This window comes from Photobacterium chitinilyticum, from assembly GCF_004104355.1.
Lineage (GTDB): Bacteria > Pseudomonadota > Gammaproteobacteria > Enterobacterales > Vibrionaceae > Photobacterium > Photobacterium chitinilyticum.
Genome location: NZ_RJLM01000009.1, coordinates 1 through 57671 on the forward strand (window position 1 = coordinate 1; position 57671 = coordinate 57671).

The 57671-nt window shown below is 48.5% G+C and carries 50 protein-coding genes and 2 tRNA genes (1 of these 52 running past the window's edge); 21 read left to right on the top strand and 31 right to left on the bottom strand.

The features are described 5' to 3' along the window. Positions 1-257 precede the first annotated feature (257 nt). From EDI28_RS18485 to EDI28_RS18525, 9 genes are all read right to left on the bottom strand, one after another. Positions 258-473, bottom strand: a complete 216-nt coding sequence (locus EDI28_RS18485) for a hypothetical protein (protein WP_128785372.1) — start codon at positions 471-473, stop codon at positions 258-260. A gap of 100 nt (positions 474-573) precedes the next feature. Further along, entirely contained in the window at positions 574-2013 is a 1440-nt protein-coding gene (locus EDI28_RS18490) for an aminotransferase-like domain-containing protein (RefSeq protein WP_233353472.1), read from the bottom strand. A 190-nt stretch (positions 2014-2203) separates the two neighbouring features. After that, positions 2204-2288: transfer RNA gene (locus tag EDI28_RS18495), tRNA-Leu, on the bottom strand. Positions 2289-2402: 114 nt separating this feature from the next. After that, positions 2403-3413 (bottom strand): LacI family DNA-binding transcriptional regulator, encoded by a 1011-nt coding sequence (locus EDI28_RS18500; RefSeq protein WP_128785373.1) that lies wholly within the window; start codon positions 3411-3413, stop codon positions 2403-2405. Between the two features lie 291 nt (positions 3414-3704). Then, positions 3705-4442, bottom strand: coding sequence for a chitin disaccharide deacetylase (gene chbG / locus EDI28_RS18505; protein WP_128785374.1), 738 nt, complete (start codon positions 4440-4442; stop codon positions 3705-3707). Positions 4443-4510: 68 nt separating this feature from the next. After that, positions 4511-5824: a 6-phospho-beta-glucosidase gene (locus EDI28_RS18510; protein ID WP_128785375.1), complete on the bottom strand. Its 1314-nt coding sequence runs from the start codon at positions 5822-5824 to the stop codon at positions 4511-4513. 12 nt (positions 5825-5836) lie between these two features. After that, entirely contained in the window at positions 5837-6145 is a 309-nt protein-coding gene (locus EDI28_RS18515) for a PTS lactose/cellobiose transporter subunit IIA (RefSeq protein WP_128785376.1), read from the bottom strand. A gap of 58 nt (positions 6146-6203) precedes the next feature. Next, the gene (locus EDI28_RS18520) at positions 6204-7538 is read right to left on the bottom strand and encodes a PTS sugar transporter subunit IIC (RefSeq protein WP_128785377.1); all 1335 of its coding nucleotides are present in this window, start codon (positions 7536-7538) and stop codon (positions 6204-6206) included. Positions 7539-7659: 121 nt separating this feature from the next. Then, positions 7660-7968, bottom strand: a complete 309-nt coding sequence (locus EDI28_RS18525) for a PTS sugar transporter subunit IIB (protein WP_128785378.1) — start codon at positions 7966-7968, stop codon at positions 7660-7662. A 389-nt stretch (positions 7969-8357) separates the two neighbouring features. Here EDI28_RS18525 and EDI28_RS18530 point away from each other — a divergent pair, with 389 nt between their 5' ends. Continuing rightward, positions 8358-9653, top strand: coding sequence for a polysaccharide deacetylase family protein (locus EDI28_RS18530; RefSeq protein WP_428431815.1), 1296 nt, complete (start codon positions 8358-8360; stop codon positions 9651-9653). A gap of 131 nt (positions 9654-9784) precedes the next feature. Here the strand turns inward: EDI28_RS18530 and EDI28_RS18535 are convergent, their stop codons facing one another. From EDI28_RS18535 to EDI28_RS18555, 5 genes are all read right to left on the bottom strand, one after another. Then, positions 9785-11491 (bottom strand): AMP-binding protein, encoded by a 1707-nt coding sequence (locus EDI28_RS18535; RefSeq protein ID WP_128785380.1) that lies wholly within the window; start codon positions 11489-11491, stop codon positions 9785-9787. 29 nt (positions 11492-11520) lie between these two features. Further along, positions 11521-12654: a Glu/Leu/Phe/Val family dehydrogenase gene (locus tag EDI28_RS18540; protein WP_128785381.1), complete on the bottom strand. Its 1134-nt coding sequence runs from the start codon at positions 12652-12654 to the stop codon at positions 11521-11523. Positions 12655-12823: 169 nt separating this feature from the next. Continuing rightward, positions 12824-12908 (bottom strand) — tRNA-Leu (locus EDI28_RS18545). A 133-nt stretch (positions 12909-13041) separates the two neighbouring features. Continuing rightward, positions 13042-13389, bottom strand: coding sequence for a hypothetical protein (locus tag EDI28_RS18550; RefSeq protein WP_128785382.1), 348 nt, complete (start codon positions 13387-13389; stop codon positions 13042-13044). A gap of 3 nt (positions 13390-13392) precedes the next feature. Then, on the bottom strand, positions 13393-13596 hold the full coding sequence (locus EDI28_RS18555; RefSeq protein WP_128785383.1) for a hypothetical protein: 204 nt from the start codon (positions 13594-13596) through the stop codon (positions 13393-13395). 192 nt (positions 13597-13788) lie between these two features. On the opposite strand from EDI28_RS18555, the gene EDI28_RS18560 reads away from it, so the two are divergent. After that, positions 13789-14283, top strand: a complete 495-nt coding sequence (locus EDI28_RS18560; RefSeq protein ID WP_128785384.1) for an RDD family protein — start codon at positions 13789-13791, stop codon at positions 14281-14283. Between the two features lie 53 nt (positions 14284-14336). On the opposite strand, the gene lptG is transcribed toward EDI28_RS18560, so the two are convergent. Together lptG and lptF are read right to left on the bottom strand one after the other, a co-directional pair. After that, complete coding sequence (lptG, locus tag EDI28_RS18565; protein ID WP_128785385.1) at positions 14337-15407, bottom strand: LPS export ABC transporter permease LptG; 1071 nt, start codon at positions 15405-15407, stop codon at positions 14337-14339. Beyond that, complete coding sequence (lptF, locus tag EDI28_RS18570) at positions 15407-16507, bottom strand: LPS export ABC transporter permease LptF (protein WP_128785386.1); 1101 nt, start codon at positions 16505-16507, stop codon at positions 15407-15409. Before lptF ends, lptG begins: the two co-directional genes overlap by 1 nt. 193 nt (positions 16508-16700) lie before the next feature. Between lptF and pepA the strand changes: the two genes are divergently transcribed. From pepA to EDI28_RS18590, 4 genes are all read left to right on the top strand, one after another. Next, on the top strand, positions 16701-18209 hold the full coding sequence (gene pepA, locus EDI28_RS18575) for a leucyl aminopeptidase (protein ID WP_128785387.1): 1509 nt from the start codon (positions 16701-16703) through the stop codon (positions 18207-18209). A gap of 51 nt (positions 18210-18260) precedes the next feature. Next, positions 18261-18713, top strand: coding sequence for a DNA polymerase III subunit chi (locus EDI28_RS18580; RefSeq protein ID WP_128785388.1), 453 nt, complete (start codon positions 18261-18263; stop codon positions 18711-18713). Positions 18714-18741: 28 nt separating this feature from the next. After that, a complete protein-coding gene (locus EDI28_RS18585) occupies positions 18742-21615 on the top strand; it encodes a valine--tRNA ligase (protein WP_128785389.1) in 2874 nt (957 codons plus the stop codon). A gap of 151 nt (positions 21616-21766) precedes the next feature. Next, on the top strand, positions 21767-22672 hold the full coding sequence (locus tag EDI28_RS18590; protein WP_128785390.1) for a bifunctional helix-turn-helix transcriptional regulator/GNAT family N-acetyltransferase: 906 nt from the start codon (positions 21767-21769) through the stop codon (positions 22670-22672). 55 nt (positions 22673-22727) lie between these two features. Here EDI28_RS18590 and rraB read toward each other — a convergent pair whose 3' ends face one another. Next, positions 22728-23132: a ribonuclease E inhibitor RraB gene (rraB, locus tag EDI28_RS18595; RefSeq protein WP_128785391.1), complete on the bottom strand. Its 405-nt coding sequence runs from the start codon at positions 23130-23132 to the stop codon at positions 22728-22730. A gap of 515 nt (positions 23133-23647) precedes the next feature. Between rraB and EDI28_RS18600 the strand changes: the two genes are divergently transcribed. From EDI28_RS18600 to EDI28_RS18645, 10 genes are all read left to right on the top strand, one after another. Further along, positions 23648-23869, top strand: coding sequence for a hypothetical protein (locus EDI28_RS18600; protein ID WP_128785392.1), 222 nt, complete (start codon positions 23648-23650; stop codon positions 23867-23869). 175 nt (positions 23870-24044) lie between these two features. Next, positions 24045-25490 (top strand): YfcC family protein, encoded by a 1446-nt coding sequence (locus EDI28_RS18605; RefSeq protein WP_128785393.1) that lies wholly within the window; start codon positions 24045-24047, stop codon positions 25488-25490. A gap of 973 nt (positions 25491-26463) precedes the next feature. Next, entirely contained in the window at positions 26464-27684 is a 1221-nt protein-coding gene (arcA, locus tag EDI28_RS18610; protein ID WP_128785394.1) for an arginine deiminase, read from the top strand. Positions 27685-27808: 124 nt separating this feature from the next. Beyond that, positions 27809-28720 carry a carbamate kinase gene (gene arcC / locus EDI28_RS18615; RefSeq protein ID WP_128785395.1) on the top strand — a complete coding sequence of 304 codons (912 nt, stop codon included), beginning with the start codon at positions 27809-27811 and terminating at the stop codon, positions 28718-28720. Between the two features lie 128 nt (positions 28721-28848). Further along, positions 28849-29853 (top strand): ornithine carbamoyltransferase, encoded by a 1005-nt coding sequence (gene argF, locus EDI28_RS18620; protein WP_128785396.1) that lies wholly within the window; start codon positions 28849-28851, stop codon positions 29851-29853. 459 nt (positions 29854-30312) lie between these two features. After that, positions 30313-31242: an aspartate carbamoyltransferase gene (gene pyrB, locus EDI28_RS18625; protein ID WP_128785397.1), complete on the top strand. Its 930-nt coding sequence runs from the start codon at positions 30313-30315 to the stop codon at positions 31240-31242. Positions 31243-31258: 16 nt separating this feature from the next. Next, the gene (gene pyrI / locus EDI28_RS18630; RefSeq protein ID WP_128785398.1) at positions 31259-31723 is read left to right on the top strand and encodes an aspartate carbamoyltransferase regulatory subunit; all 465 of its coding nucleotides are present in this window, start codon (positions 31259-31261) and stop codon (positions 31721-31723) included. Positions 31724-31918: 195 nt separating this feature from the next. Next, positions 31919-32917 carry a serine protease gene (locus EDI28_RS18635; RefSeq protein ID WP_128785399.1) on the top strand — a complete coding sequence of 333 codons (999 nt, stop codon included), beginning with the start codon at positions 31919-31921 and terminating at the stop codon, positions 32915-32917. A 217-nt stretch (positions 32918-33134) separates the two neighbouring features. Then, complete coding sequence (locus tag EDI28_RS18640) at positions 33135-33629, top strand: arginine repressor (RefSeq protein ID WP_128785400.1); 495 nt, start codon at positions 33135-33137, stop codon at positions 33627-33629. A 107-nt stretch (positions 33630-33736) separates the two neighbouring features. Continuing rightward, complete coding sequence (locus tag EDI28_RS18645; protein WP_128785401.1) at positions 33737-34123, top strand: RidA family protein; 387 nt, start codon at positions 33737-33739, stop codon at positions 34121-34123. 77 nt (positions 34124-34200) lie between these two features. Here EDI28_RS18645 and idi read toward each other — a convergent pair whose 3' ends face one another. From idi to nudF, 8 genes are all read right to left on the bottom strand, one after another. Continuing rightward, on the bottom strand, positions 34201-34728 hold the full coding sequence (idi, locus tag EDI28_RS18650) for an isopentenyl-diphosphate Delta-isomerase (protein ID WP_128785402.1): 528 nt from the start codon (positions 34726-34728) through the stop codon (positions 34201-34203). Positions 34729-34821: 93 nt separating this feature from the next. Beyond that, positions 34822-35544 carry a 1-acylglycerol-3-phosphate O-acyltransferase gene (locus EDI28_RS18655; RefSeq protein WP_128785403.1) on the bottom strand — a complete coding sequence of 241 codons (723 nt, stop codon included), beginning with the start codon at positions 35542-35544 and terminating at the stop codon, positions 34822-34824. A gap of 152 nt (positions 35545-35696) precedes the next feature. Then, positions 35697-37961: a DNA topoisomerase IV subunit A gene (gene parC, locus EDI28_RS18660; protein ID WP_128785404.1), complete on the bottom strand. Its 2265-nt coding sequence runs from the start codon at positions 37959-37961 to the stop codon at positions 35697-35699. Between the two features lie 118 nt (positions 37962-38079). Next, positions 38080-39963, bottom strand: a complete 1884-nt coding sequence (gene parE, locus EDI28_RS18665) for a DNA topoisomerase IV subunit B (protein WP_128785405.1) — start codon at positions 39961-39963, stop codon at positions 38080-38082. A gap of 143 nt (positions 39964-40106) precedes the next feature. Further along, a complete protein-coding gene (gene yqiA, locus EDI28_RS18670; RefSeq protein WP_128785406.1) occupies positions 40107-40685 on the bottom strand; it encodes an esterase YqiA in 579 nt (192 codons plus the stop codon). After that, positions 40686-41510, bottom strand: coding sequence for a 3',5'-cyclic-AMP phosphodiesterase (gene cpdA / locus EDI28_RS18675; protein ID WP_128785407.1), 825 nt, complete (start codon positions 41508-41510; stop codon positions 40686-40688). 30 nt (positions 41511-41540) lie between these two features. Next, positions 41541-41969, bottom strand: coding sequence for a DUF1249 family protein (locus EDI28_RS18680; RefSeq protein WP_128785408.1), 429 nt, complete (start codon positions 41967-41969; stop codon positions 41541-41543). A gap of 26 nt (positions 41970-41995) precedes the next feature. Beyond that, entirely contained in the window at positions 41996-42634 is a 639-nt protein-coding gene (nudF, locus tag EDI28_RS18685; RefSeq protein ID WP_128785409.1) for an ADP-ribose diphosphatase, read from the bottom strand. Between the two features lie 252 nt (positions 42635-42886). On the opposite strand from nudF, the gene tolC reads away from it, so the two are divergent. Beyond that, on the top strand, positions 42887-44170 hold the full coding sequence (gene tolC / locus EDI28_RS18690) for an outer membrane channel protein TolC (RefSeq protein ID WP_128785410.1): 1284 nt from the start codon (positions 42887-42889) through the stop codon (positions 44168-44170). 88 nt (positions 44171-44258) lie between these two features. Here the strand turns inward: tolC and hldE are convergent, their stop codons facing one another. The 3 genes from hldE to EDI28_RS18705 form a co-directional block, all read right to left on the bottom strand. Further along, entirely contained in the window at positions 44259-45689 is a 1431-nt protein-coding gene (gene hldE / locus EDI28_RS18695) for a bifunctional D-glycero-beta-D-manno-heptose-7-phosphate kinase/D-glycero-beta-D-manno-heptose 1-phosphate adenylyltransferase HldE (protein ID WP_128785411.1), read from the bottom strand. Between the two features lie 76 nt (positions 45690-45765). Continuing rightward, positions 45766-48624 (bottom strand): bifunctional [glutamate--ammonia ligase]-adenylyl-L-tyrosine phosphorylase/[glutamate--ammonia-ligase] adenylyltransferase, encoded by a 2859-nt coding sequence (glnE, locus tag EDI28_RS18700; protein WP_128785484.1) that lies wholly within the window; start codon positions 48622-48624, stop codon positions 45766-45768. 153 nt (positions 48625-48777) lie between these two features. Continuing rightward, a complete protein-coding gene (locus EDI28_RS18705; protein WP_128785412.1) occupies positions 48778-50379 on the bottom strand; it encodes a methyl-accepting chemotaxis protein in 1602 nt (533 codons plus the stop codon). Between the two features lie 201 nt (positions 50380-50580). Between EDI28_RS18705 and EDI28_RS18710 the strand changes: the two genes are divergently transcribed. Beyond that, positions 50581-51396 (top strand): potassium channel family protein, encoded by an 816-nt coding sequence (locus EDI28_RS18710; protein ID WP_128785485.1) that lies wholly within the window; start codon positions 50581-50583, stop codon positions 51394-51396. A 50-nt stretch (positions 51397-51446) separates the two neighbouring features. On the opposite strand, the gene EDI28_RS18715 is transcribed toward EDI28_RS18710, so the two are convergent. Further along, positions 51447-52961: a CYTH and CHAD domain-containing protein gene (locus EDI28_RS18715; RefSeq protein ID WP_128785413.1), complete on the bottom strand. Its 1515-nt coding sequence runs from the start codon at positions 52959-52961 to the stop codon at positions 51447-51449. A gap of 184 nt (positions 52962-53145) precedes the next feature. Between EDI28_RS18715 and EDI28_RS18720 the strand changes: the two genes are divergently transcribed. The 3 genes from EDI28_RS18720 (at position 53146) to EDI28_RS18730 (ending at position 55860) form a co-directional block, all read left to right on the top strand. After that, positions 53146-53826, top strand: a complete 681-nt coding sequence (locus tag EDI28_RS18720; RefSeq protein ID WP_128785414.1) for a TIGR00153 family protein — start codon at positions 53146-53148, stop codon at positions 53824-53826. A gap of 33 nt (positions 53827-53859) precedes the next feature. Next, on the top strand, positions 53860-55128 hold the full coding sequence (locus EDI28_RS18725) for an inorganic phosphate transporter (RefSeq protein ID WP_128785415.1): 1269 nt from the start codon (positions 53860-53862) through the stop codon (positions 55126-55128). 114 nt (positions 55129-55242) lie between these two features. Then, positions 55243-55860, top strand: coding sequence for a TIGR04211 family SH3 domain-containing protein (locus EDI28_RS18730; RefSeq protein ID WP_128785416.1), 618 nt, complete (start codon positions 55243-55245; stop codon positions 55858-55860). 97 nt (positions 55861-55957) lie between these two features. Here the strand turns inward: EDI28_RS18730 and EDI28_RS18735 are convergent, their stop codons facing one another. Both EDI28_RS18735 and EDI28_RS18740 read right to left on the bottom strand, forming a co-directional pair. Then, positions 55958-56857, bottom strand: a complete 900-nt coding sequence (locus EDI28_RS18735; protein ID WP_128785417.1) for a general secretion pathway protein GspB — start codon at positions 56855-56857, stop codon at positions 55958-55960. Continuing rightward, positions 56857-57671 carry the end of an ExeA family protein gene (locus tag EDI28_RS18740; RefSeq protein ID WP_128785418.1) on the bottom strand. Its footprint extends 859 nt past the window's final position, so only the last 815 of its 1674 coding nucleotides appear in the window; its start codon lies beyond the right edge, outside the window; the stop codon is at positions 56857-56859. The genes EDI28_RS18735 and EDI28_RS18740 overlap by 1 nt, the downstream gene beginning before the upstream one ends.

Genomic DNA, 57671 nt, shown 5'->3' on the forward strand with positions numbered 1-57671 from the left:
CTTTCACGAGTGCCCACACAGATTGCATGGTCAAATTGTTAAAGAACAAACTGACAAATCGTTGCTGGCTTAGCGCCGCGCTCCGTGTCAGTGAGGTCGCATTATAGAGAGTTCGATCACATTGGCAAGGGGCTTTTTGAAATAAATCACCAAAAATCAGCCAACCGAACAACAAACGCACAACTTATGACAATTAGCCTGATTTTAATGCTGACTGTCGCCTATTTGTCTTTTGCGACATCCATTATTACGTAAAGCTAATCTTGATGTTCAGCGGTTATTGCAAAACGTATAGCCAACGCCCCAATTGCAAACAGCACAAAAGGAATGGCTGCTACGGTATATTCAACCCAAGCTTGCTCAGCCAAACTCTTAGCCAAAAGTAAGTGTCCTAACACCAATAAAGCCGCACATAATATAGATACAGCAAGCAACTTTATTTCCTTATTGGCGTTGGCGGTTCGATTTTGCATATTCTCCGACTCCTTGTTCAACAGAGTAGCTATAGAAGCACAGTGAGAATAGATGGATGTAGAACAGTTAAGGTAATAAACAATTAGAACAGACAGTTTTTCAGCGCTGATCACACTGCTGTGTTAGGTACTGTGCCAATTGATATAAAGCAGATCGAGTTTGTTCATTCCATGGATAAGCGCAATTTATTCTCATACAGTGTTTATATCGAACATCCCCTGAAAATAACGTCCCCGGAGCAATGCTAATTCGATACTTATCCAATAATTCAGTCAGTAGCGCAGAAGTGTCAATTTTCTCTGGTAACACAACCCACAAAAAATACCCTCCCTCAGGCCTTGTTACTTTTGTACCTGTCGGGAAACTCTCTTCAATGGCCCCCAGCATTTGTTGCTGTCGTTGCTCAAGGGTACGCCGAAGTCGGCGTAAATGATTATCGTACCCGCCATGTTGAAGATATTGAGTCAAGGCAAACTGGTTAGGGGCACCTACGGACAAAGTCGACATAAACTGCAATTCTTCAATTTGCCTGGCATAACACCCGGCCGCAACCCAACCGACACGAAACCCGGGGGCCAAGCATTTCGAGAATGATGAACAATGCAATACCAACCCCTTGTCATCAAGAGCTTTGATTGGTAATGGTTTAGTCGTACCAAAATACAGTTCAGCATAAACATCATCTTCAATAAGTGGAATATTATGCTGAGTCAATAAATCATAAACTGCTTGTTTTTGCTCAGCAGCCATCGTCGCCCCAAGCGGGTTTTGGAACTTACTCATCAGCCAACATGCTTTTACATCATTTGTTTCAATTGCGGCCTCAAGGGCTTCAACCGACATCCCTCTTCGGGGGTGGGTAGGGATTTCAACCGCTTTAAGCCTTAACCTTTCTATCGCCTGAAGCGCACCGTAAAAAGCAGGAGATTCAATAGCTACTGTATCTCCCTGCTGGGTCACAGCAGCTAAGCTAAGCCCCAGAGATTCCATTGCGCCAGATGTTATAACTATGTCATCAAGAGAAACCTGAATTCCATCTCTTAAATAGCGCTGTGCAATAACACGCCGAAGTTCCAAACTACCAGGAGGTAAATCAAGAATGCTGCTATTGGTAGGCATTGTCTTAATAGTTTGGCCCAGTGTTCGCCCAAGCTGCTGTAGTGGAAATAACTCCGGATCAGGAAAAGCCGACCCGAAAGGGATCACATCAGGTTGTTTACAAGCCCTGAGCACATCAAATACATGTCTATTAATCTGTATAGAACGATTGACTACCTGAGGAGTTGTCTGCTCAGGCTCAGACAACCGATTGAAATGGGCAGCAACGTAATAACCCGCCTTGGCTTTTGCATATATCCAGCCTTCAGCCTCCAAATGCTCATACGCCTTCAATACCGTCATCACACTAACAGATTGTGCTTTACTCATAACCCTGACGGAGGGTATACGCTCTCCAGGCAACCAGATCCTCTGTCGAATCTGTTCCTTAACATTTTCAATAATGCTGCCGTATCGGCTATTAGCTGATCGCGATGACAAAATCCCTATTCTCTCTTGTGCTACCAGGAACCTGAAATACTAACGGCTTACCAACAAGCTGTCAGAGCATTATCAGATACTTTGTCTGTTAAGTGTGATTGAAGGTTGAAAATCGAAATGGAGGAGGGGAAAAGTATTGTATCCAAAAACAACAAAGCCCCAGCGTTAGCTGAGGCTTTGTTGTTTTATCTGGTGCCCGAGGACGGACTTGAACCGTCACGCTCGAAAGCAACGGATTTTGAATCCGTCGTGTATACCAATTTCACCACTCGGGCAAGTGCGGACTATTATACGTACACATAATTGATACACAAATATTTTCCTTCAATCACATCGCATCACTCGATTGACTGGTCATTCTTTCATCAACTTGACCTTGTTGATGTCTATCAGCCGCTAACAAGCTTCAGTTTTTTCACACTATTACGGATACGCAGTTCTGGTTCAAAATGACGCTGTATATGAATGTCTTGATGACGGATTTGGCTTATCAGTAACCCAACAGCGACCCGTGCCATATCACTAATAGGAAAATGTACTGCAGAAACAAAAGGGTACATTGTTGCGCACAGATCGATACTATCAAAGCTCATCAACGAAACCTGCTGCGGTATTTCAACATGATGCTCGTGGAAAAACTGTAGTGCCCCCTGCATCATTTCTTCACTACAAGAGAACAAAGCCGTCATTTCAGAAGGGGAACGATATAACTGTTGTGCTGCCAGATAGCCACTTTCACGGCCGTAATTACCCTCAATACTTAATGTAGGCGCAATCGAAATACCTGCATTTTGGAGGGCTTCTATATACCCCTGATAACGTTGATAGCTACTCGCACGATTCCGCGGACCAGAAATACAGGCTATTTGACTATGCCCTTGCCCAATCAAGTGGTTAACCGCCATTGTTGCTGCCAAGCGATGATCGAAGGTGATGCACCTTGATTCCAGCCCCTCAACGACACGATCAAGGAGCACAAACGGAGTTGGCTCCTGCGCCAGCTCTCGAAGTTCATCATCACTCAAGTAACGACTATTAAGGATATATCCTTCGCATCGGAGATCATGAAAGCGGCGAATAGCTTCACGCTCACCATCTGCGCAGCGGTGTCCCTGTGCCGTAATAAGAAATTTATCATGCAGATCAAGCTCGGATTGTACCTGCTCCATCATTTCACCGAAAAAACCACCGGTATAATAAGTTACCAGCAAACCAGTCATATTTGATGACGCAGTAGCAAGAGAACGGGCAATCGCACTCGGGCGGTAATTAAGTTCGGCCATTGCCTGCTCAACTTTCCGTTTGGTATCTGACCTAAACTTACCCTCACCGTTGATGATCCTCGAAACCGTCGAACGGTGGACACCAGCCAAGGATGCCACATCTTTAATACTTGCCATGGTTATATACGACCTCTGAAACCTTTTGAGTCACATGATGTTCGAGAACTAACTTCACCTCCATCATCATCCCCCTCGACTATAGTGCCAAGCCTAATTCACATAAAGATGCTAGCAATAAATTCGATCACAAGATCTCAATTTATAGCACACTGCCAGTAGCCCGCATCGGTGAAAAAGGGGGGGTAATGCGATACTGGCAGCTGCTATTTTCTTATTAAAGATGGAATCGAGCCCTAGAGGTAAAGGCTGTGATACTTGTACGTGTTTATGAACGTTAAGATCTCAACATCATGGCAATAAAATTGAATAATCGCTGATTGTTACATCAAGATCGTCGAGTGCTTCAGAAAGTTTTTTATCGGTTAGGATATCAAGCTCTTTAGCCCTTAAGATATTATAAGAACTGACATCCATAAGGGCCTGATCAACATAGGCCGGATGAACCATTATCTCTAAGACATCACAGCTACCATTATGTCTATTAATGATCTGTAGCAACTTATCCAGACAAATGCCTCCACCGTAAAAACTTTCCTCGAAGGTATAGCGGCAATCACTTTGCGCCTTGCCGTGATATCCAGTTGCTCTCAATGGAACCTGATAGCTACGCGCTACCTCTTGTACAACTGGCAATATTTGTGGATGCGTATGAGCATGGTGATGACTGTCAATATGACTAAGGCTAAGCCCTGTTGCAAGGAAATGTTCAACCTGAGCGGTCACTTCATCAGCAATCTGTTGCTCCGGAAAATCACGTCTCTGCCAAAAACCTTCCTTCACCCCAAACAGGCCATTATCACCAACAAGACAAGATATGTCGGTTAACGGAGCACCAGCAGTGAACCGTAAATGTAACCCAACCTTCAACAAGGATGCCGACAAGGCCAAGTCAACTGCATGCCTTTCTGCTGCCATATCTACCATTAGCGTTGTCGAACGTACAACACCAGACTGGCACGCATCAACTATTCCTAGGTTTACCCCTGGCGTCAAACCAAAATCATCGGCATTAAAAATTACATGCATAACATCACCTGAGAAATGAGAGCTGCTATCATTCTTCTTAGGCTAACAGCTGCTCTCCTATTTGGACTTTACTGATTAAACTGCGGCAAGTAATCGTGATTTGTCTTCAAAATATCATCAAATATTGATTTAGCCTTGCTGATATCAGGTACCAAAGGATTATTAGCCAACGCCATCAATCCCTTGTCATACTCACCGTGAACAGCAGCCTCTACAGTCAACTGCTCATAAGCCTTTACCTGGCCAATCAAGCCAATTACTGCCGGACTTAGTTCTCCAATCATTAGCGGCCTCGCGCCCCAACTTCCGACAACGGCGCTACACTCAATTACAGCATCATCAGGTAACGTTGCGATTGTTCCGTTATTACGTACATTCACCACATGGATCGTCTTGAGATCGTTATAGATCGCATCAACCAGATTCAGCGATGCATCTGAATAGTAAGCACCACCTCGTTTTTCCAACTGCTCTGGCTTTTCCGCAAGACTTTCATTCTGATACAGTTCAAAAAGCTCTTGCTCCGTTTTCATTACCTGCTCAGCACGAGTGCCCTCATTAAGTGAAGACTCCTTTTCCTCCGCAAGCATCGCATCGGTCTGATAAAAATAACGATGGTAAGGACAAGGGATCGCTCCTAAGGCCTTAAGAAATGCCGGATCCCAAGGCTCTTCAAAAATATTCTTCATGCTGAAATTGGCACCGTCACCAACTTTTTTCAGCACTTCTGCAGTAATATCCTTGCCACCAAGCCATGCCCGGTGAGCCCATACCAAATGGTTCAACCCTGCACACTCAAGCGATAACTCTTCCGGCAAGCAATCCATCATTTCGGCAATCATCATCTTCATCGAGACAGGTACATTACACAATCCGATAGTTTTCACTTTGCTATATTTCTGAACCGCTTCAGTCACCAGACCGGCCGGATTCGTGAAATTGAGCATCCAGGAATTAGGAGCCAACTCTTCGATATCCTTACAAATATCCAAGATAACGGGAATAGTCCGAAGCGCTTTGGCAAATCCGCCGGGGCCGGTCGTTTCCTGGCCTATCACGTCATATTTTAATGGGATACGCTCATCATTCGCTCGGGCCTGTAACCCTCCTACACGAAACTGAGTCATGACAAAATCAGCATCAGCTATTGCTGCCCGACGATCGAGCGAGGCCTTGATTATGATATCTGCCCCAGCCTTTTCAACCATCCTCCGTGTCAGCGCCTCAATTATCTCCAGCTTTTCCTGTCCAGCTTCCACATCGACAAAATGCATTTCTTTGACAGGAACACGATCAAGCCTTTTCAAAACACCTTCAACCAACTCAGGGGTATAGCTGCTGCCTCCTCCGATAATGGCCAATTTTAGAGGTGATTTAGTCATAATCCATCCCTACTATTTAGACATGTTTTCGTACATTGCTACCATTTCATTGGTTAGTTCATGAGCCAATATGGTCGTCATCAAATGATCTTGAGCATGAACCATTACCAGCGTCATTTTCACCTTACCTTCACCCTGATCAGCTTCGATCAACTGAGTTTGAGTTAAGTGAGCGCGGTTTAGGCACTCCTTGGCTTGCTTAAGCAGATCTCTTGCCTGCTCCAGCTCCTGCTTTTTAGCCATAGCCAACGCTTCAAAGCACAAGCTGCGTGCTTCGCCCGCATTGACAATAATTTCCATAACAACCGCTTCTTGATCCATTTTTCTCTCCTTAACTAAAAAACTGGGTTACGGGTTAAACCGTAACCCAGGTAAAAAACTATGCGGTAACTGGAGCGCCTTCAGAGGCTTCCTCTTTAGCATTCTCGGCTGCGACTTTACTTTCATCTTCAAGCAGTTGTTTTTCGAACATCTTGAAGAATGGCAAGTAAATAAGCAGGTCAATAACCAGAAGGCCAACAACGAGGAACACTGGTGCTAATGTCCATCCCGTACCCCAAGAGGCACCGATAATGGCAGGCGTTGTCCATGGTGTCGTTGCAACGCCCATTCCGACAAAGCCCATCTTCACTGCAGTAAACGCAATGATTGCATTCACGATAGGTGCGAGTAGGAAAGGTACAAATAGCATTGGGTTCATTACGATTGGAGCACCAAAGATGATTGGCTCGTTAATCTGGAAGAAACCGGGCACTGCACTCATTCTTCCCAGGCTACGTAGGTGAACAGAGCGACTGAATACCATCAAGATAGCCAGGGCCAAGGTTGCACCCGAACCACCGATGAAGATATAGAAGTCCCAGAATGGCTGAGTCAGTAGGTTGGGAATAGGCTCGCCTGCAACAAACGCCGCAGTGTTAGCACCAATGTTAGTCAAGAAGATTGGTGACAGCAGACCAACAACAATCGCAGCACCGTGAATACCAGCAAACCATAATAGTTGTGAAAGCAGTAACGCACCGATAATGGCAGGTAGAGTATTAGATGCACTAACTAGCGGTCTGAACAGGTCCATGACCACATCAGGGATCAGCATGCCAGACTGAGACTGAACAAAAAGGCTAAGCGGGTACAGTGTCATGAAGACAATCAAGACAGGGATAAGCATTTCGAAACAACGGGCAATTGCAGGTGGAACCTGCTCTGGCATTTTGATCGTGATATTATGTTTTTTCAGGAAGCGAACAAGCTCGACGGCAAAGAAAGCTGTCAATACAGCAGTAAAGATCCCGGTTCCACCCATATGGTTTGCGGGTAGGGCACCACCGGTAACAGGCGCACAAATCAGCAAGAAGCTCATTAGCGACAAACAAGCACAGGTGATACCGTCCATCATATAGGCTCGCGCCAAACTATAGGCAACCCCCAGAGAGACAAATATCGTCATAATGCCCATAGACATATTGTAAGGCATCATTATTGCGTCAAAGTTATTGGTTGCAAAGTCTAGCCAAGCGCGACCAAATCCATTCGTTGTATCTTCAGCAAATGGGGGAAAAGCAAATATTAGAATAAAACTACCCACAATAATAAATGGCATTGCGGTGATAAATCCATCACGCATTGCCCGCACATGTATTTGCGAGCCAACTTTCGCCGCCAATGGGGCGATTGTATTTTCTACGACACTCATTAACTTATCGTAAAGCTTCATAAAACAATCCTTTTTTAAAAGATAAAAAACTCCACCCCATACTAATAATGCAGAGGAATAAAACTTTCCTTATTGAATTTGAAAAGAGTCAACCAATAAATACTGACTGACTCAAATCAATTTATTTGGCTATTAATGAAAGAGCCTGATCCAGTACTTCGTCTCCTTTCATCATGCCATAAGCCATAGGAGAGATAGCATCAATTTTCTTTCCATACTGGCTGGCTATTTTTCTCAGGTCTTCTAACTGGAAACGTACTTGCGGCCCTAACAAACAGACATCAAACTCTTGTATTGCCTGGTCAAATGAACTAACGGACTGCGCTTCAATCTTACACGTTATGCCACGATCCGCGGCTGACTTTACCATTTTCTGAACCAACATGCTGGTTGACATACCAGCGCTACAACACAACAAAATCTTTTTCATCCCACTCTCCATTTTTTATTTTTACGCTGTTTAAGCGATATAAAAATTGTAAACAAATAAAAAAAAAGTAAAAGCGCAACCGGTTGCATTAACGTGAAGAGCATCTCATTTTAAAAAGTAATTAATCAATGCGAAATTTCAGAGGGCAGTATTCGAAAACTAATACAATTCAACTAATCCAACAGAATTATTTAAAACAGCCCCAAAAATGAGATATGAATCGAAGCTTGAGTGTGAATTAAGTGTAGCGAATGTAATTCAATGCAATATCACACGCAGATAAGGAATATCACTATGGATTATATCAATAAAAATCAGTGCTAATAATGTCTGACGAATAAAGATGATTAATATACTGATACCGATCACCTTAATTTACCAACAACCCAATGTGGAATAACGAAATGAAGAAAACATTATTGTCCGTATTATGCTCTGGCGCAATCCTAGCAAGTTCAATGGCCGTTCAGGCTACTCCGAAAGGAACGATTTACCTAACCTTTGACGATGGGTCAATCGATGCGACGATCCCCATTGTTAAGATCATGAATGAGGCAGGTGTCAAAGGGACGTTCTACGTGAATGCCTGGCACCTAGATGGCATTGGTGATGAAAACGAAAGTAAATCACTTGAAGCACTGCAATTACTGTTAGATTCAGGGCATGTTGTCGGCAACCATAGTTACAATCACATGGTACACAACTGTGTCGAAGAATTTGGCCCGAATAGCGCTGCCGAGTGTAATGCAACCGGCAACCACCAGATTAATTCTTACCAAGACCCTGTTTTCGATGCATCGATGTTCGACAAGAACGTTACAGTGATTGAGTCATATATTCCGAGTGTAAACAGCTATCCAAATTACAAAGGTGAAAGCCTCGCTCGCCTGCCTTACACCAATACCTGGCGTGTAGCCAAAGATTTCAAGAGTAATGGCTTATGCGCGACATCAGATGGTCTCAAACCTTGGGAACCAGGTTACGTCTGCGATCCGAAAAATCCATCAAACAGTGTGAAGGCTTCCCTTCAAGTTGCCGAAATCCTTGCTAATAAAAACTATCAGTTCCATGGCTGGGATGTTGACTGGGCACCGGAGAACTGGGGAATTTCGATGCCGGCAAACAGCCTAACAGAAGCCGATGCATTCTTGGGCTATGTTGAAGCAACATTCAATACATGCGCACCAACAACGATCGAGCCGGTCAACTCAAAGTCGCAGACTTTCCCATGTGGTACTTCTTTGCATGCTGACAAATCGATTGTCCTGACTCATGCATTCCTATTTGAAGATGGTAAGCGTGGCATGGGGGCAACCAAAAACCTACCGAAATTTGCCAAGTTCATCAAGATTGCGAAAGAGGCAGGATACGTCTTTGATACATTAGATAACTATGCTCCAGCATGGTCTGTCAATAAGACTTATGCCGAGGGTGACTACGTAATTCACGACAATATCATTTATAAGGCTGTTGTTGCCCACGCTTCGCAGGCAGACTGGGCTCCATCATCGACATCGAGCCTTTGGGTGAACAGCATGCCTCGAACAGTATGGACTGTTAATGTCAGCTATAATCAAGGCGATGTTGTGAGCTACAAGGGAGCGCGTTATGTTGTCAATGCGAATCATACCTCTCAGTCTGACTGGACTCCTGATTCAGAGCCAACACTATTCTCTAAGCTATAGTCGCTTCTAGCTAAATAGAAACGACTTCAGTTCACAGCGTGTATGTCTATGGCATACACGCTGTCATGGCTTGGTTGTTTAATCTTGGAGCCCGAGGACGAACTTGCCCCGTCACGCCCGAAAACAACGGGTCATTTCTGCTCAGACTGACGTTTTTCAACTTCCAGCTTTCGCATTCGAAATTTTTGCAGTTTTCCCGTCACGGTCATCGGAAACGTATCAATAAAGCGGATATATTTCGGGATCTTAAAATGGGTTATTTGACCATGGCAATATTCTCGAATATCTTTTTCCGTCATCTCTTCTCCAGGGTGCAATTGAACCCAGGCTACGACTTCCTCGCCATAATACTCATCCGGAATACCAAACACCGCCACTTGCTGAATTTTAGGATGAGCAAATAAAACGTCTTCAATCTCTCTTGGATAGATATTTTCCCCACCGCGAATGATCATTTCTTTGATCCGCCCGGTAATTTTCACATACCCTTCGGCATCCATCGTTCCCAAATCGCCAGAGTGCAGCCAGCCGTATTCATCTATCGCTTCCTGCGTCCCTTGGGGGTTACCGTAATAGCCTTTCATTAAGTGGTAGCCACGGAAGCATATTTCGCCAATTGCTCCCAGAGGTACGGTGGCTCCGGTTTCAAGCTCAATGAGCTTAACTTCCTGATGAGCTAAATTCTTACCGACCGTTTCGGTTCTACGCTCCAAGCTATCATCGCGAGAGGTAAGGTGAGTTAGCGGTGACGCTTCCGTTTCCCCATAGCCAATTAATATTTCACTACAGTGCATGTCTTTCATTACCCGTACCATTAATGACGGCGGGCAGGGCGCACCGGCCATAATTCCAGTACGTAAACTACTCATGTCATAACGTTCAAAATTCGCCTGATCCAGCTCAGCAATGAACATAGTCGGCACACCATGGATCCCAGTACATTTTTCACGGTCAATGGATCGCAATACCGCTTCGGCATCAAAATGCTCTGACGGAATCACGATACAGGCACCAACCGACAGACAAAGTAAATTTGCCAGTACCATACCAAAACAGTGATAAAAGGGGACGGGGACACATAATCGGTCTTGCTCTGAAAAATGCATGGCTTTTGCTGAAAAAAAGGCATTGTTTAAAATATTATGATGGCTTAAGACCACCGCCTTCGGAAAGCCCGTGGTACCTGAGGTATATTGGATATTAATAGCATCATCGCAGTCCAAGCTTGTGATGGCGCTGTCTATATCCTGATCCCTAACAGTCTCCCCCTTTCTCAGAATATCTGACCACACAGTAAAGCCAGCCGCCGGGCGTACTGTCTTATCCGGGCCGGCCGGATCAAACACGACCACCGAGCGCAAAAGCGGGAATACCTCACTCTTAAATGGTACGCCTCCCTTTTTTAGCTCCGGCATTAATTCCGTCAGCATTAAAAGGTAGTCACTGTCGCGGAACGATGGAATGACAAACAGGCCCTGAACTTCAGAGCACTGTAGCGCGTATGCCAGCTCCCGTTGACGGTAGGCCGGGTTAATATTCACTAACACGATCCCGACACTTGCAGTCGCCATTTGCAACAATAACCATTCCAGATTATCGGTAGACCAAATGCCGACTCGGTCCCCTTTCTGAAACCCCGAACCAAGCAACCCTTTCGCGAGCCTATAGATTTCAACGGATAATTCACGATAGGTTAACCGCCGGTTCTGGGCTATGGAGACAACCGCTTCTTGCTGCGGGTATTGCTCGGCAATATCAATAAAGTGCTCGGGGATCGTTTTACCAAGCAGCGCCTCATCCCCACCACGATGAAAATAACTTTTTGGTGTCATTTCCATGATGCTTTCCTCGCATTAGCAAACCTTCATTAAAGAAAATGAGGCGCTGTCGAAAACAGGGAATAACGTCGATAAGACATCGCTTTATTTAGCCGTTTTTTGGCTAATGCCACAGCGGCCTCACGAGGCAGCATGGATTGCTCATTAACCCGCTTGAGCACCTGCTCGGTGTTGCGCCGTATTTTATCTTCGATAGCCTGAAAGGCTGCCGCCTGGGCCGCCCCATGGTATTCCATCGCCGCACAGATCACCCCGCCCGCATTGGCGATAAAATCAGGAATGCAAAGCACACCGTGCTGATGGAGATACTCCTCGGCCTCTAGTGTGCAAGGGATATTGGCTCCCTGCACCATCACCTTGGTGTTCAAGCTCTGGACATTCCCCTCATGGATCACATCCGGCCTGGCAGCGGGGATCCAAACATCACACTCAAGGCTAACAAGACCGTCACTTGAAATTTGGGTTGCATCGGCATACTCAGTGACAGATTTACCTTCGGCTTTCAGGGCTAACAGTTGATCGACATCCAAACCACTTTTATTGCAAATTGCGCCGCAAGAATCTGAGACTCCCACCAATAGCGCCCCTTTCTCAACAAGAAACCGGCTCACATGTTTACCTACCGCGCCAAAACCCTGCACCACAAATCGCGCCCCTTTCACCTTAAAACCACGATCTTTCGCAACAACATCAACGACCTGTGTTAACCCCCAGCCTGTAGCCCCAAGCTTGTCGAGGGGGATCCCACCGAAAACATAGGGCAAGCCGACTACCCGCCCCACTTCATCTCGGATCCAGGCCATGCACTCTTCGTCGACCCCCATATCAGGTGCAAATATATAGGTTTCTTCATTACGCAGGCCTTGGGCAAACGCTCGAATCAATGCCTCTTTATCTGGCTTATTCATTTTTGGATCTGCGCAAATCACCGCTTTGCCGCCCCCGTGGGGAAGCCCTGCCGCCGCATTCTTGAATGTCATGGCACGGGCAAGACGGACGCATTCTTCAGTTGTGACGTCTACAGCCATCCGGATCCCGCCAATTGACGGTCCCATCGCAACGTTATCCACCACCAAAACAGCTTTCAACGCCAGGGAGGGTTCATAGAGATGAATTATTTTTAGTGGTCCGAATTCATCTGAATATTGAAAAGCATCATCCATAGTATTTTTTAGATCATGGCTATTTGTTGTCTATAGACCATAGACATAATTGATCCAGAACGAAGGTGCAATACTGGGAAACTGACAAGAAGACATCTGAGGTGGGGAATATTTGTAGGCTACAGAAACAACAAAGCCCCAGCGTTAGCTGAGGCTTTATTGTTTTATCTGGTGCCCGAGGACGGACTTGAACCGTCACGCTCGAAAGCAACGGATTTTGAATCCGTCGTGTATACCAATTTCACCACTCGGGCAGATGCAGGTTATTATACGTATCGCGACTTGAGGCGCAAGCATTTATTCAACGCTTGCTGCGTATTATTGCCCACCTGCTTTATATTTAACCAACAATGACTTAGCAAGGTTAGACATTGAGCAGCAAGACTCCTATCTAAAGTAACAGCGCAGAAAACTGAAGCCATCACGAAGCCAGAGCTTTTTATTAACGAAAGCAAACTTATGATGCCATATTGATGAAATAACCCCTTCACGGCGCTGTATTTGCAAGATGGTCTCCTCTCCGACAGTGATTACGATAGAAGGACAAATAGCAGTAAGTTGAGACAATGAGGCTCTGGTATTTAGAGTCCGAGGTAAACGCGAGAGCACTCGTGCAACAACAGCAAGTGTTGCCAATCGATTCAAAGCCAGTGAAATGCAATCATCCTGAGCCACGAGGTGGATAGGCTCGCCATCCACCTCGATGTTCATCTCACCCTGAATAGACAAACGCATCGACTAATCCAGATTTCGTCCGCGAATACTAATACTGCCATTGAATTTCCAGACTGAGTGCTCAGGTTTATCACCCGCCCCGCTGGGCACACTAACTTCGACATTATTAAAATCATACGTTAGCTCGGCATGGCGCTCAGTCAATTTATCATAGAGAGCACCCGCCAGATCCGGCCAGTTGGTCGTATTTTTACTATCTTCAGCCATCGAATTTCTCCTCATAAACTCACAGGGGCCTGAAAATTAAGGATAGCTGCTAAAACTGAATCCAGCGGTCTTTCCCTTATCATTTCAGATAGAGCGAAGATTCACGTCACCAGCGTTAGTTGTTACACTCCGTTCAGAAGTCAGTTCTGCCTACTCAATAGAACAGACAAGCAACTTAGACGTGGTGAATTGATGAAACAGAAAAAACAACAGGACGTTAAGCTGACCAAACAATACCCAGGACTTTTTCGCCGTCTAGGGGCATGGCTTTACGACTCATTGGCCGTAGCTGCCGTACTGATGTTGGCTGGCGGGGTGGCAATGGGATGCATCGCCACTTTGCTTCAAATAGGTATTCTCAGCCTTGGGGAGTATCAGGACGCCAGTGCCTATACGACCGAACATCCGGTTGTTAGCCTGATATACACCGCTTATCTGGCTCTTGTTATTGTCGGCTTCTTTGCCTACTTCTGGTGCAAGGGCGGGCAAACAATAGGAATGCGGGCCTGGAAGCTGCGCCTGCAAAATAAAGATGGAACCAACATCCGTCTTACTCAAGCATTGATCAGAATGGGCACCTCGGCATTTGGCCTCGGTAATCTGCTGGCCCCCTTTAGCAAAGAGAAACAATCTTTTCAGGATACAATGGCAGAATGCGAAATGATTGTGCTTCCGAAGCCCAATTAATATCCACCATGAACAACATCAAAAAAGGAGCCAACCGGCTCCTTTTTTATTACCTATAGCTTTCGCCTTAGCAGATATATGGTAATAAATAGGAACACCAAACTTGGCCCCAGAGCCCCGATCACAGGATGCAGCCGGTAAACAATACTCATCGGCCCAAATACTTCATTGGATATATAGAAGGCAAAACCAAAAATGACCCCAGATAATATCCTTGCCCCCATCGTCACGGAACGTAACGGTCCGAATACAAACGACAGTGCCAGCAACATCATTACCGCAATCGATACTGGCTGCAGTGCCTTGCGCCAGAATGCCAATTCATAACGGGCTGCATCCTGTTTAGACTCTTTCAGATACGATACATAATCGTACACCCCGGACAGTGCCAACTCTTCCGGCTTCACGGTCACCACGGCCAACTTGTCAGGCGTGAGTGTCGTTTTCCAGGGCAGCGAAGCATAGTCAGTATTTGTTTGCTGAACATCGGTAATGTCAGTAATGGTAACCCCTTCCAGCAACCACCCTTCTTGCTCATGAAAAGAGGCACTTCTGGCAAACACAGTCTGTGTAAGCTGATTTTGGTCGTCAAACTGCCAGACATTAACCGCATCCAAGTTACTCTTTTCATGAACCCGGCCTATATAGATAAAGTCGTTACCGTCTTTAGCCCACACCCCGCTCTGAACCGAGAGCATACTGCCCCCCGATGTCCAGAGAGCACGCAGTTCGCGAGCCGCTTTCTGCGCTTCGGGTGCCCCCCACTGGCCCAGCAAAGTAACAATTAGCATCAACGGCACTGCCGTTTTTAGTACCGACAATCCGATATCCAACTTAGAAAAACCGGCAGCCTGCATAACGACCAGCTCGGAGCTGGACGCCAGTGCACCAAGACCTATCAGAGCACCGAGCAGCACCGCCATCGGGAAGAACATCTCAATATCACGGGGAGCACTTAGCAACACATAGCCCAGCGCCTTCACGAGATCGTAAGTGCCTTCGCCAACCTTTCGTAACTGCTCGACATATTTAATGATCGCCGACAGTCCTACCAGGGTGGATAAGGTCAGAGCCGTTGTCGCGATGATCGTTCGGCCAATGTACAAATCCAAAATCTTAAACATTAGCCACGTCTCCGTAATTTCTCTCTCATCAGCCTGAGCGGCAAGGTATCCCAGACATTTAACGCTACAGCAATTAGGAATATTGCAAAATTAATCCCCCACAGGCCAATAGTGGCAGGTAGAGCACCGTCTTCCACCGCGGATTTACCCGCACTGATTGCCAAAAAGTAAGTCAGGTAAATCAACACTGCCGGAAACAGCTTGGCAAAGCGCCCCTGACGCGGGTTCACCGCCGATAAGGGCACCACAACCATGGTAAGTAGAGGAATACACAGAAATAGTGAAACTCGCCACTGGAACTCCGCCTTTGCCGCCAGCTCGGGACGCTGCATCAGCTTTAGCGTTGGTAATGCATCCCAGTCGCGGCTCTTTTCACGTACGGCACGCTGACCAATCAAGGCCTGATAGCCATCGAACTCTGTTACGGAATAATCAAGCCGGGTAGGAAAACCTTCATAGCGCGTGCCTGCTTCCAAATCCAGCACCTGGCGGCCATCCTTTAGCTGGCTGACATAGCCACGCTCAGACACCATGACACTCGGGCGCATCGTGTCGCGGGCGACCACCTGGGCCACAAAGACATTATGTAGCCGAGAGCCACTCTCGGTGATGTCATCGACAAACACCACGCCTTTGCCGTCAGGTGCGGCCTGAAACTGGCCCTTCACCAACAGCTCCAGCCCTGAGTCAGCTTCGACCTGTTCCATAACCCGAGTTTCTTGTTCCACAGCCCACGGCGAAAGCCACAATGAATTAAAGGCAGCAAAAGAGCCTGTGATCACCGCCAGCCATAAAGCGGCCTGGATCAGAAACTTATTGCCAATACCCGTCGCATTCATCACGGTGATTTCGCTCTCGGCATACAAACGGCCAAAAGTAAGCAAAATCCCGATGTAGAGACTCAGTGGTAACATCAACAGTGCCATTGACGGCATGTACAGTCCCATCAAGGTTAAGATCAGATCTGTGGGGATCGAACCTTCTGTGGCTGAAGCCAGAATGCGAATAAATTTCTGGCTGATAAAGACAAGAAAAAGCACAAAAAGAACCGCGAATTGGCTCTTTAATGTCTCACGTGTCAAATACCGAACAATAATCACGCTTTATATACCCATAGAAAACTTGTTTTTTTGCTGGAATCACTATAGTTTTTCGGTTAAGTAGTTATTTTTTAATCTTTCGGCTAAATGTTAACCTGTACCTTAATCCTATACCGAAACGGCGGTCCAGCAAGTAAGTGCGGTATTATCTAACATTTAGCTTTAATTGTCTTTATAGGATGTAGGAGTACGCATGGAGTTCAGTGTAAAAAGTGGTAGCCCCGAGAAACAGCGAAGTGCCTGTATTGTCGTCGGCGTCTTCGAACCACGTCGCCTCTCTCCAATTGCCGAACAACTCGATAAAATCAGCGACGGCTATATCAGCTCCCTGTTGCGTCGTGGTGATTTAGAGGGTAAGCCCGGTCAGATGCTGCTTCTTCACCATGTGCCAAACGTATTATCTGAACGTGTATTACTGGTTGGTTGTGGTAAAGAGCGCGAGCTTGATGAACGTCAGTACAAGCAAATCATCAAGAAAACCATCAGCACCCTAAACGAAACCGGCTCGATGGAAGCCGTTTGCTTCCTGACTGAATTACACGTCAAAGGCCGCGATACCTACTGGAAAGTACGCCAGGCAGTCGAAACAACCAAAGACAGCCTATATACTTTTAACCAGTTCAAGAGCAACAAGCCGGAAACCCGCCGCCCACTTCGCAAACTGGTATTCAATGTCCCGACCCGTCGTGAGCTATCGTTGGGCGAGCGTGCGATTGCACATGGCTTGGCTGTGGCTTCTGGTGTAAAAGCCGGTAAAGACTTAGGTAACATGCCGCCAAACGTGGCTAACCCTGCGTACCTGGCCTCTCAGGCCCGTCGCCTTGCTGATGATTTCGAAACAGTCAGTTCCAAAATCATCGGAGAGCAAGAAATGAAAGAGCTGGGTATGACATCCTACCTGGCTGTGGGTCAGGGCTCGAAGAACGAAGCCATGATGTCGGTGATCGAATACAAAGGCAGCTCAGATCCTGCAGCCAAGCCTATTGTACTGGTCGGCAAAGGCCTGACATTTGATTCAGGCGGTATTTCTATCAAGCCATCGGCCCAGATGGATGAGATGAAATATGATATGTGCGGTGCTGCAACCGTCTTTGGTGCAATGAAATCACTGGCCAAATTGAACCTGCCGATTAACGTTGTCGGTATTTTGGCTGGCTGTGAAAACATGCCCGGTGGCAGTGCATACCGTCCGGGAGATATTCTGACAACCATGTCGGGCCAGACGGTTGAAGTATTGAATACCGATGCTGAAGGCCGACTGGTACTGTGCGATGCACTAACGTACGTCGAGCGTTTCGAGCCAGAATGTGTCGTGGACGTCGCCACCCTGACCGGTGCCTGTGTTGTTGCCCTCGGCAACCATATCAGCGGTTTGATTGCCAACCACAACCCGCTGGCCCATGAGCTGATCAATGCATCAGAGCAGGCTGGTGACCGTGCATGGCGTCTGCCGATGTCGGACGAATACCAGGAGCAACTGGCAAGTCCGTTTGCTGATATGGCAAACTTGGGCTCTCCGGGCGCGGGCACTATTACCGCAGGCTGTTTCCTTTCTCGCTTCACCAAGAAGTACAACTGGGCTCACCTCGATATCGCAGGTACAGCGTGGGTCGGCGGCAAGAACAAAGGTTCTACCGGACGACCGGTCCCATTACTGGTCCAGTTCCTACTCAACCGTGCCGGCCAAGAAAACGTCGAATAAATCAGACAACAAAGGGGCCGCAAGGCCCCTTTCTTTTTGAGAACAATCACTATGACTCATGCTACTTTTTATATTATTGATGACAAACAGATTGAAGCCGATAGCGACTATCAGTTTCACTTCGCCTGCCATCAAGCAGCATTGAGTTATAAGCAAGGCCACAAGGTCTACCTCCTCGCCGGCAGTAAAGAGCAGGCAGAGCAAATAGATGAGTATCTTTGGCAGCAAGAGCCGGACAATTTCGTGCCGCACAATCTCATTGGTGAAGGCCCTCGTGGCGGTTCACCAGTCGAGATCGGCTGGCCGGGGTTACGTCATAGCGGACGCCGGGGCATCCTGATTAATTTGAGTCAGGATGCACCAAATTTTGCGGTTACCTTCTCACAAGTGGTAGACTTCGTTCCTTGCGATGAAAAGCTCAAGCAGCTGGCCCGTGAACGCTACAAGGCATATCGCCTTGTAGGCATTCAATTACAGACCACCGCTGCCCCTGAGACGCCCTAATTCCCATGTAGATCCTTCTAAGAGCGCTATGGAAAAGACATACAACCCACAATCAATCGAACAGGCGCTGTACCAGCGCTGGGAAGAGGCTGGCTACTTCAAGCCTCATGGTGACACATCTAAAGATGCATACAGCATCATGATCCCACCACCAAACGTCACTGGCAGCCTTCACATGGGCCACGCGTTCCAGGATACCATCATGGATACCCTGATCCGCTGTGAACGCATGAAGGGAAAAAACACCCTTTGGCAAGTCGGTACCGACCACGCAGGTATCGCAACCCAAATGGTTGTGGAGCGTAAGATTGCAGCCGAAGAAGGCAAGACTAAGCACGACTACGGCCGTGACGCTTTCATCGACAAAATCTGGGAATGGAAAGCGGAGTCTGGCGGTAACATTACCCAACAGCTTCGTCGCCTTGGCGCATCGGTAGACTGGGATCGTGAACGCTTCACGATGGATGACGGCCTATCAAATGCAGTACAAGAAGTATTCGTACGTCTTTACGAAGACGACCTTATCTACCGTGGTAAGCGTCTGGTTAACTGGGATCCTAAGCTACACACAGCGATCTCAGATCTAGAAGTTGAAAACAAAGATAAAAAAGGCCACATGTGGCACTTCCGCTACCCGCTAGCGGACGGCGTGAAAACAGCCGACGGCAAAGACTACATCGTAGTAGCAACCACGCGTCCAGAAACCATGCTGGGCGATACCGGTGTTGCTGTTAACCCTGAAGATCCGCGCTACCAAGATCTGATCGGTAAAGAAATTCTACTGCCTATCGTAGGCCGTCGTATTCCAATCGTTGGCGATGAACACGCTGACATGGAAAAAGGCACAGGTTGTGTGAAGATCACCCCTGCGCACGACTTCAATGACTACGAAGTTGGTAAGCGTCATAGCCTGCCTATGATCAACATCCTAACTTTCAATGCAGACATCCGTGATACCGCTGAAGTCTTCACCACTAACGGTGAGCCAAGCACAGCATACAACACAGATCTGCCAGCGAAATACCACGGTATGGAGCGCTTTGCAGCACGTAAAGCTATCGTCGCTGAATTTGAAGAACTAGGCCTACTCGAAGAAATTAAAGATCACGACCTGACCGTACCTTACGGCGACCGTGGTGGCGTCGTTATCGAGCCGATGCTAACTGACCAATGGTATGTACGCGCTGCACCTCTTGCAGAAACGGCAACCAAAGCAGTTGAAGACGGCGAGATCCAATTCGTACCTAAACAATACGAAAACATGTACTTCTCTTGGATGCGTGACATTCAAGACTGGTGTATCTCTCGTCAACTTTGGTGGGGTCATCGCATCCCGGCCTGGTACGACAACGAAGGCAATGTATACGTTGGCCGTACTGAAGAAGAAGTACGTACAAACAATAACCTGGCACCTGTAGTTGTACTTCGCCAAGACGACGATGTACTGGATACTTGGTTCTCATCGGCATTGTGGACATTTGGTACACAAGGCTGGCCTGAGCAAACACCTGATCTTAAAACCTTCCACCCGTCTGACGTGTTGGTAACAGGTTTTGACATCATTTTCTTCTGGGTTGCCCGCATGATCATGATGACCATGCACTTCTGTAAAGATGAAAACGGCAAACCACAAGTTCCGTTCAAAACCGTTTACGTTACAGGTCTTATCCGTGATGAAAACGGCGACAAGATGTCGAAGTCGAAAGGTAACGTTATCGACCCAATCGACATGATTGACGGCATCGGCCTTGAAGAGCTAGTAGAGAAGCGTTGTGGCAACATGATGCAACCAAAACTGGCAGCTAAGATCGAAAAACAAACGCGTAAAACGTTTGAAAACGGTATTGAAGCATACGGTACTGATGCATTGCGCTTTACCCTGGCGGCAATGGCGTCAACCGGTCGTGATATCAACTGGGACATGAAGCGCCTGGAAGGTTACCGCAACTTCTGTAACAAGCTATGGAACGCAAGTCGTTACGTGCTAATGAACACAGAAGATCAAGATTGTGGCATGACCGCTGATCTGACTAACGCTGCTGAGATGGAATTCTCACTGGCTGACAAGTGGATCGAGTCTCAGTTTGAGCTAGCAGCAAAAGATTTCAACGTACACATCGAGAACTACCGTCTTGATATGGCTGCGGGCACAATCTACGAGTTCATCTGGAACCAATTCTGTGACTGGTACCTAGAGCTAACGAAACCTGTTCTATGGAAAGGCACTGAAGCACAACAGCGTGCGACACGCTACACATTGATCACTGTGTTAGAGAAGACACTGCGTCTTGCTCACCCTGTACTGCCGTACATCACAGAATCAATCTGGCAGAGCGTGAAGCCGTTAATCAAAGGTGTTGATGGCGAAACCATCATGACGCAGGCACTGCCTCAGTTTGATGAAGCAAACTTCAACGCTGACGCTGTTGCAGATATCGAGTGGGTGAAAGCCTTCATTACTAGCATTCGTAACCTACGTGCTGAGTACGATATCGCACCGAGCAAAGGCTTGGACGTAATGCTGAAAGTTGCAGGCGAGAAAGACGCTGCACGTCTTCAAGCGAACACAGTGGTTCTACAATCACTGGCGAAGCTAGACAGTATTAAAGTGTTGGCTGACGGTGAAGAGACACCGGCATGTGCAACGTCACTTGTAGGTAAATCTGAGCTGATGATCCCTATGGCTGGCCTTATCGACAAGGATGCAGAACTAGCCCGCCTTGATAAGGAAGTGGCTAAGATTCAAGGTGAAGTTAAGCGTATCGAAGGTAAACTAAGCAATGAGGGTTTTGTTGCCAAGGCCCCTGAAGCAGTTATCGCGAAAGAGCGCGAAAAGCTAACGGGTTACCAAGAGAAGCTTGTGAAGCTTGAAGCACAAAAAGAAACTATTGCGGCGCTATAAGTAGCGCTAGCAACAAGCTTCTAGTTTATAGAATCGTTTAAAATCAAAAAGCTGACGAGAAATCGTCAGCTTTTTTGTTTTTAGGTCCTTGACTTTGTTGCGTCACGCAATTAAATATAGTTGTATATCGCAACAATATAGGTTCAATCAAATGGATGCCAAGTCACTACGCCAACTATCTCGCCAACTTGTACGCCAGCTCGGTATGCTAGACAACCAGTGTGGCACCATGGCCCTCACTCCTGTTCAGGCTCATTCCCTTATCGAACTTGAGCAAAGCGCTACCACTGTCAATGAGATGGCCCACCGCCTCAATGTCGATAAATCCAATGCCAGCCGCACCTTGGCCGTCTTGCTTAATCAGGGGCTAGTAAAGTCAGTACCTAACCCTCTTGATAAACGTAGCCAGATCTTTCAGCTCACCACTACGGGTAAGGAAAAGCTCGCAGCACTCCACCAGCAACTGAATACACAAGTTGATAGCTGGCTGGCCCAGATGGATCTCGATGAAATCAATCAGCTGGACCAAAGCCTAAAGAGGTACACCAAGTCCATGCTTGCAGCCTCGCGACAGAGTGAATACGAGATCCGGCGTATGACACCGCTTGATAACGCCTCTATCGCGGCGGTAATCCGGCGGGTCTCGGCAGAGTATGGTCTGACCGCCGACAAAGGCTATGGGGTTGCCGATCCAACACTGGATACAATGAGCGAGGTCTATCAGCATGAAGGGAGCAACTATTGGGTTATTGAGCATAACAACCGCATACTGGGTGGCGGTGGTATTGCTCCCTTAGCGGGGGAAGATAAGGTTTGTGAGCTACAGAAAATGTACTTCCTGCCAGAGTTGAGAGGCCGAGGACTAGCGAGGAAACTGGCGGTAACAGCACTCGATTTTGCCCGCAAACAAGGTTACGCCGGCTGCTACCTCGAAACGACAGCCAATCTAACCGAGGCAATTGCCCTTTATCAATCACTCGGCTTTGTCAAAATCCACCATGCAATGGGCAGTACCGGCCATGATGCCTGCGAGGTACGAATGCTAAAAACATTCTAGAAAACGTAATAAAAAAGCTGGCCTGAGCCAGCTTTCTTTTTATCAATAGCAAGGCTTATTCTTCGCCTTCACCCTCGATCTCTTCTTCGTCATCTTCACCCGACTCGAAGTATGTCCCCCAGCCGTCGTAATCGATATTGTGCTTTTCAGCCAGCTTGATGAGCTTTTCAGCCTGCTCATCAATCAACTCAGCCTTCAGGGCAGACTCCATAACCGCGTCAAAGCATACCACCTTGCCGCCACCATCTTCCGGTGCCAGTTCCAGTTCTTCTGCCTCTAATACTTCAAAGCCCATTTTGAAGGCTTCTACCGCAGCACCTTCCAGCTCTTCAAATGTATCCGCAGAGAAGTGGTGCTCAATGGTATAAAGGGCTTCAGGTTCGCTGCCATCTTCCAGCAATGCCGCAATAATGTCGCGGGTTTCTTCCTTCTGCTCTTCAATCAGTTCTGCATAAGACATGGGGTAACTCCACCTATGGAATAAAATTTCAGGCAAATATCGCATGGATTGAACGTAATTACCATGCTGCTGATAAAAATTGATATTTATCAAACTAAGCTTCGATTCTGTTCACTGGATAACCATCCCACAAACTGCATAATATTCCCTTTTATGCGCTCCCATTGAATGAAACCAGTGCGACTTTATATAGGAAAAAGCGCATAACAAAACAGCCATCAGGAACCATGCCCGCCCTTAAAGGCCATTATTTATAGGCTTGCTTTCTTGGGGGGCGCTTCTTTATGAATAAATCTTTTTCGTTGTTTTAATACCTAAAAGCATATTCACCCATTTATTGGTGAAAAATACCCTCACCATCAAATTTTATGATTCTCTTGCTGCATAATCACCCCCAAAAAATGTGAACGAAACCAAAGTTAAACCCTGCGGGGAAGCATAAAATCATCCCGCAAAACAAAAAAACAGACTCGCAGCAAAGACTGTAGAGCTACTAAAATATGAGAGATACGATCATGAGTAAGTTCTATCCCGGCTCCGAGCCTGGGCGCCGACGGCGCACCTTGCAACGCCGCCTCAGAGGAGCGCTCACTTATCAGACCTTGGCAAACGGTAATGCCAGCCCAAGCGAAATGCTAACGGCCCATCACCGCCATAGGTCAGGTAATGAGCGTGACAACCTGACGCCAAATCCACACCACTCTTTAGCGACGATTGCCTGCCTGCAAACACTGTAGCGCATGGATGATCAATATGCATTCAGCAGCTGTTAACGCTAATTAGCCGCACGCACCGCTGATACCACTTTTCACTGAACAATTTGTTCAGGGAGCACCGTCATGCCAAGCAAAGCGTTTGGCACACAGAATGACCCTTTGTGCTGGCGACAGCCATAAAGGCAAGGAGACAACAATGACGACGCAAACCGTAAACAAAGAAGAAAAAGGTGGCTTCTTCGCCAACTTTAAATTCCCTTCGGCTTATACCATTCTTTTTGGCTTGATCGCCCTAGTAGCACTGATGACCTGGATCGTTCCAGCCGGTCAATATGACCGTGTAATGAACGAAGATCTAGGCAAAGAAGTACCAGTTACAGGAACATATCAAGCGGTAGAAAATAACCCTCAAGGTGTAGTGGATGTTCTACTGGCACCGATTGATGGTTTCTACGACCACAACTCGTACGAAGCAGCAGCGATTGATGTTTCATTATTCATTCTTGTCATTGGTGGTTTCCTTGGTCTTGTGACCAAAACCGGCGCTATCGATGCAGGTATCGAACGTGTGACTGCTCGACTGAAAGGCCGTGAAGAAATGATGATACCGATCCTGATGGCTCTTTTTGCCGCAGGCGGTACTATTTACGGGATGGCAGAAGAGTCACTACCTTTCTACACCTTACTTGTTCCTGTAATGATGGCAGCACGCTTCGACCCAGTTGTTGCAGCAGCAACCGTTCTTCTTGGTGCTGGTATCGGTACGCTAGGTTCTACCATTAACCCGTTCGCAACAGTAATCGCAGCAAACGCAGCAGGCATCCCTTTCACTGACGGCATCATGCTTCGCGTAGCAATGTTAGTTATTGGCTGGCTGATCTGTGTTGCCTACGTCATGCGTTACGCAAAAATGGTACGAGCAGACAAAACAAAATCACTTGTTTATGACAAATACGAAGAGAACAAAGCGCACTTCCTAGGCAACCAGTCTGGCGAAATGTTGGAGTTCACGACTACACGTAAAATCATTCTGGCTATCTTCGCTGCATCTTTCGGCATCATGATCTACGGTGTTGCGGTTGCGGGTTGGTGGATGGCTGAAATATCAGGTATGTTCCTGGCATCAACAATCATCATCGGCCTGATTGCCCGCATGAGCGAAGAAGAGCTAACGTCCAGCTTTATCGACGGTGCTCGTGACCTACTGGGTGTCGCACTTATCATCGGTATCGCTCGTGGTATCGTGGTAATCATGGACCGCGGTATGATCACAGATACAATCCTGAACACGGCAGAGCATGCGGTAACAGGTTTGTCTTCTATCGTATTCATCAACGTAATGTACTGGTTAGAAATCTTACTGTCTTTCCTAGTACCTTCATCTTCAGGCCTTGCGGTACTGACTATGCCTATCATGGCTCCGCTTGCTGACTTCGCTGGTGTAAGCCGTGACCTCGTTGTAACAGCCTACCAATCAGCATCAGGTATTGTGAACCTAATGACACCAACATCAGCTGTTGTTATGGGTGGTCTGGCTATCGCTCGTGTTCCTTACGTTCGCTGGGTGAAATGGGTTGCGCCACTACTAGGTATTTTGACAGTACTTATCATGGCAATGCTCAGTGTCGGTGCAATGATGTAATTCACGACTCGACCTTCTTCTGTTACCCCAAAAAAACCGCCTTCGGGCGGTTTTTTATTTAGACCTTATCGTCACGGCACTCATAATTACCTCTCGGCTATTCCCCAAATACATCAAAAGCATTCCCCTCCTAAATACTCCAAAACCTCTCCAGAACTACTCCAGAACTACTCCAGAACCACTCCAACAACCTCACCTAATGGCGCACCAACAGTACTCAACCGCTGCCTACCCCCAAACAACGACTCTTTCATCACAATTATTCCCAAGAGCGAATCTGACTAAGTCATTCATGCGGAAACGAGTTTATTGAGATAGCTTGAATATATACCTTCTTCAATGGCTGTTTATTATCATTAATTAAAACCGCTTCATCTCTTTTCTATAAAGCACCCTTTCAATTAAGAGAAAGTCACCAATGAATATAACAACCACAGATAAAACCAACATCAAAAGCAGAAAAGCGCCATCAAAAAAATGACTATATGAATTAATTGCCTCCTGTATTAAAACTACAAAACGGGCTTAATTCAAAATAAAAGGAAAAATATTTGTTACTGATTAAGTAACAAATGGCATTAATTTAGATAGACAACCATATAAACTGCATAAGATTAGTATTATCACAATCTACCACCATAAAAACAAAGTGCATAAACTTCCCATCTCACACACAAAACCATTAAAAAACAACGAATCAGGCAACAACAAAGCGTGCATAACCCATAAAAAACACATAAAAACCCAGCATTGAAAAGAAGCTACAAATGCATGAATTATGTTAATAAAATCGATAGATCACGTTGCCTTATTAATAATTAAAGTGTGACAAATGTCTAAGACTCTAATTAACGAAAGAGTAGAATCAATTACAGAAACGAAGCGGAGGATTAAATAATTCATTTAATCACTTTGCAAAAAAACAAATATAGCTAACAACATTATGTTGGCATAAAAATAGAGAGATACGATCATGAGTAAGTTCTATGTAGGTTCTGAAGTAGGTCAACTACGCCGCGTTCTTATCCACCGTCCAGAGCGTGCGCTAACTCACCTAACGCCATCAAACTGTCACGAACTATTATTTGATGATGTATTAGCGGTTGAACGCGCAGGTGAAGAGCATGACGTATTCGCCAATACTCTTCGCGAGCAAGGCGTGGAAGTTATGCTTCTTGGTGACCTACTTGCAGATACGTTAGCTGTTCCTGAAGCAAAAGAGTGGCTTCTTAACACTCAAGTTTCTGACTACCGTTTCGGTCCAGCATTTGCAAATGACGTTCGCTGCTTCCTAGCAGACCTTCCAAATAAAGAACTTTCTTCTATTCTTCTGGGCGGCCTTAGCTACGCTGAGCTACCAGTTACATCTTCTTCAATGATGCAAGGTATGCACGAGCCTACAGATTTCATCATTGAACCATTGCCAAACCACCTATTTACCCGCGATACATCTTGCTGGGTATACGGCGGCGTATCAATCAACCCAATGGCTAAAGCTGCTCGTCAACGTGAAACCAACCATGTTCGCGCTATTTACCGCTGGCACCCAACCTTCGCAGGCCAAGACTTCATCAAGTACTTCGGCGACGAAGAGAAAATCTATGACAACTCTACTATCGAAGGCGGCGACGTACTAGTAATTGGTAAAGGCGCAGTACTTATCGGAATGTCTGAGCGCACAACCCCACAGGGTGTTGAGCAGCTAGCATCTAGCCTATTCAAGCACGGCGAAGCGAAGCAAATTATTGCAATGCAACTTCCTAAGCACCGCTCTTGCATGCACCTGGATACAGTAATGACTCACATGCGTGAAGATACATTCTCTGTTTACCCAGAAGTTGTACGTAAAGACGTTCAGTGCTGGAGCCTAACCGGTGACGAATCTGGCGCAGTAAACGTGAAAGAAGAAGGTTACTTCGTTACTGCAATCGAAAAAGCGCTTGGTGTTGATCAGCTAAACCTAATCACAACTGGCGGTGACAGCTTCGAAGCTGAACGTGAGCAGTGGAACGACGCAAACAACGTATTGACTGTGAAACCTGGCGTAGTTATTGGTTACGAGCGTAACACTTACACCAACGAGAAGTACGACAAAGCTGGCATCACCGTTCTACCAATCCCAGGTGATGAGCTAGGCCGTGGCCGTGGTGGCGCACGCTGCATGAGCTGCCCAATCGAACGTGACGGCATCTAAGCCTGAGCTTGAATAACCCTGAGCAACAAAAGCTCAGGGGCTAAGCAAAAACGCTAAGCACAATAATATGGCCGGTAACAATGAATACCGGCCAACAAAGAACAAAACCAAGAGAGACGATCCCATGACCAAGCAAACTGTTGTTGTTGCACTTGGTGGTAACGCCCTACTACGTCGCGGCGAGCCACTAGAAGCAGATATCCAGCGTCAGAACATTGCTACGGCAGCAAAAACCATCGCAGAAATCGCGAAAGAATATAACGTAGTGTTGGTACACGGTAATGGCCCACAAGTTGGCTTGCTGGCACTGCAGGGGCTGGAATACAAAAAAGTAAGTCCATACCCACTTGATGTACTGGGTTCAGAAACCCAAGGCATGATCGGCTACATCCTAATGCAAGAACTGAAGAACCTGCTTCCTGAGCAGCACGTTTCCTGCATGCTTACGCAAATGAGTGTTGATCCAAATGATCCAGCATTTGCCGACCCAACAAAACCTATCGGTCCTGTTTACAATGAAGCAGAAGCCCGTGAACTGGCAGAGAAATACCACTGGACAGTGAAGCCTGACGGCCAGTACTTCCGTCGCGTAGTTCCTAGCCCACAGCCTACCGGCATTATCGAAGATGATGCAATTTCAGCACTGATCAACCAGCAACACCTGGTAATTTGTACTGGCGGCGGCGGCATCCCAGTGAAGAAAGAAAACGGTAAGTTGGTTGGGGTAGAGGCAGTAATCGACAAAGACATGTCTGCAGCGTTCCTAGCCAAACAGCTTGACGCTGACGCACTGTTAATCCTAACCGATGCAGACGCAGTATTCCTGGATTGGGGCAAACCAACACAGAAAGCACTACGAAGCACAACACCAAGTGAACTAGCGCAATACGCATTTGACGCTGGCTCTATGGGACCAAAAATTGATGCTTCTTGCGAGTTCATCAATCAAGGCGGCAAATTGGTTGGTATCGGCTCACTGGAAGCGGGGCTACGCATCCTGAAAGGTGAAGCTGGCACAAATATTATTGCAGAATAACGGAATAGTTATTCACAAAAGCATCATAATACGATAAACAATACATAATACAGGCCGGCGCACTGCCCAACATAACCAGAGGCAGCGACAGTCGGCCGAGAGATACCGATTCTTAAGAGGAAAACATCATGGCTTTTAATCTTCGCAACCGTAACTTCCTAAAACTTCTAGACTTCACTCCTCGTGAAATTCAGCACATGCTAGAGCTATCTGCCGAGCTGAAAAAAGCGAAGTACAACGGTTACGAGCAGCCACGCCTAACCGGTAAGAACATCGCACTGATCTTTGAAAAAAGCTCAACTCGTACTCGCTGTGCTTTCGAAGTAGCAGCATTCGACCAAGGTGCTAAAGTGACTTACTTGGGCCCATCAGGCTCTCAAATCGGCCACAAAGAATCAATGAAAGACACCGCTCGCGTACTGGGTCGCATGTATGACGGCATCGAGTACCGTGGCTTTGGTCAGGAAATCGTTGAAGAGCTAGGCGCTCACGCTGGTGTTCCAGTATGGAACGGCCTAACAGACGAATTCCACCCAACTCAAATCCTTGCCGATTTCCTAACTATGCAAGAGCATGGCCGTGGCAAGCAGCTACACGAAATGACATTCGCTTACCTAGGCGATGCTCGCAACAACATGGGTAACTCACTAATGGTTGGTGCAGCGAAAATGGGCATGGATATCCGCCTAGTTGCTCCTAAAGCATTCTGGCCAGAAGAAGAGCTAGTTGCTCAGTGCCGCGAAATTGCAGAAGAAACTGGTGCGAAAATCACCATGACTGAAGATGTACAGGAAGGCGTTCAGGGCTGTGATTTCCTATACACTGACGTTTGGGTTTCTATGGGTGAGTCTAAAGATGCTTGGGACGAGCGCGTGAAGATGATGACTCCATACCAGATCAACATGGACATGATCAAAGCAACTGGCAACCCACATGTGAAATTCATGCACTGCCTACCAGCATTCCACAACGACGAAACAACTGTTGGCGCTGAAGTTGCTGAGAAGTACAACATGAAAGGCCTAGAAGTTACGGAAGACGTATTCGAATCAAAGCACTCAATCGTATTCGATGAAGCTGAAAACCGTATGCACACTATCAAAGCAATCATGGTTGCTACATTAGGTCAGTAATCGACTCTCTTGAGTTTTAAAGATTCGACGTAGAAACCCTTTAAGCTCTCATAATTAATGCCGTCCTTCGGGGCGGCATTTGCATGTTTCTTCACCCTCCCACCATCAGCCAACCCCCATAAACCATCATTTTTTCAGCCAGTTATTTCACATTTTCACGCTCAAACCAAAGTGATAACATGTGCATAAAATCCCATAGAATGAATAGTTTACGCAAACGCTTGCGCTCACAAGAAATGGGCGTATAATCCTTCGCAATTTGTCAGAACAGAGTCGAACAATGAACCAGCCAGTTGAGTACAACTTGACGCACTACCGCCGAAAATCGGCGTTGGTATCATTTTTCTGTTTTTTCAATTTTTTAAAAAAAGCCTCCTTTATTTGGGGGCTTTTTTTTGTCTGTTTTTTGCGTGAGAGCAGACAACTTTCGTAACTGTATCTATATAGGGAAGAGAAGCCATGGCGAACTCGTTGTTTCAAAAACACATCATCTCCATTCCGGAGCTAAACCGAAGTGAACTTGAGCTTATTGTTGAAACTGCTGGAAAACTAAAAGCAGAGCCAAATCCGGAGCTACTTAAAAACAAGGTTGTGGCAAGCTGCTTTTTTGAGCCTTCGACACGTACCCGCCTGTCTTTCGAGACCGCTGTACAACGCCTTGGTGGCACCGTTATCGGCTTTGATAACGGCGGCAACACATCGCTGGCCAAAAAAGGGGAGACCTTGGCTGACTCGGTGCAGGTTATTTCTTCTTACGTCGACGCCTTCGTCATGCGCCACCCTCAGGAAGGGGCTGCTCGCCTGGCTTCTGAATTTTCAAACGGCGTGCCGGTGGTAAACGGCGGTGATGGTGCGAACCAGCACCCGACTCAAACCCTGCTGGATCTCTTTAGTATCTTCGAAACACAAGGTCATCTGGACAACCTGAATGTTGCTTTTGTCGGTGACTTGAAATACGGCCGAACTGTTCACTCACTAACGCAGGCGCTGTCGAAGTTCAACAACGTTAACTTCTTCTTTGTCGCCCCAGAAGTACTGGCGATGCCAGATTACATCTGCGAAGAGCTAGACGAGGCAGGTATCAGCTACAGCCTCCACACCAACATGGAAGAGGTTATTCCTCAGCTTGACGTCCTGTACATGACCCGAGTCCAGAAAGAGCGTTTTGACGAGTCTGAATATGCCCACATGAAAGCGGCGTATATCCTAACGGCTGAGATGCTGGCGGAAGCCCGTGACAACCTGAAAGTGCTGCACCCTCTACCTCGAGTCGATGAAATCACTGTCGATGTAGACAAGACCAAACACGCTTACTACTTCCAGCAGGCAGAAAATGGCGTGTATGCACGTGAAGCCCTACTGGCCCTTGTACTAAACGAAGAACTTTAAGCAGGAGATAACAGCTATGACTAAGGAAACTCAACTACAGGTTGAAGCAATCAAAAACGGTTCCGTTATCGACCATATCCCAGCGAATGTAGGGATCAAGGTACTGAAGCTGTTTAAAATGCACAAAACCAACCAGCGTGTGACCGTGGGGTTGAACCTGCCTTCCTCAGCCTTGGGTGCCAAAGATCTGATCAAAATTGAAAATGTTTTCATCAGCGAAGACCAAGCCAATCAGCTGGCACTTTATGCACCAAAGGCAACCGTCAACCAGATTGAAAACTACGAAGTAGTGAAAAAACTGACTCTGTCGCTGCCCGAGCAAATCAACGCTATTTTCAAATGCCCAAATACCAACTGCATCACCCACGGTGAGCCGGTTGATAGCAGCTTTAACGTTCGTACCCAGAGTGACGATGTTCAGCTTAAGTGCAAATATTGCGAGAAAGTCTTCTCCCGTGAGATCGTTACCGAGCATAACTAAACTGCCTCAAATACCGATTTTCCTGCATCAAGGCTAAGAATACCGGCTCAACCCTGAGCCGGTTTTTTTATTCTCATTTCTAGAGCGTCCCGCTCTGAGCAATACCTCTACCTTTGAAAAATCGCAACTAAAAACCGACAGGGTTCCTTCTTTGGCCGCCACTGCCGGACTCATCGACTTTCAAAGGACAGCGGCATGAAGTGTGTTGTACGTTTTGGTTTTCACTCCGCCCCTATTTTTTCAAGGCTCTGTAGCTGGGCGTTAGCACTTGCTCTGCTCTCAGGCTGCATCATGAGCAATGGCCCGGTCAGCCAAACGCCGAGCAACCAAGCCAACCAAATGGTCATGGTTGGAATTCCGCTCCTGCTTGGCGGCTTCGGCTCTGCCGTCCCTATCAATGAGCAGTACATGATCACTGCCAAGCATGTTGCCAAGCTGTCCTGGGATTTCAATGTCATTCACCATCCCTACTGTGATCTTGCTCTTATTCGTCGCTCATCCAACAGTATCCCAACCTGGGGGCTGATCTACCCAGACCAACAGGTTTCCCATCACGGCCACTCGCTACTCGGCAATAGCATTAAAGGGGATGGTAAGTACCTGCAAGATGTCATCGACACCAATACCGATTGTCTCTACTCGCTCAGTGATGCACCAGTCATGTCCGGAATGAGTGGCGGTCCGGTATTCAACACGAATGGTGAAATTGCCGGGATCACGGTCGCCATCGTCCATAACCCCGAAGATCTGCGTAACCTGCGTCCCGCTATACGCTACAGCCAGTTTGTGCCAGCCACCCTTATTTTTGACTGGCTTGACGCGCTCGGGATCGCTTCGTCCTCGGCCAGCCCGCAACTGGCCTCTATTCAGGTATCCCAATATGTTAGCGATCTTAATCGTCCCAATCGGCCCGTAATCGACATTGCCAGCACCAGTACCCCTGCAGCCCCTGACAGGATCCAGGAAACCGATATCAATCAGCTAGCGCCCGTTAATAACGAAATCAATATGGCAGCGGCGACCTCTTCTGCTCTACAAAAATACCGAACACCAATTTCTCCTTCATTCCAGTCACCGGTAAAAAGAACGACACCGGATAATAGTGCCGAGGCGCTTTCCGGACTCAGAGGCGAACCGGAGACCGAACCGCAGCTAACGTCGAAGCAACAGAAAGAAATCCCTCTAAAACCATAATTGCAGCATAATCAATCGGAATAAAATGCCTCATATTGCAGAAAAAATCGGCTTATTATTTTGGTGATTAGGGTCAATAAAACATAATTGCATTATTGTTATGATGGTTATGCAAGATTATGCAATGGCTTTACTTTGTCTTGCGACTACTGTCGGCACCGACAGCAATCAAAAAGATACGATCTTAATACCCTATAAAATAACAAAGGAGTTGCCCGTGAATGTATCCAATGTACACGGAGCGATTGATGCATTTTCAAATGATGAGAACATCACGACAGCCTGCAAACGTCTGCTCCAGCAGCAAAGCTTTTCGACCCAAGATGACATCCGCCAACGTTTAATCGACATGGGGTTTGATGATGTCAGCCAGTCGACCGTCTCCCGGCTGCTTTCTCGGTTAGGAGTAGCTAAGGTTCCCAATGCCTATGGCAAAAAAGTGTATTGCCTAACGGTCGAGAATGAACCGGTACAAGTTGGCTCTTCAATTTCCTCACAAATCGAATTCATCACCCACAACCAATTAGTGGTGGTTGTCAAAACCCACCCTGGCGGTGCACAACTGGTTGCTCGTCTGATTGATATTCAGCCTCATGCTGAAATTCTAGGAACGGTGGGAGGGAACGATACGGTCATGGTCGCACCAAAGGACATTAACCGTATTGAACAGTGTGAACGGGTGGTTAAAGCGCGGCTAGGGATCCCAGTTTAACGCCGCAACCCAGTCACAAGTAACAGGAAATGCTTTGACCTAAACGATTTTGGGTAGCAAACTAATGCCCTAAATATAGGTTGTGAATGACTTAGTAAGGACAATCAATGACTCAAGTACTACACACAGATCAGGCTCCAGCAGCTATCGGCCCTTATGTACAAGGTGTCGATCTAGGCAATATGATTCTGACTTCAGGTCAAATCCCAGTGAACCCGATAACAGGTGAAGTTTCTGACGATATCGCTGAACAGGCACGCCAGTCACTGGAAAATGTTAAAGCCGTTGTTGAATCTTCCGGCCTGAAAGTAGCAGACATTGTAAAAATGACTGTTTTTGTGAAAGATCTAAACGACTTCGCAACCGTCAATGAAGTATACGGAAAGTTCTTCGACGAGCACAACGCCCCTTACCCTGCACGTTCTTGCGTTGAAGTGGCACGTTTGCCAAAAGATGTGAAGATTGAAATCGAAGCAATTGCAGTACGCAAATAAGCGCTTTGGTAACGGTAAGACATTGATACTAAAAAAGCTGTCCGGTGACAGCTTTTTTTATATCCTGTCCGCAGTATTCAATACTGAACAACATAATCCAATACCTGCGAAAACCAAGCCGTAAACTGCTCAGGTTCAGATACCACTGCCTGCTCGAGCTCAGCTTGTGGCCACCAGCGGTAACTCATCACCTCACTGATATTCGGCTCAATCGTCAGATCCGATACACAGGCTACAAGCACATGATCCAGTTCGTGTTCAACCAGCTGGTTATCCAACTCGGCGCGATACAAGAAAGTCGCAATATCTTCCAGCTGACTAATGCCGGAAACCCCCATTTCCTCACCAAGCCGGCGTATACCAGCCTGCTCCATCGACTCTCCCTGGCGCGGATGAGAGCAACATGTATTGGTCCACAAGCCACCGCTATGGTATTTGCCCATTGCGCGCTGCTGCATAAGAAACTCCCGGCCGCCACCTGTTTCACGGTACAACAATACGGAAAAGGCCAAATGTAATGCCCCTTCTCGGTGCGCATGCATTTTTTCCTGCAACCCCAGCTCCCTGCCCTGAGGGTCCACTAAAACCACCTGTTCTTCAATCATGATATCTATCTACGCAAACAAAAAGGACACGCTAGGCATGTCCTTAATTTAATTCAGTCCTGCCCTACAAGGACAGAATTATACTACCCACTGTTAGGCCGAACGCTGAACGGCCTCGGCATTAAGCTCTGCCAATCTATTTTCCATGATAGTCCGGCACTGGTTCGATAACTTGCGAACATCTTCTTTAGTGTAGCCTTCGGTCGATACCGGCGGCATGACTTCAACAATCACCACGCCGTTATCCCAACGATTCATTTTTACATGATCGGTAGCGCTGCATATGATAGGAACAACAGGAACACCTGCACCAATCGCTGCATGGAATGCGCCAGTCTTGAACGGCAATAGGCCGCGGCCGCGAGAGCGGGTTCCTTCTGGGAACATCCACACCGACACCTGAAGTTGTTTGATTTTCTCTACAATCTGGCCGATTGTGCCAGCCGCTCGGCTCCGGTTCGCACGATCTATCAAAATATTACCTGTCAACCAGTACAGCTGGCCAAACAGCGGCATCCAAGCGAGGCTTTTCTTACCAACCGTTACGGTGCGAGGCATGATGGCACCAGATACCGTAAACAAATCATAGTTGTTCTGGTGATTGGCAACATAAATGCTGGCCCCGACATCGTCGGATCCTTCAGCATAGCGGAGTTCCAGTTTGATCCCGAAGATTCGGGCCATTTTGCAAAAATGGCGACCAACGATATGAACATTCTTCGGGTTGCGCGGGCTCAACAAACAGTAGCCACAGCCAAATACAAACATGACAACTGCAAAAATTGCGACAGCGACCATGCGCAATAAAAATATCATGGAAATCTCCTCAGCGTACAAGCGTTCGCTAGTATACTTAGGCAACGGGAAATTACACCCTCTAAGTGCACAATTTATTGACTATGGCTTCAATATAATGAAAAAGCCCTCATTTAGAGGGCTTTTGTTGTCATTCATCACAACTGTAGAGTTTAATCGTCAGTCGCCGATCCGGGTTGCTCAATATCCATCCGCGTGACGCGTTGCAGGCCTCGTGGCAACAGCGTACCCCGACGGCCACGTTCACCGCGGAAGTTATCTAGGTCCGAAGACTTAAGCCCAAGCTTACGCTTTCCTGCATAGATAGTGACATGCCCATTCGCCGGAAGAACAACTAACTGAGAAAGAAACTCTTCACGGGCCTTAGAGCGGGCGGCAGGAATATTGATAATCTTATTCCCTTTACCTTTGCCCAGCTGCGGCAAGTCTTTAATTGGGAACAACAGCATTCGGCCTTCATTGGTAATCGCCAGAATCTCATCCTGATCAAGGTTATTGATCGGCTGAGGTGGCATCACCTCTGAACTCTCGGGAACCGTCAGCAGGGCCTTGCCGCTTTTATTCTTCGAGACCATATCGGTCGTCTTGCAAATAAAGCCATAACCGGCATCCGACCCCATCAACCACAGTTGCTCGTCATCAGCCATCATCACCTGGCGCATATTCGATCCCGGAGTCAGGTTAAGACGCCCGGTGATCGGTTCACCCTGGCTACGCGCCGAGGGCAAAGAATGGGATTCCAGAGCATAACTTCGGCCATCCGAGCCAAGGAATATGGCTGGTAGATTACTCTTACCGCGGGCATGGGTCAGGTAGCCATCCCCCGATTTATAACTGAGAGACGTAGGATCCACCTCGTGGCCTTTGGCATGGCGGATCCACCCTTTTTCGGATAGCACCACCGTAATAGCCTCGCTCGGGATCAAATCACGCTCTGTCAGCGCTTTCGCTTCAGCCCGCTCAACAATCGGAGAGCGGCGATCATCACCATACTTCTCTGCGTCTGCCTGGATCTCTTTTTTAATCAATGTATTAAGTCGACGTTCTGAGCCCAGCAGTTTTTCTAGCTTTTCACGCTCTTTTGATAGCTCATCTTGCTCGCCGCGGATCTTGATTTCTTCCAGCTTCGCCAACTGGCGTAGCTTGATTTCAAGAATAGCATCCGCCTGAATAGCGCTGAGTTCAAAGCGGGACATCAGTTCGGCTTTCGGATCATCTTCAGTACGGATGATCTCAATCACTTCGTCAATATTGAGGTAGGCGGCCAGCAAACCATCAAGGATATGCAGACGTGCTATCACCTTGTCCAGACGATACTGCAAGCGACGACGTACCGTTGAACGGCGGAACTCTATCCATTCAGCAAGAATTGTCGCCAGGCCTTTCACACGCGGGCGACCATCAAGGCCCAGCATATTCAAGTTAACCCGGAAGCTTTTTTCTAAATCGGTAGAGGCAAACAGGTGATTCATCAACGGTTCGCAATCAATACGATTCGAACGTGGCACAATCACAATACGAGTCGGGTTTTCATGGTCAGACTCATCACGGAGGTCATCAACCATTGGCAACTTTTTCGCCCGCATCTGCGCGGCAATCTGCTCTAATAGCTTGGAACCGGATACCTGGTGCGGCAACGAGGTAATGACAATATCCCCGTTTTCTTTATGCCATACCGCACGCATTTTGACGCTGCCTTTACCGGTACGGTATATCTTCTTCAGATCCGACGCAGGGGAAATGATCTCAGCTTCTGTTGGATAATCCGGTCCTTTGACAAAGCCCATAATGTCATCGAGATCCGCCTTCGGATTATCAATTAGATGCACCACGGCATCAGCCACCTCACGGGCGTTATGCGGCGGAATATCCGTCGCCATACCGACCGCGATACCGGTAATGCCATTTAGCAGAATATGAGGGAGGCGAGCTGGCAACATCTTCGGCTCTTTCATCGTGCCGTCGAAGTTTGGTAGCCAGTCAGCCGTACCTTGACCAAGCTCACTCAACAAGACTTCAGAGAAACGAGACAGGCGAGATTCAGTATAACGCATCGCTGCAAAGGACTTAGGATCATCCGGTGCACCCCAGTTACCCTGACCGTCAACCAGAGGGTAGCGGTACGAGAACGGCTGTGCCATCAGTACCATGGCTTCATAACATGCCGAATCACCGTGAGGATGATACTTACCCAGCACATCACCGACAGTACGGGCCGACTTTTTGTATTTTGCCGTCGCTGACAGGCCCAGTTCTGACATCGCGTAAATAATACGGCGCTGCACGGGCTTTAAGCCATCGCCGATAAACGGCAAGGCACGATCCATGATTACGTACATGGAATAGTTCAGATAAGCGTCTTCGGTAAACTTCCTTAGTGGAAGCTGTTCAACGCCATCCATTGAGACATCAGTCATCGTGGGGTATTCCGTTCAGTATTTCTTCGCCGCTGGCAACGCTTGGGTGGCCGCCAGCATGCATGTTCTATTGAGATAATGACGCAACGTAAGGGGCACTTAACCAGTACCGATACTCTTACACTTCAGCCATATCACCTTTGTCTTGTAACCAGTGACGGCGATCTTCTGCGCGCTTCTTGCCCAATAGCATATCCATCATGTCGGTGGTCTGCTGATCATCATCAATGGTTAGCTGAACGAGGCGGCGAGTATTCGGATCCATCGTTGTTTCGCGCAGCTGGAGCGGGTTCATCTCACCCAATCCCTTGAATCGCTGTACATTGACTTTACCGCGCTTACTGCTCAAACGCTCAAGAATGCCATCTTTCTCGGCTTCATCAAGTGCGTAAAACACTTCTTTAGCCTGGTCAATTCGGTACAGTGGCGGCATGGCAATATAAACATGGCCAGCACGAACCAGCGACTCGAAATGGCGCATAAACAGTGCGCAAAGCAAGGTAGCAATGTGAAGACCATCGGAGTCCGCATCCGCCAAGACACAAATCTTCCCGTAACGTAAGCCACTTAAGTCATCACTATCAGGATCAATGCCCAGCGCCACAGAAATGTCGTGCACCTCTTGTGAAGCGAGCACCTGATCTGCCGACACTTCCCAAGTATTCAAAATTTTACCACGCAGCGGCATAATAGCCTGGAACATCCGGTCACGAGCCTGCTTGGCAGAACCGCCAGCCGAGTCCCCTTCCACCAGAAACAGTTCGGTACGGTTGAGATCCTGCTGCGAACAATCCGCAAGCTTACCTGGTAAGGCTGGGCCAGAAGCGATTTTCTTACGCACCACTTTCTTGCTAGCACGCATACGGCGATGGGCATTGGCAATACACACTTCGGCAAGCTGTTCGGCCAGCTGAGGACGCTCGTTCAGCCACAGGCTGAAGGCATCTTTCACCACCCCAGCAACAAACGCAGCACATTGACGGGAAGAGAGGCGCTCTTTAGTCTGCCCGGCAAACTGCGGATCCTGCATTTTCACCGACAATACATAAGCACAGCGATCCCAGATATCATCTGCTGTCAGCTTTACACCGCGTGGCAGCATATTGCGGAACTCACAAAATTCACGCATCGCATCAAGCAGTCCCTGACGCAGGCCGTTGACATGGGTCCCGCCTTGCGCCGTCGGGATCAGGTTAACGTAACTTTCAGTGATCAGCTCACCGCCTTCTGGCAACCACAACAAGGCCCAGTCAGCAGCTTCGGTCTGACCGCGGAAGACACCGGTGAACGGCTCTTCCGGTAACAGGGTATATCCCTTCACACCTTCGGCCAGATAGTCTTTCAGACCATCTTCATAACACCAACGAAGGGTTTCATCAGTATTTTTATCCGTAAAGACAATCTCAAGTCCCGGGCATAAAACCGCCTTGGCCTTTAAATTGCTCTTTAAGCGGGATACCGAGAATTTCGCACTGTCGAAGTACTTGGCATCAGGCCAGAAATGTACGCGGGTACCTTTCGCACGGCGCCCGCAAGTACCGACTACTTCCAGTTCTGACACTTTATCGCCATGCTCAAAAGCAATCAGATAAATCTGTCCGTCACGCTTTACCGAGACTTCAACCCGTTTAGATAACGCATTAACGACGGAGATACCGACCCCGTGTAAGCCCCCAGAAAACTTGTAATTGTCGTTCGAGAATTTACCACCGGCATGGAGCTTGCAGAGGATCAGCTCAACACCGGAAACCCCTTCTTCGGGGTGGATGTCCACCGGCATGCCTCGGCCATCATCAATGACTTCAAGTGACTGGTCTGCATGGAGGATAACTTCAACTTTGCGGGCATGGCCGGCCAATGCTTCATCGACACTGTTGTCGATAACCTCTTGCCCAAGGTGGTTGGGCCTTACCGTATCGGTGTACATACCGGGACGGCGGCGTACTGGCTCAAGGCCATTGAGAACCTCAATGGCTCCAGCGTTATAGCTTTGATCTGTCATATTTACGGAAGTTTACGAGAATATTTTTGCAACAATAGTCAGTAACCCCAGCCCGGTTGTCAAGCTGAGGTCGAGGATAATGCCCACAATTGTGAGTCGGACTCCATCAGCCGTCAATCAGCGATTGCCCGCCAATTAACGATTTATAGCCCTAGAAACTTAATGATCTCGGCAGGAAAACGATCAAAACCAATAAAGCTGTGGTCGCCTTCCGGTTCCACTGTTTGTTTGCAGGCTGCGTATTTTGCCACCGCCTGACGATAGTCGAGGACTTCATCCCCTTCCTGCTGCATCAGCCAAAACAGCTTTGGCGCCTCTATCTCAGGCACATCTATCTGCTTCAGCTCATCCATATGTTTAGCCTCAAGCCGGTAGCGTTCACCGGTATAAGGATTTTCCTGCTCACCGAGGTAGTCCACCAGCAACTCATAAGGCTTGACGGCAGGATTTACCAGCACTGCCGGAAGCTGGTAGCGGTGGTTGAGCCATGTTGAAATATAGCCCCCCAATGAACTTCCCACCAATCCAATTTGATAATCCTGCCGCAGTGAGCTGACAAGGTTATCTATAAACGTTGCCGCTTCAGCCGGGTAACACGGCATTTGGGGGATCTCAACTCGGATATCCGGACGGTGCTGACGGCAATACTCCGCCATTTCCATCGCTTTCAGTGACTTCGGAGAACTATTAAAGCCATGAATATAAAGTAATAAAGACTTCATTTAATACCCTCCCGCGTCAAACTGGGGAGTAAAACAACGCCCCTGTAACCGGGAAATCGAGGTCAAGACCCGGCCATCGCCCATCAATTCAAGGTAGCGCCAGCCCGGGTTGAGTTTATCGAGCGCAAAGTCATTAGAATCCGGTTGAAACTGAATACAAGTCGACGGCGTCGCCAATACCCGCACCCCATGGTGAATACGGTCCAGTTCCTGATGAATATGGCCGCACAGTATCGCCTTAACCTGCGGATACTTATCAACAACCTGCCAAAAGGCATCAGCATTCTGAAGTTTATGCTGGTCAAGCCAGGCACTGCCCGCTTCCAGTGGGTGATGGTGCAACAATACCAATGCATAACGCTGAGGATGAGACGCTAACGCCTGATCCAGCATCTTAAGCTGTGCTTCACTAAGCTCCCCGTGGGGAACACCCTGTACCTGGCTATCGAGTAGGATCACCTGCCAGTGATCGCCCGCCAGTACCTGCTGGCAGGGCTTAATTTGCGGTGACGGCAATACCGAGCTCATACTTGGCTGGTAATCATGGTTGCCCGGCAACCAGAAACACGGCTGCGGCCAACGAGAAATACCGTCGCAGAAACGCTGATAAGACAGTTCGCTATGATCCTGTGAGATATCACCCGTCGCCACCACGGCGTCAAACGGACGCGCAGCAGTGTCTACAGCATCCAATACTGCATGAAAGCTGTCTTTGGTCGCGACGCCCAACAGGCTACCTGCCTCATTGGCAAATAGATGGGTATCGGTGATTTGAAGGAGAACCACACTATCTGGGTTCGTCTGAGGCAGAGAATACATCTGCAAAACGTCAAAAACCTTGTTTATCTAATACTGTTAACAAACCGATTGTTTGCTGATCCCATTTTTCAGGCAATAGGCCAGCCAGTCACCTAAAAAGCGGTTCACTTGATGTTTTTCATCTTTTTGGTGCATCCGCAAATTGGGGTAATCATACCTCGGCTTAAGCCGAGAAATCTGCTGAGCGGTACACACTTCTGCCACTCTGGCATCGTGGTATAACCGCACAGTCAATCGGGGGATCAGGTAATCCGGGAGCTCCCCGACAGCGCGCTGCCACAGTTCGATCACTGTTGTGTAGCGGGTCGACTCCGTGATTCTCAACTGGTACTCATGCTCAAAAACTTTATACACACATTCATCCCCCACCCTGTCAGTTTTTGGCAGTAATGGAAGCAGATTCGCATAGTTCGTTTCATATAAACGCATGATTCCAGCAAAATCAACGGTATATCTTTTATTCAATCGGTGTCCTTAAACCAATGGACTGGTTATTGAGCTTTAGCCTGTAAACCTAAATAGTTTAGCTGCAACCATTGTAGCGCAATGATTGAGGCTGCATTCTCAATTTTACCAGATTCAATCCACTGGTATGCTTCCTGTCGTGATACCACATGCACACGAATATCTTCGCCCTCATGGGCCAAGCCATGAATTCCCTGTGCCTTGCTGCTATCAACCCGGCCGACAAACACATCAAGCATTTCGGAACAACCGCCGGAACTCGACAGGTAACGGGTGATTTTCTCCAGTTGAGTGACCGTCACACCGGCTTCTTCTACTGCCTCGCGACTGACCACATTTTCAGCAGTCTCATTGGGCTCGATAATACCGGCCACAATTTCAAGCTGCCAGGGGGAGCAATCTGCGGCCATGGCACCGACTCTGAACTGCTCGACCAAAACAACTTTATCCTCAACCGGATCATAAGGTAACAAAGCCGCGGCATGACCACGCTCGAACAGTTCCCGCTCTAGCGGCTCACTCCAGCCTCCGGCAAAAAGCTTATGGCGAAAACGATATTTCACCATGCTGAAAAATCCCTGATACAGCGTCTCTGTCGACAAAATTTCAACATCATCTTTGCTATAAACACCCAGCGCCGAGTCTTCAGGCAACTTGTTACTCATTATGTCATCTCCCTTTGCCGTATATCTTTTCATTCAAAATGGCTGGCATCAATGATTTAATTCAACATTTATGACAAATATTATGATTTTATTTAAGTCCTTTTTTGTAGTTGGATAGATTACAATCACATATGATTAAGTAAACAGCGTAAAATTAAGTACAAATGAACAACGATCAGTTTCAGGCAAGGTTTCTTCAGATAGACTGATTGCTTTGATCTCTTTTTTTTGTCAGGACCAGGAAAGGCATCCATGAAAAAATTGCTTCCGCTTATTATTAGCGTTGCGCTTGGCGGTTTCAGCCAGGCAGCACTGGCTGATGATTTAGCCGATATCTACCAGCAAGCCAAACAAAACGACCCTCAGCTGCTTCGTGCTGCTGCCGATAAAGATGCAGCTTTTGAAGCCATTAACTCATCCCGCAGTCAGCTGCTTCCTCAAATCAATCTAGCTGCCGGCTATAATGTGTCACGTATGGACGGTGATACAGAGGGATTTAATGGCGGCCTGACACTAAGCCAGTCTCTCTATAATCGCTCCAGCTGGATAAACCTCGACATTAGCGAGAAACAAGCGCGCCAGAGCGACGCCACGTATGCAACATCTCAGCAAGGGCTGATCTTGCGTGTTGCCGATGCTTACTTTGCGGTATTGCGGGCGATGGATGATCTCGAGTTTGTCCGTGCCGAAAAAGCAGCGGTTGGCCGCCAACTTGAGCAGACCAAACAACGCTTTGAAGTAGGACTGTCGGCAATTACCGATGTTCATGATGCCCAGGCGCAATATGATACTGTTCTGGCAGATGAAATCCTGAACGACAACGCCCTGACCAACAGCTATGAGGGGCTGCGTGAGATTACCGGCCAGGAGCATACCGATCTGAACATCCTGGATACCGGTCGCTTCTCGGCAAGCCGCCCACAGGGCAAGGTGCTAGAGCTGATCAAAGATGCAGAGACCGAAAACCTCAGCCTGCTGACAGCACGCATTACGCAAGATGTCGCCCGAGATCAGATTTCTCTGGCGGAATCTGGCCATCTGCCGACCCTGTCGTTTGATGCCGGTTACAACTACGATGACAAGAAGCCGACAACTGATGATGGTACGCTGACAGCAGGTATCAACCTGGAATTACCGGTATACACCGGTGGCCGTACAACCTCTGAAGTCAAACAGGCACAGTTTAGCTATATCTCTGCCAGTGAAGATTTAGAAGGCTCATACCGTAGTGTTGTTAAAGATGTTCGTGCTTTCTATAACAACATCAATGCATCAATCGGTGCCCTTCGTGCTTATCAGCAGTCAGTCATCTCTGCTCAGTCGGCACTTGAAGCCACCGAAGCCGGTTTTGATGTCGGTACCCGTACGATTGTTGACGTACTGGATGCAACCCGTCGCCTATACGATGCAAACCGCCAACTGGCCAATGCGCGTTATGACTACATCATCAACCAGCTAAGACTGAAACAGGCTGTCGGCTCACTGAATGAGCAAGACATCCTGGATGTAAACACCGGTCTGATTGACGCCAAATAAGCTGAAAAAAGACAAATATACGAAAAAGCGCCATCTAAGATGGCGCTTTTTTCTTGTGCGGCTTACGGCTTAACCAAAAGTCGAGACGTTAGCCTCGCCCGCCACGGATAGCCTCAATGATTTCAGTCGTTGAACAACCATCTTCAAAATTCAGCACTCGAACTTCGCCACCAGCAGCAACCACTTCCTGGCCTCCAGCGATCTGTTCCGGCTTATAGTCGCCACCTTTGACCAGTAGGCTCGGTAGAATTTCACTGATCAGGCGCTGCGGGGTTTCTTCGCTGAACGGAACCACCCAGTCAACGGCACCCAATCCGGCCAATACCGCCATACGGCGATCTTCCTGATTGACCGGTCGACCCGGACCTTTCAATGTCTGAACAGAACTGTCTGAATTGACAGCTACAATCAGGCGATCCCCCAATTTTGCCGCTTCATTCAGATAAGCAACATGACCGGCATGAAGAATATCAAAACAACCATTGGTCATCACAACCTTCTCGCCGCGCGCTCTGGCCACTCTAACGGCCTGCTTGAGCTGGGCTTCGGCAATTACACCAAAGCCGCTGTCCTGGCTGCCATGAATCGCATCGGTCAGCTCAATCGTTGATAGCGTCGATGTTCCCAGTTTGGCAACAACCACACCGGCAGCAGCATTGGCCAGCTTGCAGGCATCAGACAGTGACTTGCCTGCCGACAGCGACGCCGCCAGCACAGAAATCACAGTATCACCGGCGCCGGTTACGTCATACACTTCCTGCGCCAATGTCGGCATATGCAGAGGTTCCTGACCTTTTTGCAGTAGCGTCATGCCGTGCTCGCTACGAGTAACCAGCAGCGCCTCAAGCTCAAACTGCTCAATCAAGCCAAGGCCTTTTTCAACCAGCTCTTCATCTGTCTTGACCTTACCGACCACAGCTTCAAACTCAGAAAGGTTAGGCGTCAGCAGCGTAGCACCACGGTAACGTTCAAAATCAGCCCCTTTAGGATCAACCATCACCGGAACACCGGCCTTGCGTGCCATCAGGATCATCGCCTGGACATGCTCCAGTGCGCCCTTGGCATAATCCGACAGGATCATCGCTTTGACATTCGGTAGTGCCTGCTCTAGACGCGGCAGGATCATGTCGGCGGCGACGTCATGAAAGCCTTCTTCGAAATCCAGGCGGATCAACTGCTGGCCACGGCTCATCACCCGTAACTTGGTAATCGTCGGATAATCAGGCAACGAGACGAAATCACAGCGCACATCCAGCGATGATAATTTTTCAGTCAGCGCTTTCGCCGGCTCATCGATCCCCGTCAGGCCAACCAATCGGGCATGGCCTCCCAGGGCTGCAATATTCATTGCCACATTGGCCGCGCCGCCCGGACGCTCTTCGATCTGATCTACCTTAACAACAGGCACAGGCGCTTCAGGCGAGATACGCCCGGTTGGTCCATACCAATAACGGTCAAGCATGACATCACCAACAACCAAAACACCTGCTTGATCATAATCAGGAAGAGTCAGTTTCATTATTATCTCCGGGGTAGAAAAACTGAGAAGAAAAAACTGAGAAATACTAACACAAAGCCTCGGGGCTGTTTACCTTTCATCGCCTTTCCTGCTGAAGATAATGTTGCCAAATCTGCTGTACGACCTCACGCTCGGCAACAAATTGATCTTCAGTCACATAGGCCGATAGCCCCAACAAGTTAAGCCGATGAATTTCATCACGCATATGGCAATAAGCCTGCTTTAACGCCTGTGCCTCTTGAGTACTGAGGATCCCACATTCTGCCATGGTATCGAAAATGCGGACATTATCAGACCAACGCGTCAACGCCCGCTCGCCGCAGGCATGCTGCAATACCAGATACTGGGCAATAAACTCAATATCGGTGATCCCACCTTCATCTTGCTTGAGACCAAACATCCCGCTTTTTTTGCTACCGAGGTGCTCACGCATCTTATGACGCATCTCAACCACTTTCTGCTGCAGTACAGCCGTTTCGCGAGGCTGCATCAAAATAGTCTGCCGCACCTTGGCAAAACCCTGCTGCAGTGGTGTATCACCATATACCAACCGCGCCCTAACCAACGCCTGATGCTCCCAGGTCCAGGCTTCCTGCTGCTGATACTCGGCAAAGGCCTCCATGGTACTGACGAGCAAGCCGGATGCACCGGACGGACGAAGGCGCACATCCACTTCATATAACACGCCGGACGAGGTTCGGGTCGAGAACAGGTGCACAATCCGCTGCGCCAGTCTTAGATAAAACTGGCGGCCATCAATTTCTTTCTTTCCGGTGGTATAGACATCGGCCGGGCAGTCATGAAGAAAAACCAGATCGAGATCAGAACCATACCCGAGCTCCCAGCCACCGACCTTGCCGTAGCCCAATACCCCAAATCCTTTGCCGTCACGGTCTTGTAAGTGGGAAGGCTCGCCATATTTTTCGGCCATCTGAAGCCAGGCCTGGTTGACCACAGCCCCAATAATGGCTTCAGCAAGGAAGGTTAAGTGATCGCTGACTTTCATCAGCGGCAGCGCACCGGCAATATCGGCTGCGGCAATACGCAGCAACTGCGCCTGCTTGAACTGTCGGATAGCCTCCATCTGCTGCTCCATATCTTCTTCCGGGATCCGGGCAAGATACTCGCGCAGTTCATCCTGGTATTGGTCCAGTGGTGTCGGATTATAGAGATGCTGGGGATCCAACAGTTCATCAAGCAAAATAGGGTACTGGGTTAGCTGCTCGGCCACCATCGGGCTCGCTGCGCACAGGCGCACCAGCTGATCCAGTGCTGCCGGATGCTCGCTCAGTAGCTCAAGGTAGGTCGTCCGGGTCGCGACCCGAACAATCAGTTTCGTAACCCGACCCAATACCTGCGCGGCATCCGGACGACAAACTATCCGTGACAGTACCTCCGGCATCAGCTTTGCCAGCACCTCTCTGCCACGAGGACCTAATGTACGCTTGGATAATTCCGCCTTCATGCCCAATAAGGTGCTGGCCTGACTTGCGCCTTCCGGTGCCGCCAATTCGTCAAGAATACTGAGCAGTACCTCCTCATTCTTCACCATTGCCCACATCTCATGATATTGGGTGCCAGCGGCTGACTGCACCTCTTCATCTTCGGTGCCGATAATGTTTTCAAACACCTGGTGAATAGCATCCATATGCCCGTTGGTTGCGGCCTGCAGGGCCGGCCAGTCGGCATACCCCATCGCATAGGCCAGGCGGTGCTGATCCAGCGGTTTGTCCGGCAGAGTCTGGGTCTGCTTGTCATCGATAGCCTGCAGCAAATTTTCCAGCTTGCGCAAAAAGCAGTACCCCTGCTCCAGATCGGTTACCTGTGCTTTCGGCAGCAGAGCCAGCTGCTTCATCGCCGTCAACGTTTTGAGCAACCCGCGATGACGTAGGCTAGGTTCCCGGCCACCACGGATCAGCTGGAATGACTGGGCAATAAACTCTACTTCGCGGATCCCGCCGGCTCCAAGCTTGATGTTGTTGTTCAGCCCTCGGCGGCGGACCTCACTGCTGATCATCGACTTCATTCGCCGTAACGACTGGATCGCACTGAAATCAATATAGCGACGGAACACAAAAGGTCGCAGCATCTGACGCAGCTCCTGATACTGGCTGAAGCTTTCACGCCCCATCACCCGCGCTTTGATCATCGCGTAGCGTTCCCAGTCTCGTCCTTGCTCCTGGTAATAGTCTTCCAGTGCCGCATAACTCATCACCAAAGGACCACTGTCGCCAAACGGCCGCAAACGCATATCAACCCGATAGCAGAAGCCATCGTAAGTCTGCTGATCCAGCGCCTTGATCAATCGCTGCCCCAGCCGGGTAAAGAACTGGGCATTAGCCAAACTGCGTCGTCCCCCCTGGGTTTCTCCGTTCTCCGGATAGGTAAAGATCAGATCAATATCCGAGGAAAAATTCAGTTCACCGCCACCGAGCTTGCCCATCCCGAGGATCAGCATTGGCTGCGCCTCTCCCTGCGCGTTCATAGGAGTCCCCCATTCCTTGCAGCATTGGGCATACAGCCAATTGTAGGCTTCCATCATCAAGGCTTCGGCCAGCAGGGACAGGTGTTGCAGGCTCTGGGGCAGAGATGCCTTGCCGGTAAAATCTCGCCAGGCAATCCAAACCATCTCCTGACGGCGAAAAGCCCGAAGCTGGCGCATCAGGCTGTTTTCATCCGTTGCGGCAGATAGCTTGTCGGCCAACTGCTGACGGTACTGACTCACATGTTCTTTATCATCAACATGCTCTGCAAGCCAAGGTAGTAACTGGCTATCCCGTATGATTGAGGCGGAAACAAAGTCACTACAGCCAAGCACCTGCCGCAATTCCTGCAGGCGTTCTGCCGGCCACTGGGCCAATTGTTCAGGATGGGCATGCTGAATTTTTTCGACGGCCTTGTCGGCAGCGGCAATCAGTGGGGCTGGCTGGGTCATTGCGATTCCTTTATTCAATTCCCCGGCAAAGCGGGTTGGCTCTCGGGAGTAAAGCTGTATTAGCAGTAACATAGCACAACGCCCACTAGTTAGCGGGCGTTGTCGGCTATCCAAGTCACGTTCCGAGAACGTTGCTGTCGTTATATTCGGTAGTTAGACATGGAATGCCTGGATCTTGCCTTCCAGCTCTGTTGCATGATTCTGCATTGTGTCCGACGTTTCCGACAGCTCCGTTACCACCACAACCGAAGCTTCGACAAGTTCGCGCACGTTGGTCAGGTTCTGGTTCATTTCATCGGCCACGGAACTCTGCTGCTCGGCTGCAGATGCTATCTGGAAGTTCATATCATTAAGCCGCTGAACCTGATCGACAATCTTATCCAGCTCACCGCCGGCGTTGGTAACAAGTTCAACCCCTTCGGCCGCTTCCACCACGCTCTGCTCCATCAGGCCGACAGCCTGCTGGGCACTATTTTGCAGCAACGAGATCATCTCCTGGATCTCAACCGTCGCCTGCTGGGTACGCTGGGCCAGATTTCGCACTTCATCGGCAACAACAGCAAAACCACGGCCTGCATCACCGGCGCGGGCAGCCTCGATGGCTGCGTTAAGTGCCAATAGGTTCGTCTGCTCGGAAATACTCTGAATGGTAACAATCACACTGCCAATTTGATCAACGCGCTCCTCAACCTGGCTAACGGCGTTTGCCGACTGGCTGATATCCTGAGACAGCTGATTGATTGTACCAATCGTCCGAGAGACAAACTGCTGCCCCTGGCTCGCCTGCTCTGAGGTTCCCTCGGTGGCATTCGATGCTTCGCGTGCATGATCCGCGACAGTCTGGACCGTCGACGTCATCTCGCTCATCGCCGAGGCCAGCTGGTCAATTTCATTGAATTCTTCCTGCGCTGACTCCTTGGTCTCCATCATGCTAATCGACATCACTTCGGCCAACCCTGAGAGCTCTGAGGCAGCATCTCGCTGACTGCGGATCACATCATGCAATTGAGTCCGGGTCTTCTCCAGCTCGCGAGCCAGGTCGCCGTACTCGTCACGACACTCCATCTCAATAGGCTGTGACAAATTACGAGCAGCAAGCAGCTGGATATTGTCGGCAAGGTAGTGGGTCTGGCGCAGCATGACGCTAGAGCCACTCAGCAGGATCACCACAAAGGCGACAATCATCAACGCCGTCTGCCAGACGACCTGTAGCAGATAGTCACTGTAATACGCTTCGGCCTCAGAAGCTGACTGCGAGGCAACAACTAGCCAGTTCCACTGTGGCAGCTCGACAGCATATTCAAAACGTTCCTGGTTATCGAATGCCAAGCGACCCGCACCTGAAAATTGATTCAGAAAGCCGGATAGACTATTGCCGTTTTCCATCACAGCAGTCAGCTCGTTGACTGCTCGCGCTTGCGGGTGCCCCAATAACCTGCCGCTATCACGCTCGACAAGATACAGGTACGCCCCTGGATTCCAACTGCTGGCCTGGGCATCGATTGCTTGTTCCGCCAGTGCTTTCCCTGCCTCGCCCTGAGACAAAAATGTTGTCAGCATTGCCGCATTGGCTTCAGCAAGCTCCTGAGAATGATCCTGCTGAATACCAACAACCGACTGATAAAAGGCACTTGCATCCCACAACTGCTTTCCGATCAGCAAAACGGTACTGAATACCATCAACAGCACCAGCTTCGGCACCAGCCGAATATTGGTCAGGCCCTTTTCCCAGGGTTTAAAAACCATCTTTGCCATTTGGAATCTCCATATTAATAAGTACGCTAGCCCCAAAAATGATGATTACTTACCGTAGGGAAATAATCGTTCTGGGTGCCATCGCTTTGAGTAATGGCTCACGTCCAAACTACCCACCCCGCAGTTGGCTATGATTTATTTTTAAGCTCAAAACAATAACTGATATTCTATAGGTCGGCAGGTAATTGCGAAAATTTAATGATGAAAAAGATCGACGCGGTCAAACATGAACTGAATCCTATGAGCCTGATGGCCCTAATCTTATCCTTCATGTCGCTTGCCGTTGTGACAAGCTTAATATTTATTCCGCAAACAGACCGGGTTTACACTCTGTTTGTGGGAATTGATACCTTCATCTGTTTGCTCTTCTGGTGCCAGTTACTAACCGATTTGGCCCGCAGCAACAGCAAAATAAATTATCTCAAACACCACTGGCCCGACTTCATTGCCAGCATTCCTGTTATTGAAGCACTTCGCTTTGCCCGTATTGTCCAAATTTTCCGTGTGATCCGCCTACTCCGGTCCAGTCATCACATTATCAACAACATTCGCAACAACCGCCGCGAGGCCACCGTTGCCACAATTTTCCTGTTGTTGACCGTGCTGGTTACCGTCGGCTCGGCAATGATACTGATGCTGGAGAGCAATGACCCTGAATCCAACATTCATTCTGCAGGCGATGCGCTATGGTGGGTTTTCGTTACTATCTCGACGGTGGGCTATGGTGATCATTATCCGGTAACAACGCTCGGGAAAATGCTGGCGGCAGTGATTATTCTTTGCGGTGTCGGTTTATTTGGAATGGTAGCGGGTTTGGTCAGCGCCATTATTTCGGATCCGACCAAGAAAAAAGAACTGGATGCCCGCCGGCACGAGAAAGAGTGGCAACAGATGCTAGACAACCAGCAACGACTTCTCGAACGTCTCGCTCAGCTCGAACAACGGCTACCCAGAGAGGAAAATGAAAACGCCGAGAGAACAAAATGCTCCGAGAAAACGACAAACGCCCCGCAATAGCAGGGCGTTTACAGACATTTATCCTATATACCAAACTGCATATCAACGTACTATGGCCAGTATGGCGCTAGCTCAATCCCTATCTGGCGGGTCTGATCCATAGCATGAAGCAGTGACTCTTCCTTGCGATTCAGCCACTTTTCAATTTGGCGTCGGTCTTCGTCTTCAGGCTGATCCAGTAGTAGCCTGATTGGCTCTAGTTGTCTAAGATCTTCCATACCGCGCAATAAATCCAGCCACGGCATTCTAAAGCCCGCACGCTTCTCTTCATCGTACAACTCGGCGAAACAGAGACCACTCATCAGGTTACGAATCAGGCGAGGCTGCTGATCAAGGTAATCAACCCGACTCAGCTGACGTTCAGCCGGAAACACATCGGCCAATTCTTCCCAAGACCGAGTCAGTAAATTATCGGAGAATGACTTGATATCACCAGCCAAACGTTCGCGAGATTTGTCATCAAGGAATGGCTGCCAACCCCGGCTCAAAATCCAGCGACTGAGATCAAGCAGCAGGCCACAATAACGGGAAGACTCCAACAGCTGCATCAGTTCGTCAACGTCAGGCAATGCTTGCTGTCGCGCCTGTAGCTGCTTCATCAGATCCTTGCGCGCATTCAGCTTCTTCAGAATATGGCCTTTGTCTGCCAGCAACTGTTCAATGCTGGCAAATTCTTCCAGCCAATCCAACTCGCCTTCCAACCATTGTAATTCCTGGCGCACCAATGCGCTGGCACGACGCGGGATCATCCCACCAAACATCACCAATGCCTGGCGAATAAGGCCCAGCGCCTGATGGATCTGGTAGAGGGCAGGTAGCTCCTGGCGTTCCGCAAAAATTTGCTCGTGGTAATGCCAATGTTCGAGCGCATGCTCTAGGGTTTTGACAAACACCGTCTCGACACTTTCAGCAGGCTGAACCGGAACAAACGATAGCGGTTTGACTTGGTCGCCCTGATAGTTCGCAGCCAGACGATAACCACGGGCCGCCTTGCTCAGATTGCCTAGGCGCATACCGCCTTCGGCGCACAATTCGCGGGCGAGCGTAAACAACGCATCCGTCTGACCAGATTTGAGTTCCAGCTCCACTTCGCAAATCGGGCTGGTTTGCCCGTTGGCACTCACTTCGCCCTGATCAAAAGCCAATTCAATCTGACTACCGTCAGGCATTGCGACAAGCCATTGCTGGCGTTGAAAATCAGTAGAGAATAGCGGGGCAAGCTGCTGCTGTACGCCAGCAACATTCATACTCTCCGGCCAGGCATCAGCAGGATGCAGGGAGAGATCAGGATCAGTTCCATTGATTTCAGCATTGTATTCCGGACGCTGGTGCAATCCTGCTACCACTCGCCCTGCTGTTTTCAAGGTTTGAACAAACACGTCATCAAAACGACGGACCCGTAGGCCGATATCGTGCAGGCGAAGAATTTGGCCTGGGGTGTCGAAGTAGACATTGCCTAACATCCGACTACTTTGCTGCAGAATTTTCGCGTCAGATATTTTGTGTAATAGTTGACTCGAAAATTCTGGTGAGACGAAAAACTTCAGTTCTATCTCGGTTTCCATAGTTATACCTATAAACAGTGGCAAACCAAGGATATTTGCAATTGCGCTCCGGGGCAAGCATGAAATATCGACAAAACCTTGATCAAAAATAGTTCCCCTATACTAACTTATACGTTAACATGCGCGCCTCTGTGACCATCGCTCAAGAATTAGCCTCTTTAGGCGCTCTTTAGGTTGTTCAGCTATGCCAGTAAATACAATTATGGGGCTCTTTGCTAAATCCCCAATCAAACCTCTGCAACGTCATGTTACTCGTGTAAATGAATGTTGCGAACTGCTTGTTCCTTTTTTCGAGGCATGTCATGCCGGAGATTGGGATAAAGCATCGAACTTACGTGAACAGATCTCGCAGCTTGAGAAAGATGCGGATGTGTTGAAGCGTGAGATCCGCCTTAAACTTCCTCGTGGTCTTTTCATGCCTGTCGATCGTACTGACATGCTAGGCCTTCTAACCCAACAGGATAAGCTTGCTAACCTGTCCAAAGATATCGCTGGTCGAGTCTTGGGGCGTCAGCTGCAAATTCCTACCACAATGTACCCGGATTTCGTTGCCTATGTTCAACGTTGCCTTGATGCAGCCAGTCAGGCCAGTCGTGTTATCAACGAGCTGGATGAGTTGCTGGAAACAGGCTTCAAGGGCAGAGAAGTGACCCTGGTTGCTGAAATGATTAATCAGCTTGATGTCATCGAAGATGATACCGACACCCTGCAGATTCAATTACGTCAACAGCTAATGTCCATCGAAGACCAATACAGTCCGGTGGATGTCATGTTCCTGTACAAAATTCTCGAGTGGATTGGCGGTATCGCTGATCAGGCACAACGTGTCGGCTCGCGATTAGAAATCATGCTATCGCGTTCTTAAATAAAGAGAATGTAACAAAAACAAGGTTTTACAATGGAAATCCTGGCTAACTACGGCACCATTCTTATTTTGGTGGCGGCTATCTTTGGTCTTTTGATGGCGATTGGTATTGGTGCAAATGATGTTGCCAATGCTATGGGTACTTCAGTAGGTTCGAAAGCGCTAACGGTAAAACAAGCAATCATCATTGCGATGATTTTTGAATTTGCCGGGGCATACCTTGCAGGTGGTGAAGTAACAGATACCATCCGTAAAGGTGTTATCGACATGTCATTCTATGCCGAACAACCAGAAGTTTTAGTTTACGGTATGATGTCTGCACTTCTTGCTGCAGGAACATGGCTCTTGCTCGCCTCTTATATGGGTTGGCCTGTATCAACAACACATTCAATCATCGGTGCAATCATCGGGTTTGCCTGTGTCTCTGTGGGTACAGAAGCGGTGTCTTGGTCTTCAGTACAAGGTATTGTCGGTAGCTGGCTTATCACCCCGCTGATTTCCGGCTTCTTTGCCTACCTGATCTTTATCAGCGCCCAACGTTTAATCTTTGATACTGATAACCCCTTGGTGAATGCCAAACGTTTCGTACCTATTTATATGTTTATCACAGCGATGGTCATTGCCTTGGTAACTATCAAGAAAGGTCTGAAGCACGTCGGTTTTCACCTAACTAGTGGTGAAGCATGGATGGCATCACTGATTGTATCTACTGTTGTTATGATTTTTGGTTATATCTATATCAGCAAGAAATATACCGATGATGGCAGCTCTGTTGATAGCAACGGTTATGCGGGTGTTGAACGCGTATTTAGCCTGCTAATGGTTGTAACAGCCTGTGCAATGGCATTTGCCCACGGCTCTAATGACGTTGCTAACGCCATTGGGCCTCTTTCAGCCGTTGTTTCTACGGTTGAGCATATGGGCCAGCTTACGGCGAAAAGTAGTATCGCATGGTGGATCCTTCCACTCGGCGGCATCGGTATCGTCATTGGCCTGGCTACAATGGGTCATAAAGTTATGGCGACAGTCGGTACGGGGATTACGGAACTCACTCCAAGTCGAGGCTTTGCTGCTCAGCTAGCAACAGCATCAACAGTGGTACTGGCTTCTGGTACCGGCTTACCTATTTCAACTACCCAAACATTGGTGGGTGGTGTGATCGGTGTTGCTTTTGCACGTGGTATTGCGGCTCTAAACTTAGGCGTGGTTCGTAACATTGTTGCCTCATGGGTCGTAACCCTTCCAGCCGGGGCATTACTTGCTGTCATTTTCTTCTACATGATGCAAGCAGTCTTTGGTTAAAAGTGGTACAGGTTCAAAAGAGGGAGGCTTTGCCTCCCTCTTTTCTTGCACCCGAGGCACAAAGTTTTTAATATTTGTGCTCTTAAAGAATACAGGCTCCTCAAGGATCTTATTGTGAAGCATCTAATCAGCATCTTATTACTCGCTTGCGCCGTGGTTACTATCCCTGCGAAAGCCGAGCAGGTTCGTTATATTTCTGACGATCTGTTCACCTACATGCACCGTGGTCCAAGTACACAGTTCCGTATTATGGGCAGTATCAACGCCGGCACCAAAGTCACCTTGCTTGAAACCAATAAAGAAAATGGCTTTAGCAAAGTTACCGACAGTCGCGGACGTACCGGTTGGATTAACTCTGATTTTATTTCTCGTCAGGTCGGTCTGAAAGAGCGCGTACCTGCGCTTGAAAAAGAGCTCACAGAAGTGAAAGCTGCACTGGCTGATGCGCAGCTATCCGGCGATGAAAAGACCAAAAACCTGCAAAGCTCACTGCAAATGCGAACCGAGCAAATTACTGATCTGGAGTTGCAAAATAGCCAGCTCAACGAGCAGCTGATGACGTCTCAGACAGAAATCCGTGAACTGCGCGCCAAGATTGATACCCAGAAAGATGACTTGCTGATGAAGTGGTTCACTTACGGCGGTATGGTTGCTGGCGCAGGCTTGTTGTTTGGCTTGATCCTGCCGCATCTGATCCCCCGCCGTCGCAAGCGCAATAACGGCTGGGCGTAAAGCTTAAGAATTGGTATCGATAATTCAGATAATATGATGGCAGCCGATGGCTGCCATTTTTCTATCGTTCTGTTCAGTAATATCTCGATTAGCTAGCTCACCACTCAGATAGTGCGGGCATCTCGACAAGATAAGACTCAAAATCGAAAACAACCTGCCTCGGCTCAATTCTGCGCAGAACTACGCCCGGCGCAATCTCGTCCCCTTCATAAGCCTCGCGACCATTCACTTTCACCCAGCGGCTATTAGCGGTCGATGAATAAATATGAGTTTCGAAATTGAGTGGTGGGATCCGGTTTTGTACCGAAGCGGGCAACTCGCCGAGTGCCACAGCCTCAATGATCGGCTCAAGTCGTTTCTCGGGCTCAGGCGGTATATCAACCGGTAGGGTGTCAGTGGCTGCTATCGCTGATTTCAGCTGCTCTGCGAGCAATGGTGGTAGTTCCGAATAATCGAGCCCATCCAGCCCCCATTCCGTCTCTGTCGGCTGAGAAGAGATAACTCTGGTGTCACCCTCGAGTTCTGCCGGGAGCCTTGCTGTCGACGGAGAGGCTACGGTTCGACCAGCATGGCTGGCAAACTGGTGGTTCAGCGACGGTAGCGGCTCGGTCCGCAACTCAGGATAAGACAAGAAACGTATCTGCGACATCCCCTCGCCCAGAACCTGCGGAGCGCTTTGGGGCATGTCTGCTACAGGTACCGTTGTTACCGAAATGCTAGTTACCGGCTCAACCTTTTCGATAGCCTCAACCGCAGCCGTATCAGTCACGGTAGTGACCTTGCCTGACGCAACGCTAGATGTCGAGTGCTGCTGGGTCTGACTGTACTGGCTATATACCAGAGTACAAACCACCGGGGTCATCACCAGCACGGCGGGCAGCAGCCAAGACGGCAAACGGCGAGGCGCCGCAACTTGACGAGTCGGTCGGCCCATCAACGACGGCTGAAACTGGTTTTGCTGATCTGACTGCGCAATAGCATTGAGCAAATTGGACATTAACTTCTCTCCGGTTGCAGCGTCGGTCCCGGCAAGTTCAGCGCCGAATCAATGACCATAAGGGTTCTAGGTCCGGCAATACCGTCCGCGGTCAGATCCTGTGCCCGCTGGAAGCGACGGAGCTTATCCAGCAGCACCTGATCAAAATGATCGTCCTGAGTGATGTTTTCTCCCAGCAATAAACTCAGCTGCTGATTCAACCACATCACTCTTGGCCCTTGCTGGCCGTAGCGAATCGTTGTTTTATCACCCAGCGGCGGCCGCCATAGCAGGGTATATGCCTGCTGCCAGCGATGCTCTAGCCAGTCATAACTTACCGCTATACGCTCCTCACCCAGCAACAGCTCAACACTGTCCTTGTCCAAGGCATACACCACGGCATAGAAAAGCGGCTTTCCCTCTTCCTGCAGCGGTACGATAACCGGCCGGTTGATAATACTGAGCTGCTCCAAATTGACTTTTCCCTGGTGACAGCTCAATTCAACCCGCTGGCTCGTCTCACAGTTAGCCTGATTCAAGCGGGTCTCATATCCCCATAACCGGTAGAGGGTTTGCATAGCCTGTCGTTCAGAGCGGCTCTGTTCCATCAATAACTGCCACTTTGCCGCCAAGTCGACCACTTCCGGTTTGGCTTCAACTACTGGCGCGGAAGCGACAGCAACCACAACTGGTGGTTCTGCCTTCGTGGCAGAAGATTGAACTTCCGGTACAGAAGGGGCCACCACTACCGACGCCGGGCGTAACCCCTGCCAATACCAGAGACCAACAGATAACACGCCTCCTAGCATCAGGGCACTTCCCCATAGCGCTGCCC

Excerpts from the sequence above, each read along its gene's own strand:
- EDI28_RS18725 (WP_128785415.1), top strand. The coding sequence starts at position 53,860 with ATGGAAATCCTGGCTAACTACGGCACCATTCTTATTTTGGTGGCGGCT.
- EDI28_RS18540 (WP_128785381.1), bottom strand. The coding sequence starts at position 12,654 with ATGGATGATGCTTTTCAATATTCAGATGAATTCGGACCACTAAAAATA.
- EDI28_RS18555 (WP_128785383.1), bottom strand. The coding sequence starts at position 13,596 with ATGGCTGAAGATAGTAAAAATACGACCAACTGGCCGGATCTGGCGGGT.
- parC (WP_128785404.1), bottom strand. The coding sequence starts at position 37,961 with ATGACTGATGTCTCAATGGATGGCGTTGAACAGCTTCCACTAAGGAAG.
- arcA (WP_128785394.1), top strand. The coding sequence starts at position 26,464 with ATGAGTAAGTTCTATGTAGGTTCTGAAGTAGGTCAACTACGCCGCGTT.
- EDI28_RS18655 (WP_128785403.1), bottom strand. The coding sequence starts at position 35,544 with ATGATATTTTTATTGCGCATGGTCGCTGTCGCAATTTTTGCAGTTGTC.
- arcC (WP_128785395.1), top strand. The coding sequence starts at position 27,809 with ATGACCAAGCAAACTGTTGTTGTTGCACTTGGTGGTAACGCCCTACTA.
- nudF (WP_128785409.1), bottom strand. The coding sequence starts at position 42,634 with ATGAGTAACAAGTTGCCTGAAGACTCGGCGCTGGGTGTTTATAGCAAA.
- idi (WP_128785402.1), bottom strand. The coding sequence starts at position 34,728 with ATGATTGAAGAACAGGTGGTTTTAGTGGACCCTCAGGGCAGGGAGCTG.
- EDI28_RS18715 (WP_128785413.1), bottom strand. The coding sequence starts at position 52,961 with ATGGAAACCGAGATAGAACTGAAGTTTTTCGTCTCACCAGAATTTTCG.
- parE (WP_128785405.1), bottom strand. The coding sequence starts at position 39,963 with ATGACAGATCAAAGCTATAACGCTGGAGCCATTGAGGTTCTCAATGGC.
- EDI28_RS18605 (WP_128785393.1), top strand. The coding sequence starts at position 24,045 with ATGACGACGCAAACCGTAAACAAAGAAGAAAAAGGTGGCTTCTTCGCC.
- EDI28_RS18705 (WP_128785412.1), bottom strand. The coding sequence starts at position 50,379 with ATGGCAAAGATGGTTTTTAAACCCTGGGAAAAGGGCCTGACCAATATT.
- EDI28_RS18500 (WP_128785373.1), bottom strand. The coding sequence starts at position 3,413 with ATGGCAAGTATTAAAGATGTGGCATCCTTGGCTGGTGTCCACCGTTCG.
- EDI28_RS18520 (WP_128785377.1), bottom strand. The coding sequence starts at position 7,538 with ATGAAGCTTTACGATAAGTTAATGAGTGTCGTAGAAAATACAATCGCC.
- hldE (WP_128785411.1), bottom strand. The coding sequence starts at position 45,689 with ATGAAACTGACTCTTCCTGATTATGATCAAGCAGGTGTTTTGGTTGTT.
- EDI28_RS18735 (WP_128785417.1), bottom strand. The coding sequence starts at position 56,857 with ATGTCCAATTTGCTCAATGCTATTGCGCAGTCAGATCAGCAAAACCAG.
- rraB (WP_128785391.1), bottom strand. The coding sequence starts at position 23,132 with ATGTCTTATGCAGAACTGATTGAAGAGCAGAAGGAAGAAACCCGCGAC.
- EDI28_RS18645 (WP_128785401.1), top strand. The coding sequence starts at position 33,737 with ATGACTCAAGTACTACACACAGATCAGGCTCCAGCAGCTATCGGCCCT.
- EDI28_RS18550 (WP_128785382.1), bottom strand. The coding sequence starts at position 13,389 with ATGCGTTTGTCTATTCAGGGTGAGATGAACATCGAGGTGGATGGCGAG.
- EDI28_RS18525 (WP_128785378.1), bottom strand. The coding sequence starts at position 7,968 with ATGAAAAAGATTTTGTTGTGTTGTAGCGCTGGTATGTCAACCAGCATG.
- EDI28_RS18600 (WP_128785392.1), top strand. The coding sequence starts at position 23,648 with ATGAGTAAGTTCTATCCCGGCTCCGAGCCTGGGCGCCGACGGCGCACC.
- tolC (WP_128785410.1), top strand. The coding sequence starts at position 42,887 with ATGAAAAAATTGCTTCCGCTTATTATTAGCGTTGCGCTTGGCGGTTTC.
- argF (WP_128785396.1), top strand. The coding sequence starts at position 28,849 with ATGGCTTTTAATCTTCGCAACCGTAACTTCCTAAAACTTCTAGACTTC.
- pyrI (WP_128785398.1), top strand. The coding sequence starts at position 31,259 with ATGACTAAGGAAACTCAACTACAGGTTGAAGCAATCAAAAACGGTTCC.
- glnE (WP_128785484.1), bottom strand. The coding sequence starts at position 48,624 with ATGACCCAGCCAGCCCCACTGATTGCCGCTGCCGACAAGGCCGTCGAA.
- lptG (WP_128785385.1), bottom strand. The coding sequence starts at position 15,407 with ATGTTTAAGATTTTGGATTTGTACATTGGCCGAACGATCATCGCGACA.
- EDI28_RS18580 (WP_128785388.1), top strand. The coding sequence starts at position 18,261 with ATGACTCATGCTACTTTTTATATTATTGATGACAAACAGATTGAAGCC.
- EDI28_RS18535 (WP_128785380.1), bottom strand. The coding sequence starts at position 11,491 with ATGGAAATGACACCAAAAAGTTATTTTCATCGTGGTGGGGATGAGGCG.
- EDI28_RS18720 (WP_128785414.1), top strand. The coding sequence starts at position 53,146 with ATGCCAGTAAATACAATTATGGGGCTCTTTGCTAAATCCCCAATCAAA.
- EDI28_RS18510 (WP_128785375.1), bottom strand. The coding sequence starts at position 5,824 with ATGACTAAATCACCTCTAAAATTGGCCATTATCGGAGGAGGCAGCAGC.
- EDI28_RS18590 (WP_128785390.1), top strand. The coding sequence starts at position 21,767 with ATGGATGCCAAGTCACTACGCCAACTATCTCGCCAACTTGTACGCCAG.
- EDI28_RS18515 (WP_128785376.1), bottom strand. The coding sequence starts at position 6,145 with ATGGATCAAGAAGCGGTTGTTATGGAAATTATTGTCAATGCGGGCGAA.
- yqiA (WP_128785406.1), bottom strand. The coding sequence starts at position 40,685 with ATGAAGTCTTTATTACTTTATATTCATGGCTTTAATAGTTCTCCGAAG.
- EDI28_RS18635 (WP_128785399.1), top strand. The coding sequence starts at position 31,919 with ATGAAGTGTGTTGTACGTTTTGGTTTTCACTCCGCCCCTATTTTTTCA.
- EDI28_RS18560 (WP_128785384.1), top strand. The coding sequence starts at position 13,789 with ATGAAACAGAAAAAACAACAGGACGTTAAGCTGACCAAACAATACCCA.
- EDI28_RS18585 (WP_128785389.1), top strand. The coding sequence starts at position 18,742 with ATGGAAAAGACATACAACCCACAATCAATCGAACAGGCGCTGTACCAG.
- chbG (WP_128785374.1), bottom strand. The coding sequence starts at position 4,442 with ATGCATGTAATTTTTAATGCCGATGATTTTGGTTTGACGCCAGGGGTA.
- pyrB (WP_128785397.1), top strand. The coding sequence starts at position 30,313 with ATGGCGAACTCGTTGTTTCAAAAACACATCATCTCCATTCCGGAGCTA.
- pepA (WP_128785387.1), top strand. The coding sequence starts at position 16,701 with ATGGAGTTCAGTGTAAAAAGTGGTAGCCCCGAGAAACAGCGAAGTGCC.
- EDI28_RS18485 (WP_128785372.1), bottom strand. The coding sequence starts at position 473 with ATGCAAAATCGAACCGCCAACGCCAATAAGGAAATAAAGTTGCTTGCT.
- EDI28_RS18530 (WP_428431815.1), top strand. The coding sequence starts at position 8,358 with ATGTGGAATAACGAAATGAAGAAAACATTATTGTCCGTATTATGCTCT.
- EDI28_RS18710 (WP_128785485.1), top strand. The coding sequence starts at position 50,581 with ATGAAAAAGATCGACGCGGTCAAACATGAACTGAATCCTATGAGCCTG.